62 protein-coding genes, 4 tRNA genes, 1 other RNA gene and 1 pseudogene (2 of these 68 running past the window's edge) are annotated in these 54,101 nt (G+C 69.3%); 22 read left to right on the top strand and 46 right to left on the bottom strand.

Annotated features, from left to right (window positions below; all coding sequences use genetic code 11):
• A protein-coding gene (locus tag EDD30_RS21530; protein WP_071807123.1) for an HAD family hydrolase crosses the window boundary here: on the top strand, positions 1 to 248 show its 3' end. 412 nt of this gene lie to the left of the window's left edge; only the last 248 of its 660 coding nucleotides appear in the window; its start codon lies off the left edge, out of view; the stop codon is at positions 246 to 248.
• Here the strand turns inward: EDD30_RS21530 and EDD30_RS21525 are convergent.
• A complete protein-coding gene (locus EDD30_RS21525; RefSeq protein WP_071807125.1) occupies positions 229 to 501 on the bottom strand; it encodes a hypothetical protein in 273 nt (90 codons plus the stop codon). The genes EDD30_RS21530 and EDD30_RS21525 overlap by 20 nt on opposite strands.
• An 80-nt stretch (positions 502 to 581) precedes the next feature.
• Between EDD30_RS21525 and EDD30_RS39270 the strand changes: the two genes are divergently transcribed.
• Both EDD30_RS39270 and EDD30_RS40750 read left to right on the top strand, forming a co-directional pair.
• On the top strand, positions 582 to 725 hold the full coding sequence (locus tag EDD30_RS39270) for a hypothetical protein (protein WP_170047432.1): 144 nt from the start codon (positions 582 to 584) through the stop codon (positions 723 to 725).
• Positions 726 to 854: 129 nt separating this feature from the next.
• Positions 855 to 1,628 (top strand): annotated as a pseudogene (locus EDD30_RS40750) (LacI family DNA-binding transcriptional regulator); the annotation flags it as partial.
• A gap of 99 nt (positions 1,629 to 1,727) precedes the next feature.
• Here the strand turns inward: EDD30_RS40750 and EDD30_RS21515 are convergent.
• Positions 1,728 to 1,804, bottom strand: a tRNA-Pro gene (locus tag EDD30_RS21515).
• Between the two features lie 183 nt (positions 1,805 to 1,987).
• Positions 1,988 to 2,686: an SDR family oxidoreductase gene (locus EDD30_RS21510; RefSeq protein WP_071807130.1), complete on the bottom strand. Its 699-nt coding sequence runs from the start codon at positions 2,684 to 2,686 to the stop codon at positions 1,988 to 1,990.
• 60 nt (positions 2,687 to 2,746) lie between these two features.
• Here EDD30_RS21510 and EDD30_RS21505 point away from each other — a divergent pair, with 60 nt between their 5' ends.
• On the top strand, positions 2,747 to 3,118 hold the full coding sequence (locus EDD30_RS21505) for a MerR family transcriptional regulator (protein ID WP_071807132.1): 372 nt from the start codon (positions 2,747 to 2,749) through the stop codon (positions 3,116 to 3,118).
• A gap of 89 nt (positions 3,119 to 3,207) precedes the next feature.
• On the opposite strand, the gene pyrE is transcribed toward EDD30_RS21505, so the two are convergent.
• Positions 3,208 to 3,732 carry an orotate phosphoribosyltransferase gene (gene pyrE, locus EDD30_RS21500; RefSeq protein ID WP_071807150.1) on the bottom strand — a complete coding sequence of 175 codons (525 nt, stop codon included), beginning with the start codon at positions 3,730 to 3,732 and terminating at the stop codon, positions 3,208 to 3,210.
• Positions 3,733 to 4,064: 332 nt separating this feature from the next.
• Here pyrE and EDD30_RS21495 point away from each other — a divergent pair, with 332 nt between their 5' ends.
• Complete coding sequence (locus EDD30_RS21495; protein ID WP_071807134.1) at positions 4,065 to 4,361, top strand: hypothetical protein; 297 nt, start codon at positions 4,065 to 4,067, stop codon at positions 4,359 to 4,361.
• A gap of 7 nt (positions 4,362 to 4,368) precedes the next feature.
• On the opposite strand, the gene EDD30_RS21490 is transcribed toward EDD30_RS21495, so the two are convergent.
• Together EDD30_RS21490 and EDD30_RS21485 are read right to left on the bottom strand one after the other, a co-directional pair.
• Complete coding sequence (locus tag EDD30_RS21490; RefSeq protein ID WP_071807136.1) at positions 4,369 to 5,430, bottom strand: aspartate-semialdehyde dehydrogenase; 1,062 nt, start codon at positions 5,428 to 5,430, stop codon at positions 4,369 to 4,371.
• A 7-nt stretch (positions 5,431 to 5,437) separates the two neighbouring features.
• Positions 5,438 to 6,703, bottom strand: coding sequence for an aspartate kinase (locus EDD30_RS21485; protein WP_071807138.1), 1,266 nt, complete (start codon positions 6,701 to 6,703; stop codon positions 5,438 to 5,440).
• Positions 6,704 to 6,941: 238 nt separating this feature from the next.
• Between EDD30_RS21485 and EDD30_RS21480 the strand changes: the two genes are divergently transcribed.
• From EDD30_RS21480 to EDD30_RS21460, 5 genes are all read left to right on the top strand, one after another.
• The gene (locus EDD30_RS21480) at positions 6,942 to 7,769 is read left to right on the top strand and encodes a hypothetical protein (RefSeq protein ID WP_071807139.1); all 828 of its coding nucleotides are present in this window, start codon (positions 6,942 to 6,944) and stop codon (positions 7,767 to 7,769) included.
• A 206-nt stretch (positions 7,770 to 7,975) separates the two neighbouring features.
• Positions 7,976 to 9,715, top strand: coding sequence for a 2-isopropylmalate synthase (gene leuA / locus EDD30_RS21475; protein WP_071807140.1), 1,740 nt, complete (start codon positions 7,976 to 7,978; stop codon positions 9,713 to 9,715).
• A 102-nt stretch (positions 9,716 to 9,817) separates the two neighbouring features.
• Entirely contained in the window at positions 9,818 to 10,480 is a 663-nt protein-coding gene (locus EDD30_RS21470; RefSeq protein ID WP_071807141.1) for an HNH endonuclease family protein, read from the top strand.
• On the top strand, positions 10,477 to 10,758 hold the full coding sequence (locus EDD30_RS21465; RefSeq protein WP_071807151.1) for a hypothetical protein: 282 nt from the start codon (positions 10,477 to 10,479) through the stop codon (positions 10,756 to 10,758). The genes EDD30_RS21470 and EDD30_RS21465 overlap by 4 nt, the downstream gene beginning before the upstream one ends.
• Positions 10,759 to 10,805: 47 nt before the next feature.
• Positions 10,806 to 12,389, top strand: a complete 1,584-nt coding sequence (locus tag EDD30_RS21460) for a beta-N-acetylhexosaminidase (RefSeq protein ID WP_071807142.1) — start codon at positions 10,806 to 10,808, stop codon at positions 12,387 to 12,389.
• 140 nt (positions 12,390 to 12,529) lie between these two features.
• On the opposite strand, the gene EDD30_RS21455 is transcribed toward EDD30_RS21460, so the two are convergent.
• The 9 genes from EDD30_RS21455 to ffs form a co-directional block, all read right to left on the bottom strand.
• Positions 12,530 to 13,585, bottom strand: coding sequence for an ABC transporter ATP-binding protein (locus tag EDD30_RS21455; protein ID WP_071807152.1), 1,056 nt, complete (start codon positions 13,583 to 13,585; stop codon positions 12,530 to 12,532).
• A gap of 76 nt (positions 13,586 to 13,661) precedes the next feature.
• The gene (locus EDD30_RS21450; RefSeq protein WP_071807143.1) at positions 13,662 to 14,729 is read right to left on the bottom strand and encodes an ABC transporter ATP-binding protein; all 1,068 of its coding nucleotides are present in this window, start codon (positions 14,727 to 14,729) and stop codon (positions 13,662 to 13,664) included.
• Positions 14,730 to 14,739: 10 nt separating this feature from the next.
• The gene (locus tag EDD30_RS21445; protein WP_071807144.1) at positions 14,740 to 15,741 is read right to left on the bottom strand and encodes an ABC transporter permease; all 1,002 of its coding nucleotides are present in this window, start codon (positions 15,739 to 15,741) and stop codon (positions 14,740 to 14,742) included.
• Positions 15,742 to 15,857: 116 nt separating this feature from the next.
• A complete protein-coding gene (locus EDD30_RS21440; RefSeq protein ID WP_071807145.1) occupies positions 15,858 to 17,624 on the bottom strand; it encodes an ABC transporter substrate-binding protein in 1,767 nt (588 codons plus the stop codon).
• Between the two features lie 84 nt (positions 17,625 to 17,708).
• Complete coding sequence (locus EDD30_RS21435) at positions 17,709 to 18,716, bottom strand: ABC transporter permease (protein ID WP_071807146.1); 1,008 nt, start codon at positions 18,714 to 18,716, stop codon at positions 17,709 to 17,711.
• Positions 18,717 to 19,231: 515 nt separating this feature from the next.
• Positions 19,232 to 19,825 carry a recombination mediator RecR gene (recR, locus tag EDD30_RS21430; protein ID WP_071807147.1) on the bottom strand — a complete coding sequence of 198 codons (594 nt, stop codon included), beginning with the start codon at positions 19,823 to 19,825 and terminating at the stop codon, positions 19,232 to 19,234.
• Positions 19,826 to 19,829: 4 nt separating this feature from the next.
• Positions 19,830 to 20,138 carry a YbaB/EbfC family nucleoid-associated protein gene (locus EDD30_RS21425; protein ID WP_071807148.1) on the bottom strand — a complete coding sequence of 103 codons (309 nt, stop codon included), beginning with the start codon at positions 20,136 to 20,138 and terminating at the stop codon, positions 19,830 to 19,832.
• 95 nt (positions 20,139 to 20,233) lie between these two features.
• Entirely contained in the window at positions 20,234 to 23,620 is a 3,387-nt protein-coding gene (locus EDD30_RS21420) for a DNA polymerase III subunit gamma and tau (RefSeq protein ID WP_123678448.1), read from the bottom strand.
• Positions 23,621 to 23,691: 71 nt separating this feature from the next.
• Positions 23,692 to 23,788: signal recognition particle sRNA small type (gene ffs, locus EDD30_RS21415), an RNA gene on the bottom strand.
• Positions 23,789 to 23,869: 81 nt separating this feature from the next.
• On the opposite strand from ffs, the gene EDD30_RS21410 reads away from it, so the two are divergent.
• Positions 23,870 to 23,957, top strand: a tRNA-Ser gene (locus EDD30_RS21410).
• Positions 23,958 to 24,491: 534 nt separating this feature from the next.
• Complete coding sequence (locus tag EDD30_RS21400) at positions 24,492 to 24,992, top strand: GNAT family N-acetyltransferase (RefSeq protein ID WP_244945348.1); 501 nt, start codon at positions 24,492 to 24,494, stop codon at positions 24,990 to 24,992.
• Positions 24,993 to 25,912: 920 nt separating this feature from the next.
• On the opposite strand, the gene EDD30_RS21395 is transcribed toward EDD30_RS21400, so the two are convergent.
• The 3 genes from EDD30_RS21395 to EDD30_RS38395 form a co-directional block, all read right to left on the bottom strand.
• Positions 25,913 to 26,254: an STAS domain-containing protein gene (locus tag EDD30_RS21395; protein WP_071809789.1), complete on the bottom strand. Its 342-nt coding sequence runs from the start codon at positions 26,252 to 26,254 to the stop codon at positions 25,913 to 25,915.
• A gap of 564 nt (positions 26,255 to 26,818) precedes the next feature.
• The gene (locus EDD30_RS21390; RefSeq protein ID WP_071809790.1) at positions 26,819 to 27,028 is read right to left on the bottom strand and encodes a hypothetical protein; all 210 of its coding nucleotides are present in this window, start codon (positions 27,026 to 27,028) and stop codon (positions 26,819 to 26,821) included.
• A 714-nt stretch (positions 27,029 to 27,742) separates the two neighbouring features.
• Positions 27,743 to 27,997: a hypothetical protein gene (locus EDD30_RS38395; protein ID WP_143163059.1), complete on the bottom strand. Its 255-nt coding sequence runs from the start codon at positions 27,995 to 27,997 to the stop codon at positions 27,743 to 27,745.
• A gap of 276 nt (positions 27,998 to 28,273) precedes the next feature.
• Between EDD30_RS38395 and EDD30_RS21385 the strand changes: the two genes are divergently transcribed.
• Both EDD30_RS21385 and tadA read left to right on the top strand, forming a co-directional pair.
• A complete protein-coding gene (locus EDD30_RS21385) occupies positions 28,274 to 28,798 on the top strand; it encodes a tRNA adenosine deaminase-associated protein (protein WP_071809791.1) in 525 nt (174 codons plus the stop codon).
• On the top strand, positions 28,795 to 29,244 hold the full coding sequence (gene tadA, locus EDD30_RS21380; protein ID WP_342353743.1) for a tRNA adenosine(34) deaminase TadA: 450 nt from the start codon (positions 28,795 to 28,797) through the stop codon (positions 29,242 to 29,244). The genes EDD30_RS21385 and tadA overlap by 4 nt, the downstream gene beginning before the upstream one ends.
• Here tadA and deoD read toward each other — a convergent pair.
• The gene (deoD, locus tag EDD30_RS21375) at positions 29,234 to 29,941 is read right to left on the bottom strand and encodes a purine-nucleoside phosphorylase (RefSeq protein WP_071809793.1); all 708 of its coding nucleotides are present in this window, start codon (positions 29,939 to 29,941) and stop codon (positions 29,234 to 29,236) included. The genes tadA and deoD overlap by 11 nt on opposite strands.
• 109 nt (positions 29,942 to 30,050) lie before the next feature.
• On the opposite strand from deoD, the gene EDD30_RS21370 reads away from it, so the two are divergent.
• A tRNA-Ser gene (locus EDD30_RS21370) sits at positions 30,051 to 30,140 on the top strand.
• 71 nt (positions 30,141 to 30,211) lie between these two features.
• Here the strand turns inward: EDD30_RS21370 and EDD30_RS21365 are convergent.
• From EDD30_RS21365 to EDD30_RS21275, 20 genes are all read right to left on the bottom strand, one after another.
• The gene (locus EDD30_RS21365) at positions 30,212 to 31,480 is read right to left on the bottom strand and encodes a tyrosine-type recombinase/integrase (RefSeq protein WP_071809794.1); all 1,269 of its coding nucleotides are present in this window, start codon (positions 31,478 to 31,480) and stop codon (positions 30,212 to 30,214) included.
• Positions 31,481 to 31,495: 15 nt separating this feature from the next.
• Positions 31,496 to 31,705, bottom strand: a complete 210-nt coding sequence (locus tag EDD30_RS21360) for a helix-turn-helix domain-containing protein (protein WP_071809795.1) — start codon at positions 31,703 to 31,705, stop codon at positions 31,496 to 31,498.
• A 326-nt stretch (positions 31,706 to 32,031) separates the two neighbouring features.
• Positions 32,032 to 33,252, bottom strand: a complete 1,221-nt coding sequence (locus EDD30_RS21355) for a DUF3631 domain-containing protein (protein ID WP_394328328.1) — start codon at positions 33,250 to 33,252, stop codon at positions 32,032 to 32,034.
• Complete coding sequence (locus EDD30_RS21350) at positions 33,249 to 33,452, bottom strand: hypothetical protein (RefSeq protein ID WP_071809796.1); 204 nt, start codon at positions 33,450 to 33,452, stop codon at positions 33,249 to 33,251. The genes EDD30_RS21355 and EDD30_RS21350 overlap by 4 nt, the downstream gene beginning before the upstream one ends.
• Positions 33,449 to 34,327, bottom strand: coding sequence for a bifunctional DNA primase/polymerase (locus tag EDD30_RS21345; protein ID WP_071809797.1), 879 nt, complete (start codon positions 34,325 to 34,327; stop codon positions 33,449 to 33,451). Before EDD30_RS21345 ends, EDD30_RS21350 begins: the two co-directional genes overlap by 4 nt.
• A gap of 179 nt (positions 34,328 to 34,506) precedes the next feature.
• Positions 34,507 to 34,791, bottom strand: coding sequence for a hypothetical protein (locus EDD30_RS21335; RefSeq protein ID WP_071809798.1), 285 nt, complete (start codon positions 34,789 to 34,791; stop codon positions 34,507 to 34,509).
• A gap of 26 nt (positions 34,792 to 34,817) precedes the next feature.
• On the bottom strand, positions 34,818 to 35,069 hold the full coding sequence (locus EDD30_RS21330; RefSeq protein WP_071809799.1) for a hypothetical protein: 252 nt from the start codon (positions 35,067 to 35,069) through the stop codon (positions 34,818 to 34,820).
• A 142-nt stretch (positions 35,070 to 35,211) separates the two neighbouring features.
• On the bottom strand, positions 35,212 to 37,416 hold the full coding sequence (locus EDD30_RS21325) for a cell division protein FtsK (RefSeq protein ID WP_071809800.1): 2,205 nt from the start codon (positions 37,414 to 37,416) through the stop codon (positions 35,212 to 35,214).
• Positions 37,413 to 37,784, bottom strand: a complete 372-nt coding sequence (locus EDD30_RS21320) for a hypothetical protein (protein WP_071809801.1) — start codon at positions 37,782 to 37,784, stop codon at positions 37,413 to 37,415. The genes EDD30_RS21325 and EDD30_RS21320 overlap by 4 nt, the downstream gene beginning before the upstream one ends.
• A 98-nt stretch (positions 37,785 to 37,882) precedes the next feature.
• Positions 37,883 to 38,329, bottom strand: coding sequence for a hypothetical protein (locus tag EDD30_RS21315; protein ID WP_071809802.1), 447 nt, complete (start codon positions 38,327 to 38,329; stop codon positions 37,883 to 37,885).
• Between the two features lie 73 nt (positions 38,330 to 38,402).
• Positions 38,403 to 38,582 carry a hypothetical protein gene (locus tag EDD30_RS21310; protein ID WP_071809803.1) on the bottom strand — a complete coding sequence of 60 codons (180 nt, stop codon included), beginning with the start codon at positions 38,580 to 38,582 and terminating at the stop codon, positions 38,403 to 38,405.
• Positions 38,582 to 38,767 (bottom strand): hypothetical protein, encoded by a 186-nt coding sequence (locus tag EDD30_RS21305; protein WP_071809804.1) that lies wholly within the window; start codon positions 38,765 to 38,767, stop codon positions 38,582 to 38,584. The genes EDD30_RS21310 and EDD30_RS21305 overlap by 1 nt, the downstream gene beginning before the upstream one ends.
• Positions 38,767 to 38,979, bottom strand: coding sequence for a hypothetical protein (locus tag EDD30_RS21300; protein ID WP_071809805.1), 213 nt, complete (start codon positions 38,977 to 38,979; stop codon positions 38,767 to 38,769). Before EDD30_RS21300 ends, EDD30_RS21305 begins: the two co-directional genes overlap by 1 nt.
• Positions 38,980 to 38,984: 5 nt before the next feature.
• Positions 38,985 to 39,131 carry a hypothetical protein gene (locus EDD30_RS39265; RefSeq protein ID WP_170208283.1) on the bottom strand — a complete coding sequence of 49 codons (147 nt, stop codon included), beginning with the start codon at positions 39,129 to 39,131 and terminating at the stop codon, positions 38,985 to 38,987.
• A gap of 100 nt (positions 39,132 to 39,231) precedes the next feature.
• The gene (locus EDD30_RS39260; RefSeq protein WP_170047706.1) at positions 39,232 to 39,408 is read right to left on the bottom strand and encodes a hypothetical protein; all 177 of its coding nucleotides are present in this window, start codon (positions 39,406 to 39,408) and stop codon (positions 39,232 to 39,234) included.
• Positions 39,409 to 39,434: 26 nt separating this feature from the next.
• Positions 39,435 to 40,124: an NUDIX domain-containing protein gene (locus tag EDD30_RS21295; RefSeq protein ID WP_071809842.1), complete on the bottom strand. Its 690-nt coding sequence runs from the start codon at positions 40,122 to 40,124 to the stop codon at positions 39,435 to 39,437.
• Positions 40,125 to 40,299: 175 nt separating this feature from the next.
• Positions 40,300 to 41,133, bottom strand: coding sequence for a hypothetical protein (locus tag EDD30_RS21290; RefSeq protein ID WP_071809806.1), 834 nt, complete (start codon positions 41,131 to 41,133; stop codon positions 40,300 to 40,302).
• Entirely contained in the window at positions 41,130 to 41,375 is a 246-nt protein-coding gene (locus EDD30_RS21285) for a hypothetical protein (RefSeq protein WP_071809807.1), read from the bottom strand. The genes EDD30_RS21290 and EDD30_RS21285 overlap by 4 nt, the downstream gene beginning before the upstream one ends.
• Complete coding sequence (locus EDD30_RS21280) at positions 41,372 to 41,698, bottom strand: RRQRL motif-containing zinc-binding protein (RefSeq protein WP_071809808.1); 327 nt, start codon at positions 41,696 to 41,698, stop codon at positions 41,372 to 41,374. The genes EDD30_RS21285 and EDD30_RS21280 overlap by 4 nt, the downstream gene beginning before the upstream one ends.
• A complete protein-coding gene (locus EDD30_RS21275) occupies positions 41,698 to 41,952 on the bottom strand; it encodes a DUF6284 family protein (protein ID WP_071809809.1) in 255 nt (84 codons plus the stop codon). Before EDD30_RS21275 ends, EDD30_RS21280 begins: the two co-directional genes overlap by 1 nt.
• 353 nt (positions 41,953 to 42,305) lie before the next feature.
• On the opposite strand from EDD30_RS21275, the gene EDD30_RS21270 reads away from it, so the two are divergent.
• Positions 42,306 to 43,079 (top strand): GntR family transcriptional regulator, encoded by a 774-nt coding sequence (locus EDD30_RS21270; protein ID WP_211278064.1) that lies wholly within the window; start codon positions 42,306 to 42,308, stop codon positions 43,077 to 43,079.
• Complete coding sequence (locus tag EDD30_RS21265; protein WP_071809810.1) at positions 43,076 to 43,606, top strand: GNAT family N-acetyltransferase; 531 nt, start codon at positions 43,076 to 43,078, stop codon at positions 43,604 to 43,606. The genes EDD30_RS21270 and EDD30_RS21265 overlap by 4 nt, the downstream gene beginning before the upstream one ends.
• 191 nt (positions 43,607 to 43,797) lie before the next feature.
• On the opposite strand, the gene EDD30_RS38390 is transcribed toward EDD30_RS21265, so the two are convergent.
• On the bottom strand, positions 43,798 to 44,178 hold the full coding sequence (locus tag EDD30_RS38390) for a PASTA domain-containing protein (protein ID WP_143163060.1): 381 nt from the start codon (positions 44,176 to 44,178) through the stop codon (positions 43,798 to 43,800).
• A 308-nt stretch (positions 44,179 to 44,486) separates the two neighbouring features.
• Positions 44,487 to 45,470 (bottom strand): HNH endonuclease, encoded by a 984-nt coding sequence (locus tag EDD30_RS21255; RefSeq protein ID WP_071809812.1) that lies wholly within the window; start codon positions 45,468 to 45,470, stop codon positions 44,487 to 44,489.
• A gap of 118 nt (positions 45,471 to 45,588) precedes the next feature.
• On the opposite strand from EDD30_RS21255, the gene EDD30_RS39255 reads away from it, so the two are divergent.
• Together EDD30_RS39255 and EDD30_RS21250 are read left to right on the top strand one after the other, a co-directional pair.
• Positions 45,589 to 45,680, top strand: a tRNA-Ser gene (locus EDD30_RS39255).
• 168 nt (positions 45,681 to 45,848) lie between these two features.
• Complete coding sequence (locus EDD30_RS21250) at positions 45,849 to 47,609, top strand: hypothetical protein (protein WP_148088156.1); 1,761 nt, start codon at positions 45,849 to 45,851, stop codon at positions 47,607 to 47,609.
• A 138-nt stretch (positions 47,610 to 47,747) separates the two neighbouring features.
• On the opposite strand, the gene EDD30_RS21245 is transcribed toward EDD30_RS21250, so the two are convergent.
• Positions 47,748 to 48,332, bottom strand: a complete 585-nt coding sequence (locus EDD30_RS21245) for a DinB family protein (RefSeq protein WP_071809814.1) — start codon at positions 48,330 to 48,332, stop codon at positions 47,748 to 47,750.
• Positions 48,333 to 48,371: 39 nt separating this feature from the next.
• Complete coding sequence (locus EDD30_RS21240; RefSeq protein ID WP_071809815.1) at positions 48,372 to 49,397, bottom strand: prephenate dehydrogenase/arogenate dehydrogenase family protein; 1,026 nt, start codon at positions 49,395 to 49,397, stop codon at positions 48,372 to 48,374.
• A gap of 103 nt (positions 49,398 to 49,500) precedes the next feature.
• Between EDD30_RS21240 and EDD30_RS21235 the strand changes: the two genes are divergently transcribed.
• Positions 49,501 to 50,655 (top strand): PQQ-like beta-propeller repeat protein, encoded by a 1,155-nt coding sequence (locus EDD30_RS21235; protein WP_244945347.1) that lies wholly within the window; start codon positions 49,501 to 49,503, stop codon positions 50,653 to 50,655.
• 74 nt (positions 50,656 to 50,729) lie between these two features.
• On the opposite strand, the gene EDD30_RS21230 is transcribed toward EDD30_RS21235, so the two are convergent.
• A complete protein-coding gene (locus tag EDD30_RS21230; protein WP_244945346.1) occupies positions 50,730 to 51,476 on the bottom strand; it encodes a M23 family metallopeptidase in 747 nt (248 codons plus the stop codon).
• Positions 51,477 to 52,037: 561 nt separating this feature from the next.
• Between EDD30_RS21230 and EDD30_RS21225 the strand changes: the two genes are divergently transcribed.
• Together EDD30_RS21225 and EDD30_RS39250 are read left to right on the top strand one after the other, a co-directional pair.
• Positions 52,038 to 52,388 (top strand): hypothetical protein, encoded by a 351-nt coding sequence (locus EDD30_RS21225; protein WP_071809816.1) that lies wholly within the window; start codon positions 52,038 to 52,040, stop codon positions 52,386 to 52,388.
• 103 nt (positions 52,389 to 52,491) lie between these two features.
• Positions 52,492 to 52,659: a hypothetical protein gene (locus EDD30_RS39250; protein ID WP_170047707.1), complete on the top strand. Its 168-nt coding sequence runs from the start codon at positions 52,492 to 52,494 to the stop codon at positions 52,657 to 52,659.
• Positions 52,660 to 52,798: 139 nt separating this feature from the next.
• Here EDD30_RS39250 and mtnA read toward each other — a convergent pair whose 3' ends face one another.
• Together mtnA and EDD30_RS21210 are read right to left on the bottom strand one after the other, a co-directional pair.
• Positions 52,799 to 53,761, bottom strand: a complete 963-nt coding sequence (gene mtnA / locus EDD30_RS21215; protein ID WP_071809818.1) for an S-methyl-5-thioribose-1-phosphate isomerase — start codon at positions 53,759 to 53,761, stop codon at positions 52,799 to 52,801.
• A 111-nt stretch (positions 53,762 to 53,872) separates the two neighbouring features.
• Positions 53,873 to 54,101, bottom strand: the end of a protein-coding gene (locus EDD30_RS21210) for a DUF885 domain-containing protein (RefSeq protein ID WP_071809819.1). It continues 1,442 nt past the right edge of the window; only the last 229 of its 1,671 coding nucleotides appear in the window; its start codon lies off the right edge, out of view — the gene reads right to left on this strand; its stop codon occupies positions 53,873 to 53,875.

Genomic DNA, 54,101 nt, shown 5'->3' with positions numbered 1-54,101 from the left:
GCTTCTTCGAGGCGGTGGCGAAGGAAACGCCGTGCAGGCCGGAAGAGACCTTGTACGTCGGTGACCGACTGGACAACGACATCCGACCCGCAGTCGCGGCAGGCTTCAAAACGGCTCTGATCCTTCGGGGGCCGTGGGCAACCATCCAGCAGGACGACCCGGAGGCAGACCGATTGGCCACGATGCGAATCGAGTCGCTTGCCGAACTGCCCGAGCGGATCGCGGCGTTCAACGGCGAAGCGCACTGAGAGTGGTCTGCCAGCCGTAGAGCCGGTCGTCGAGCTCGCGGACATACTCGGTGTCGGCCCACGGTTGCAGGCTCTGGCGAACTTCACGGATGCGCTCCATACCTGTGGCGTACCAGGTGATTCCGAGCTGGTCGAGCGCCGCCTGAGCGTGAACGCATGCCTCTTCGGGGTGCTTGCGGGCGACCTCGACGGCGGCCAGGTCGCCGAGGATGACGGTGCGCTGCTTGCCCTCGTCGGCTGGCAGCGCCTCCAAGGCCGCGGTGAGGACGTGGTGGAGATACCGGAGGCCGACTACTGCTACGGCCCGGCATACTAAAAATGCGCATAACGGCCATGACAGTCACGCCGCAGGAAGTCTCCCGCCTGGAGTGGATTCGCTTGATCGGCGTGCCCATCTACAGCAACGAACAGGAAGGCCCCGAGCGCGAAGCGCTCATCCGGGTGGAAGCCCTTCGTCGGCATCCACCGAAACGATGAGAGGCGCTACAGACGGAGCCGGTCTTGACCCGCGAGACACGCTCGTCATCCGCTACCGCTCGCGGGTCGCCCGACGGCACAACGAGGTACGTCGCGACGGGAGATCAATACGGTGCAAGCTTAGATGCCCTCCCCCAGCGTGCTGCGCTGCTGTCAGGTCGCGATGATGAATTCGTCGCTGTCGTGCTGAAGGGCTTCACGGGCATGCGTTGGGCCGAACTCGTGGGCTTGGAGAAGGAGTTCGTGCGGCGGGGGACCATCCGGGTCGAGTGGCAGCTGTACGAACTCGACACGGGTGAGTTCCTACGGTGCCCGCCAAAGGATGACTCCCACCGAACGTCGATACTCCGGACTGGCTTGATCGCTTGGTCGCCGGGCACCTCGCGTCCACCAAGCCTCGGCCGTGCTCCTGCCATGGACGCCCGTATGTCTTCCGCGGTCATCGCCCCGCGAACGGCGCGGCTCGTGCGGTTGGACCGAAGCTGGTGGATGTGGCGCGTAGCGCGGGTGCGTCGACCGGAACTGTTTCGGCAGTGCTGAATCGTCCGGAGTCGGTGCCTGAGGCCACCCGCGTTCGGGTGTTGAAGGCGACCGCTGATCTGGGCTACGTCAGAGGCGGGCAACCGCTGGGTGAGCTTGCGCCGCACTGGCGACGGACAGGCTTCGCCACCTGGCTGTTCCATCCCGCCGCCCGTGCTTCAGGACGGTCGGATGGGGCACTTCGACGGCTCGGTCCAAGCGCGTTACTCGCACATCACGCCGGCCATGCGCCGCCAGTTCCTCGCACACCTGACAACCCTGTGGGAAGGCGCCTTGGATGCCCGGCTCGGGATGGCGTCGCACTCCCCGGTGGCGGTCCTGGATCATCTCCTGGATGCACGCCGGAAGGAGGGTGGGGAGTGAGATTCAAGATCCACTCCCAGATCACTCCCCAGAGCGGACCGGGAGACAGTTCAGGGCTGGTCCCCCGTGCGGAGGACCAGCCCTGGGCTGGTGTTTCTCTGGTCGGGGTGGCCGGATTTGAACCGACGGCCTCTTCGTCCCGAACGAAGCGCGCTACCAAGCTGCGCCACACCCCGATGCGTGCTGAGCAATAGTATCCGACGCCCCTTCCCCCGCGAAATCGGTATCCCCCGTGCCACATAACCACAGCTCAGAGCGCATACGGAGGGCAGGCGCCGGCCTGGCGGGGGCCGGGACGGCTCGATGCCGTCCCGGCCCCCGGTGGTCGGTGGTGGTGCCGACAAGGAGGGCTCCTGGGTTCAGGCCGCGGTCGTCGATCCGTAGAACTCGGCAGGGTCGCCCGCCAGGGAGGCCTTGACGTGCCGGCTCCAGTCGTCGGCCAGCACCTCGAGCCGGCCGGCCTCGAGGCCGTCCAGGGCCGCGGTCACCACCTGTTCCGGGGAGATCTTGGGGCCTTCGTACCGTGCGGTCATGTCGGTGTCCGCGGCTCCCAGGTGGAGGCCCGTCACCTGGGTGTTCTGGCGCGCCAGCTCCAGGCGGACGCTGTTGGTCAGGCTCCATGCGGCCGCCTTTGCGGCGGCGTAGGCGGCCGCTCCGTCGTACGAGAACCAGGACAGCGCCGAGAGAACGTTGAGGATCGCCCCGCCGGCGAGTTGCGGGGCGAAGGCGCGGATCACGCCCAGCGTGCCGTAGTAGTGGGTGTCCATCTCGCGGCGGATCTCGGCGAGGTCGCCGGTGATCAGATTCTGGCCCGTGGCGATGCCGGCGTTGTTGATCAGCAGGTCGACGTCGGGCGCGGCCGCGACGGCCGCGGCGATCGAGGCCGGGTCGGTGACGTCGAGGCGCAGCACCTGTACGCCGGGGACGTCGATGAGTTCGGGACGGCGGGCGGTGGCGTACACCTTGGCGGCGCCGCGGTCGAGGAGGCTGGTGACGAACTGCTTGCCGAGGCCACGGTTGGCGCCGGTGACGAGGGCGACGGATCCGGAAATCTGCATGGCGGCTACGCTAAAACCTGACGTTGACGTCAGGGGCGAGGTTTGCGACGGGAGTCACTCATGCGGATCGGCGAGCTTGCCACCAGAGCAGGCGTGAGCGTACGGGCGCTGCGCTACTACGAGGAGCAGGGACTGCTCGCCGCCACTCGCAGCGCCAGCGGGCAGCGGCACTACCCGGAACCCGCGGCCGAGCGGGTGCGGCTCATCCAGATGCTCTATTCCGCCGGACTCTCCAGCAGAACGATCGCCGAGCTGTTGCCCTGCGTGGACGCCAAGGTCAGCACCCCGGAGTCGCGGTCGCGCCTCGCGGCCGAGCGTGACCGCATCGACGCCCAGATCGCCGAGCTCGTCCGCACCCGCGACAAACTGGATGCGGTCATCGCCCTCGCCGCCGACCCGAACCACGGATGCCACGTCGTGCCACCGACCTGACCGGCGGCAAGCCGGCACGCGACCTGGGCTCCATGACGAGCCCGAGGCGCGGGTCGCCCTGCACGCCCGCGCCTCGCTCGTACCCGCGACTAGGCCGCGGCTTCGAGGTCTGCGCGCGTCAGCAGCGCGCGTAGCGTGATGCCCTCGGCCGACAGCGCCTGGGCGCCGCCCTCCTGGCGGTCGATCACGCAGAGCGCGTGGTCGACGTGTGCACCCAGCCGGCGCAGGTCCTTCGTCGAGATGACAACCTGACCGCCGGACGTGACCACGTCTTCCACGACCAGAACCCGCCGGCCCGCGACCTCGGCGCCCTCGGCCAGCCGCGCCGTACCGTACGCCTTGGCCTGCTTGCGGACGAACGCACACGGGAGCTTGGCGTGCCGGCCCAGCGCCGTCACCACGGCGATGCCGCCCATCTCCAGGCCGGCCAGCACCTCGGTGCCCTCGGGGATGAGCACGGCCATCTGCTCGGCCAGCCTGTCGAGCAGCACGGGGTCCGACTCGAACTGGTACTTGTCGAAGTATTCGGTGGCGGTCCGGCCCGAACGCAGGACGAACTCGCCGGTCAATCGGCTCACGTCGCGGACCTGCCGCGCAAGGTCAGATTCAGTCACGAGCACACAGCCTTCCACCTCGCGCACGGAGCCGACCGCGCGGGTGCAATCCGGCGCCTGCCAAAGGTGCAAGCAGGCAGCGCGGGATGCGCACCGACCCGCGGGGCACACAAGCCCGCCGCGCACAAGAGGCCAAGCACGCCGCCGCGCACAAGAGGCCTTGCCCACCGCACATAGGAGGCGGGATGGCGGACCCCCAAAAAGCGGGCCGGGAAGCGGCACCCCAGCAAGGGTTCACCCGTACGCGTAATTGCTCAAATGAGTGGGTAGAGGTTTGTCTAGTTTCGACTATTTTGCGGTTTATCGAACCTCGGCCCTTCGAAAGGTTTGTCGTGACACCGTTCGCGCTTCTCTTCCTGATCGCTCTCGCCGGCTCGTCGTGCTTTGCCATCGGTCGCGCCCTCGGCCGCGGCGAACGCTACGAGAAGGGCTATCGCGAGGGTTTCCGTGACGGCGAGACCGGTTCGCTGGCGCGCGCGGCCCGGCTGATCCAGCTCAGCGAGCGCCGCTCGATCGCACCCGCCGTGGAGTCGATGCTGATTCCCAGCCACGTGCCGCAGCAGGCGTCCGTGCGCACGGCGGCACCGGCGATCGCGGGCATTCCGGCCCGTCCGCAGCTCGCCCTCTGACAGGCCCCTAGCCCCTGGCGAATTCCTCCGCCAGCAGTTCCGCGATCTGCACCGTGTTCAGCGCCGCGCCCTTGCGCATGTTGTCGCCGGTGATGAAGAGATCGAGCGCTCGGGGGTCGTCGATGGCTCGGCGGATGCGGCCGACCCAGGACGGGTCTGTGCCGACCGCGTCGATCGGCATGGGGAACTCGCCCGCTTCCGGGTCGTCGACCAGAATCACGGCGGGGGCGTTGCGGAGGACCTGGCGTGCGCCCTCCGCGTCGAGTTCCGAGCCGAAGACCGCGTGGACGGCGATCGAGTGACCCGTCACCACCGGTACGCGGACGCAGGTGGCCGAGACCTTGAGGTCCGGTAGGCCGAGGATCTTGCGGGACTCGTTGCGGAGCTTCAGCTCCTCCGAGGACCAGCCGTCCGGGGCCAGGTCGCCCGACCAGGGGACCACGTTGAGGGCGAGCGGGGCGGGGAAGGGGCCCAGGTCGTCGCCGACCGCCTGGCGGACGTTGCCCGGGCGCGAGCCCAGGGCCCGGTCGCCGGCCACCTTGCTGAGCTGGTCGTGCAGGGTGTCGACGCCGATCTGACCGGCGCCGGAGACGGCCTGGTACGACGCCAGGACCAGCTCGCGCAGGCCGTACTCGCGGTGCAGCGGGGCGATCGCCATGATCATGGCCATCGTCGTGCAGTTGGCGTTGGACACGATGCCGCGCGGGCGGTGCTGCAGGTCCTCCCGGTTGACCTCCGGGACGACCAGGGGCACGTCCGGGTCCATCCGGAACGCCGACGAGTTGTCGACGACGGTGACGCCGCGGGAGACGGCGACCGGCGCCCAGGCGAGCGAGACCCCGTCGGGGACGTCGAACATCGCGATGTCGACGCCGTCGAACACCTCGGGGGTGAGCTCGTGGACGGGAAGCTGCTCACCGCGGCACGGTAGCCGCTTGCCGGCCGAACGGCCCGAGGCCACCAGGCGGATCTCGCCCCACACATTGCGCCGGGAGCTCAGCAGTTCGCGCATCACCGTGCCGACGGAGCCGGTGGCTCCGACAACCGCAAGCGTGGGCGGCGACCCCATACGCCGATTACCGTCCGGTGCCCGCGTACACGACGGCTGTCTCGGTGCCGCCCAGTTCGAAGGTGTCGTGCACGGCGCGGACCGCGGTGTCGAGGTCGCTGTCGCGGCAGACCACCGAGACGCGGATCTCCGAAGTAGAGATCATTTCGATGTTGACGCCGGCCTCGCCGATGCACGCGAAGAAGGACGCGGCGACGCCCGGGTGCGACCGCATGCCGGCGCCGACCAGCGACACCTTGCCCACGTGGTCGTCGAAGAGCAGGCTCTTGAACTTGATCTGTTCCTTGATCTTGTCCAGCGCCGCCATCGCGGTGGGGCCGTCGGCCTTGGGCAGCGTGAACGAGATGTCGGTGCGCCCGGTGCCCTCGGTCGACACGTTCTGCACGATCATGTCGATGTTGATCTCGGCTTCCGCCACCGTCTCGAAGATGCGGCCGGCCGAGCCGGGCTCGTCGGGCACGCCGACGATCGTGATCTTGGCCTCGCTCCGGTCGTGAGCGACCCCGGTGATCAGCGCTTGTTCCACGTTCGGGTCCTCCATCGATCCCGTGACGACAGTGCCCTGCTTGTTGGAGTACGACGAGCGTACGTGGATCGGCACCTTGAACCGGCGCGCGTACTCCACACATCGCAACATCAGTACCTTCGCCCCGCCGGCCGCCAGCTCGAGCATCTCCTCGTAGGTGATCTTCTCGATCTGGCGGGCGTCGGAGACGATCCGCGGGTCGGCGGTGAAGACGCCGTCCACGTCCGTGTAGATCTCGCAGAGGTCGGCGTCGAGCGCCGCGGCGAGCGCGACCGCCGTGGTGTCCGAACCGCCGCGGCCCAGCGTGGTGATGTCCTTGGTGTCCTGGGAGACGCCCTGGAAGCCGGCGACGATCGCGATGGCACCCTCGTCCAGCGCCGTGCGCAGCCGGCCGGGCGTCACGTCGATGATCCGGGCCTTGCCGTGCACCGCGGTGGTCAGCACACCGGCCTGGGAGCCGGTGTACGACCGGGCCTCGAACCCGAGGTTGTGGATCGCCATCGCGAGCAGCGCCATCGAGATGCGCTCGCCGGCGGTCAGCAGCATGTCGAGCTCGCGGCCGGGCGGCAGCGGGCTGACCTGGTTGGCCAGGTCGAGCAGGTTGTCCGTGGTGTCCCCCATCGCGGAGACCACGACCACCACGTCGTTACCCGCCTTGCGGGCGTCCACGATCCGCTCCGCCACCCGTTTGATGCGCTCGGCATCGGCCACGGACGAACCGCCGTACTTCTGCACCACCACGCCCACGGCAGTCGACTCCCTCCACGCCGCACGTGCCGACGCCGCCGGCAGTCCGGCCGGCGGCGTCGGTCGAGTCAATCGCAGACCAGACTAGTCGCGCCCGTCCCGATCTCTGACAGGCGATCCCAGCATCCGGCCCTGTGGGGGCCGACACGGCCCGCGTGTCCAGGGGACACGCCATGCCACGCGACACGCCGGGAGACGGCACGACGACCGTAGGGCGACGAGAGGCGAGAATGTCTCAATGCGCTCCCGCCCCGTCTCGCGTGTGCTGTCCGCGCTGGCCGCCGTCCTGCTGACCGCCGGCGTCACCGCCTGCGGCGACGCGGCGCCCGCCGGGCCGCCGACCCCCTCGTCGCCGGCCCCGGCGCCCGAGGTCGCGGACGCCCGTATCGAACTGGCCGCCCGCGCCGCCCGGGCCCAGGACCACCGCTTCGCGGCGCTCTACACGTTCGCCGCGCCGGGCGAGTCGCCCCGCTCGATCATGGCGACGGTCGCCGCGGACGGCACCTGGCGGGTGGACATCCCCCACGGCATGCTCGGGGGTACGGCGGACGTCGCCATCGCCGAGACCGCCGCCGGCCTGTTCCAGTGCGCCATCCCGTCGGCCACGAACCCGGTCGTGCCCTCCTGCGTACGCGTCACCGACCGGGGCAAGCGCATGCCGAAGAAGTACGACCCCAAGGTGCAGCGGGTCTTCCGGCAGTGGCTGCCCGTCTTCACCGACCGCCAGGCCGCCCTGTCGGTGACCGCCGCCCAGCCCCTGCCGGGCTCGTCGGGCAACTGCTACGCGGTCGACACGATCTCCGCCTCGCTCTCCGCGCCGGTGGATGTCGGCATCTACTGCTACTCCGACGAAGGCCTGTTGACGGCGGCCAAGGTCACCTTCGGGACGGTCACCATCGCGGGCACGCCGGCCGCGCCGCCGCCCACCGTCGACCTGCCCGGACCGGTGGTCGGCGGCGACCCGATGGGGCTGGCCTCCCCTCCGCCCACGACGCCACCGGTGACACCGCCCGGCGCGAATCCCTCCGGGGGAGGAGCCGCGCCCGCGGCCTCCCCGTCCGCGTGACCTGTCCCGCGCCAGCACGGGTTTCCCACGATCCGGGCGTACAGTTAGCGACCGCCTAGTTGACCACGTAGGGTGACGTTCGACATGTGGCAGGCCCTCCTTCTTCGCTGCCGCGACGAGGCCCCAACCGAGGCCGGCACCTCGTCGCGGAGTTGACGCGCGCCGGTCGGTCCTCGTGAACTGACCAACCTCCTGTAGGAGCTCGCATGTCCAGCGACGTAACCGTCGATCCGATCGCCCGGCAGCGCCCCAGCCGGATGCCGTTCGCGCGCTACACCCCGTACCAGCAGCAGTTCACCGTCGATCTGCCCGACCGTCAGTGGCCATCCCGGCGCACCGAGTCCGCGCCGCGGTGGTGCGCCGTGGACCTGCGCGACGGCAACCAGGCCCTCATCGACCCGATGTCCCCCGAGCGCAAGCGACGCATGTTCAGCCTGCTCGTCGCCATGGGCTACAAGGAGATCGAGGTGGGCTTCCCGGCCGCCAGCCAGACCGATTACGACTTCGTCCGTCAGCTCATCGAGCAGGACCTGATCCCGGACGACGTGACGATCCAGGTGCTGGTCCAGTGCCGGGAGCACCTCATCGACCGCACGTTCGAGTCGATCCGCGGCGCCAAGCGCGCGATCGTGCACTTCTACAACTCGACGTCGACGCTGCAGCGCCGGGTCGTCTTCGGCCTCGATCGCGACGGCATCACCGACATCGCCACCACCGGGGCCCGGCTCTGCCAGAAGTACGCGGAGATCCACACTCCCGACACCGAGATCTTCTACGAGTACTCGCCGGAGTCCTACACCGGCACCGAGCTGGACTACGCGCTGGAGATCTGCTCGGCGGTCATCGACGTCATCGACCCCACCCCGGACCGCCCGCTGATCATCAATCTGCCGGCGACGGTCGAGATGGCCTCCCCCAACGTGTACGCGGACAGCATCGAGTGGATGCACCGCCACCTGCCCCGCCGCGACAGCATCGTCCTCAGCCTGCACCCGCACAACGACCGGGGTACGGCCGTGGCCGCCGCCGAGCTGGGCGTACTGGCCGGCGCCGACCGCGTCGAGGGATGCCTGTTCGGCAACGGCGAGCGCACCGGCAACGTCGACCTGGTGACGCTGGGGCTGAACCTGTTCTCCCAGGGCGTCGACCCGATGATCGACTTCTCGGACATCGACGAGATCAAGCGCGCGGTGGAGTACTGCAACCAACTACCTGTGCACGAGCGGCACCCGTACGTGGGCGACCTGGTCTACACCGCGTTCTCGGGCTCGCACCAGGACGCGATCAACAAGGGCCTGAGCGCACTGCAGGCGGATGCGACCGCGGCCGGCAAAGAGGTGGACGAGTTCACCTGGGGAGTGCCGTACCTGCCGATCGACCCGAAGGACGTGGGCCGCACGTACGAGGCGGTCATCCGGGTCAACTCGCAGTCCGGCAAGGGCGGCGTCGCGTACATCATGAAGGAGGAGCACAAGCTCGACCTGCCGCGCCGGCTGCAGATCGAGTTCTCCGGCGTGGTGCAGCACGTCACCGACGCCGAGGGTGGCGAGGTCGGCCCGCAGCAGATGTGGGACATCTTCGCGACCGAGTACCTGGTCGACCATCAGCCGTCCGGCGTCATCGAGCTGGACCGCTACTCGACGGCCACGGTGGACGGCAAGGTCGAGATCGACGCGGAGGTCCGGCACCGCGGCACCCGCCGCCCGCTCACCGGCGTCGGCAACGGCCCGATCGACGCGTACGTGCAGGCGCTCGAGCCGCTGGCGATCAAGGTGCGGGTGCTCGACTACGCCGAGCACGCCCTGACCTCGGGTGAGGACGCTCAGGCCGCGGCCTATGTGGAGTGCGAGGTCAACGGTCGCACGGTGTGGGGCGTCGGCCTCGACGCGAACATCGTCACCGCATCCATCAAGGCCGTGACCAGCGCCGTCAACCGCGCCCGCTGAGTACTTCCGCCCGCCGCCGGCCGCGAGCCGGCGGCGGGCGGGATGTTCCCGGCAGGGATGACGCACGGAGCGAAACGGGCACACCCTGCCTACGCTGGATCCGTGCCCCCTTCCCCGGCTCCCCGCTGGGCGCTGCGTCTCGGCGCCGCCCTGCTCGCCTCCCTCACCGTCGCCGGCTGCGAGGTGACCGTCACCGAGCCGGGCTCCGACTCGGGCGGCATCAGCTCCACGAGGAACTCCGGCGACGCCCGCGCCCGGCTGGCCGACCTGACCGTCGCCGAGGCGGGGTCGATGCGCGGATACCGCCGCGACAAGTTCCCGCACTGGCGCAGCACCGGCGACAACTGCGACGTCCGGGACACGGTCCTCACACGCGACGGGACCAAGGTCAAGTTCTCGGGCTGCAACGTCGTCGCGGGTACCTGGATCAGCGTGTACGACGGCGACCGGCTCACCGACCCGGCGAAGGTCGACATCGACCACATGGTGCCCCTGGCCAACGCGTGGCGTTCGGGGGCGAGCTCCTGGACCACCGACCGGCGGGAGGAGTTCGCCAACGACCTCGACGATCCCCAGCTCGTCGCGGTGTCGGCGACCGCCAACCGGTCCAAGGGCGACCAGGACCCGTCCACCTGGAAGCCCGAGCGCACCGAGGCCTGGTGCCAGTACGCCGCCGATTGGATTACGGTCAAGGCCCGCTGGAAATTGACGGTGACCGACAAGGAGAAAGCCGCGCTCACCGACATGCTGGAGAAGTGCCGATGACTGAGACACCTGCGGAGAAGCCGACCGGGGCGAACGGCCGGACCACGGACATCGTGGCGGGTCAGGGCGGGGTGATGACCGACGAGGTCGGCGTCATCACCGGCGACCTGACGCTGCGCACCGAGATTTCCGGGGATCAGGTCGTGGTCCGCGCGCAGTACAAGGACGCCGACGAGTGGTACACCGTCACCGGCGCCCGGACGACGGTGAAGCACCCGGAGGATCTGGAGGCCGTGCACGCCGTCGCGGTCGGCATCCTGCACCGCCCCCACGGTTGATCCGTAACAACCTTTACAGATAGACGTTCGCCTATGTAGCGTCGGGCATGGCCAAACCCGCGCTCATCCGCCTGCTCGCCGTGGCAGTACTGGGTCTCCCCGCGGTCGTGGCGCCCGCGCCGGCATCGGCCGGGACGCCGCCCGACACTCCGGCCCTGACCAGCGTCATTCCCGCCCCGGCGGAGGTCACCCCCGCCTCCGGCACGAGCTTCCGGCTCGGGCCGCGCACCGTCATCCGGACGCAGCCGGGCTCCCGCGCGGCCCGTGCCGTCGGTGAGCGGCTGGCCGAGGATCTGCGCCCGGCGACCGGTTATCCACTGCCGGTCGTCTCGACCGTACGCCGGGGCACACCGTCGATCTCCCTGATGCTCGGCACGGGGCTCGGAGCCGAGGGCTATCGGCTCACCGTCGGCGCCTCCGCGATCACCATCCAGGCGGAGCAGCCCGCCGGGCTCTTCGCCGGGACGCGGACCCTGCTGCAACTGCTGCCCGCTCAGATCGACTCGCCGACGCCGGTTCGGCGCTCGTGGGCCGTGGCGGGCGGCCGCATCGTCGACCATCCGCGGTTCGCCTACCGCGGGGCGATGTTGGATCTCGCCCGGCACTTTCACACCCCCGACGAGGTCAAGAGCTACGTCGACGAGATCAGCCGGTTCAAGGTCAACCACCTGCACCTGCACCTCTCGGATGACCAGGGGTGGCGCATCCAGATCGAGAGCTGGCCCCGGCTGACGACCGTGAGCGGCGGTCCGGGCACCGGGGTCGACGGCGCCGGCCCCGGCTACCTCACCAGGGCCCAATACACCGATCTTGTCGCGTACGCCGCCGCGCGGTTCGTGACCATCGTGCCGGAGATCGACATGCCCGGGCACGTGAACGCCGCCCAGGTGGCCTATCCGGAGCTGGCCTGCGACGGGGTGGCCCCGCCGCCGCGGACGGACACCGCCGTCGGGTACAGCTCGCTGTGCATCGGCTCGGAGACGACGTACCGGTTCGTCGACGACGTGCTCCGCGAGCTGGCCGCCATGACGCCGGGGCCGTACCTGCACATCGGCGGCGACGAGGCGCATGCCACGCCGGAGGCCGACTACCTGTCCTTCATGGCGCGGGTGCTGCCTCTGGTGGCTCGGCACGGCAAGACCGCGTCCGGATGGAACGAGATCGCGAAGTCCCCGGCCTCGGCGACCGCGATCGCCCAGTACTGGGACACCGCCTCGGCCAATCCCACCGTGGCGGCCGCGGTGGCCCGGGGCACGAAGGTGGTCATGTCACCGGCCGACCGGGCGTACCTCGACATGAAGTACGACCGCCACACCCCGCTGGGCCTGTCCTGGGCCGGCTACATCGAGGTGCGGACGGCGTACGACTGGGACCCGGCGACCCGCGTGACCGGGATCGGCGAGCCGGCGATCCTCGGCGTTGAAGCCCCGTTGTGGTCGGAGACTCTCCGCACCCTGGACGACATCGAGTTCATGGCGTTCCCGCGGCTACCGGCCATCGCGGAACTGGGCTGGTCGCCGCCGGCCACCCACGACTGGAACTCCTTCGCCACCCGCCTCGGCGCCTACGGCCCCCGCTGGGAGCTCAGAGACGTGAACTTCTATCCGTCGCCGCAGATCGTCTGGGGTTGAGGGTGACCACTCACGCACAACGAAGGGCATGGGGATCCGCCCTGGAGCGCCAGCTCCTTGGATCCCCATGCCCGGCCTCGGCGGGAGCGACGGTCAGCACCACCCACCGAGCTACGACATCAAGCTCTTGACCGTGATCCTTATGCGGACGCCCCGGCCGGACGGCGACCCGACACCGTCTCGTTCTCCGCGATCGGGAAGTGGCAGGCCGTCTGGTGCGAGGCCGGGTCATCGAGGCGCGCCACCAGCGGCGGCTCCTCCGTGGCGCAGATGTCCTGGGCCTTCCAGCAGCGGGTCCGGAAGCGGCATCCCGACGGCGGGTTGATCGGGCTCGGCACGTCGCCGGTCAGCAGCACGCGCTCGCGCTGAGCGCTGTCGCGGCGGGCCGGATCCGGCACCGGGACGGCCGACATCAGCGCGACCGTGTACGGGTGGCGCGGGTTCTTGTAGAGCTGGTCGCGGTCGGCGATCTCGACGACCTTGCCCAGGTACATGACCGCGACCCGGTCCGAGATGTGCCGGACCACCGACAGGTCGTGCGCGATGAACACGTAGGTCAGGTCGAACTCGCGCTGCAGGTCGTCGAGGAGGTTGACCACCTGCGCCTGGATCGACACGTCCAGCGCGGACACCGGCTCGTCGGCGACGATCAGCTTGGGCCGCAGCGCCAGGGCGCGGGCGATGCCGATGCGCTGGCGCTGGCCGCCGGAGAACTCGTGCGGGTAGCGGTTGTAGTGCTCCGGGTTGAGGCCGACCAGCTTGAGCAGGTCCTGCACCGCGCGCTTGAGGCCGTTCGGCGTCGGCATCTTCTGGATCTGCAGCGGCGCCGAGATGATCGTGCCGACCGTGTGCCGCGGGTTCAGCGACGAGTACGGGTCCTGGAAAATCATCTGCACGTCACGGCGGAGCGGGCGCAGGCCCCTGTTGCCCACGTGGCTGACGTCGCGACCCTCGAAGTGGACCTTGCCGCCGGTCGGCTCCAGGATCCGGGTCATCAGTCGGCCGGTGGTGGACTTGCCGCAGCCGGACTCGCCGACCAGGCCCAGCGTCTCGCCCGCCTTGACCGACAGATCGATGCCGTCGACCGCGCGCACCGCACCGACCTTGCGCTTGAACAGGCCCTTGGTGATGGGGAAGTGCATCTGCAGGCCGGTGACCTCGAGCAGATTCTCGTCGCGCCGAGCCGCGTTCGTCATGCTCTCCTGGCCCTTCACTCGTTCCTCGCCCCGGTGCAGTCGATCATGACCGTCCCCTTTTCACTCCCGCTCGCGCTCACAGGTTCGGAGCGACTTCCTGCTCGAAGATCGTCCGGCGCTGTTCGGCCGACATGTGGCACGCGACCGCGTGCACGCCCCCGCGCAGCTCCGGCACCTCGGTGAAGGACCGGTCGCCGTTGCGGCCCGCGTACGGACACCGCGGGTGGAACGCGCAGCCGGACGGCAGGTTGATGAGGCTCGGCGGCGTGCCCTTCACCGGAGTGAGCCGGTCGCGCACCTCACGGTCGAGGCGCGGCATCGAGCCCAGCAGACCCCAGGTGTACGGGTGCTGCGGCTCGTGGAACACGTCCGCCGCCGGGCCGCGCTCGATGATCTTGCCGCCGTACATGACCAGGACGTCGTCGGCGAGCTCGGCCACGACGCCCAGGTCGTGCGTGATCATGATGACCGCGGAGCCGAACTCCTCCTGCAGGTCCCGGATCAGGTCGAGGATCTGCGCCTGCACGGTCACGTCGAGCGCCGTGGTGGGCTCGTCCGCGATCAGCAGTTGCGGGTCGTTGACCAGCGCCATCGCGATCATCGCGCGCTGGCGCATGCCGCCGGAGAACTGGTGGCCGTACTCGCTGAAGCGCTTCTCGGGCTGCGGGATGCCGACCCGGGCGAGCATGTCGATCGCGCGCTCCCGGGCCTCCTTCTTGGAGGCCTTCGGGTGATGCACCCGGTACGCCTCCACGATCTGCGCCCCGACCGTGTAGTACGGGTGCATCGCGCTCAGCGGATCCTGGAAGATCATCGCCATCTTGCCGCCGCGCAGCCGGCGCACCTGCTCGTCGGTGGCGGTGACCAGCTCCTGATCGTCCAGCCAGATCTGGCCCGACACCTTGGCGTTGCTGCGGGTCCGGTGCAGGCCCAGGACGGCGAGCGACGTCACGCTCTTGCCCGAGCCGGACTCGCCGACGATGCCGAGGGTCTTGCCGCGCTCGACCGCGAACGACGACGAGCTGACCGCCTGGACGAGGCCGTCGTCGGTCTCGAAGCGGACGGTGAGGTCCTTGACCTCGAGGAACGGCCGGGTGCTGCGGTCGCCCGCCTGCGTGAGGCCCGCGAGGGAGTGTGTCGACATGGTTCTCTCCTCAGCTCAGCCGTACGCGCGGGTCGATCACGCTGTAGAGCAGGTCGACGATGAGGTTGATGATCACGATGAAGGTCGCCGCCAGCAGGGTCACCCCGAGGATCACCGGCAGGTCGTTCTGGCGGATCGCCGTGAGCGCCTGATATCCGAGGCCGCGCAGGTTGAACACCTGCTCGGTGAGGATGGCGCCGGCGAGCAGAGCACCGAAGTCGAGGCCGAAGACGGTGACCAGCGGGGTCAGGCCGGAGCGCAACCCGTGCTTTCCGATGACCGTACGCTCGCGCAGACCCTTCGAGCGCGCGGTGCGGATGTAGTCCTCGCCGAGCGTCTCGAGCATGTTGGCACGGGTGAGCCGCGCATAGGTGGCGGCGAAGAGGAACGCCAGCGTGACCCAGGGAAGGATCAGGCCGGTGAACCACGCCGCCGGGTCCTCGGTGATAGGCGTGTAGCCCGTGTCCGGAAGCCAGCCGAGCTGGTGGACGAAGACCAGCAGCGCCACCTGGCCGGTGAAGTAGATGGGTAGCGAGACGCCGGCCAGGGCTCCCGTCATCGCCGCCCTGTCGAGGAAGCTACCTCTTCGGAGCGCCGAGAGGACGCCCGTCGCCACGCCGGCGATGACCCACAGGACCGCCGCGCCGATCGCCAGCGACAGGGTGACCGGGATGTCGCCGAGCAGCAGAGGTGTCACCTCCTGCTCGGTCTTGAACGAGTAGCCGAGGCAGGGCGCGTCGCAGTGCGTGACGTCGTTGCCGTTGGCGTAGTCCCGGCCGGCCACCAGGCCTTTCAGGAACTTGCCGTACTGCACCGGGATCGAGTCGTCGAGACCCAGCTTGGTCCGGATGCCCTCCAGCGATGCCTCGTCGGCGGTCTTGCCGATGTAGAGCAGCGCCGGATCACTGCCAGTGATCGTTGGCACGGCGAAGAAGATGCCGAAGGTCACCATCGTGACCACCAGCAGGGTGATCACGGCGTTGACGATCCGCCGGATGAGGTAAGTCAGCACGACATTCGGCCGAACAGCGAGCGGGCGCCGATTCCTTGCGGAACCGGCGCCCGCCTACTGCGGGCGGCCTTCACCTGCCCTTCGATCTACCCGTTACTGAATGCGGGCGGGGTTTGTTACTTACCGTCGCTGACGCCGAGGGCCTGGAAGTCGACCATGCCGAACGCGTCGTGGACGTAGACGTTCGTCAGCCGCGGGTTGCGGTAGTTGAGCGCCTTGTCGAAGACGAAGGGCAGGTAGTACGCGCCCTCCATGACCTTCGTGTTGAGCTGCTTGTAGATCTCCGCGGCCTTGGCCGGGTCGGTCTGCAGGGCAGCGTCGTCGAACATCTTGTCGATCGCCGGGTCGCTGATCTCGGCCAGGTTGTAGTTGCCGTTCTTCTGGATGTAACGGCTGTCCACGAGCGCCTGCATGTAACCGGTGCCGGTCTGCCAGTCGGCACCCCAGCCACCGATGATGATGCCGTAGCCCTTCTTGTGGACGTTGTCCGGCGAACCGGTGACCGAGGCCACCTGCGCACCGTCGTACTGGTCGATCGTGGCCTTGATGCCCACGGTGCCCAGCGCGGCCTGGAGCGCCTCGGCGGTCTTGATCTCGGCGGGACGGTTGTTGCGGACCGCGATGATCGTGTTGAAGCCTTCCGGCTTGCCACAGGCGGCCAGCGCCTGCTTGGCCTTGTCGGCCTGCGGCTTGCCCTGCAGACGACCGTACGGGTCGTACTGCGGGTCGGAGCCCGCGATGTTCGGCGGCAGCATGTTCGTGCCGATGTCACCGCCGGCCACCGGGCCGCCACGGGCGGTCTGCAGCGAGGTCGGGTCGGCCGCGTAGATCACGGCCTTGCGGCACTCGATGTTGGTGAAGGGCTCGACCTTGGTGGACATGGCCGCGTACCGGATGAAGCCGGTGGTCGGCGCGTCCGAGTAGGCCTTCTTCTTCGGGTCCTGCAGGATCTCGGCGCGGGCCTTCGCCTGCACACCGGTCTGGCCGGTGTCGAGGTCGGCGGTGCCGGCCAGCAGCCGGGAGTCGAGGTCCTCGGCGTTGGTCGTGATGGTCAAATTGACCGCGTCCGGCAGCGCCTTGCGGATCGTGTCGGTGCTGGCGTCCCAGTGCGGGTTGCGCACCATCTTGAGGCTCTTGCCCGGGGCGTACTCGGAGATCATGTACGGGCCCGAGGCGGCGGGCTTCTCGCCGTACTTGGCGCCGGTGTCACGGGCCTTCGGGACGGGGCCCGCGCCCGGCATGGCCAGCAGGTACGGCAGGTCACCGAACGGCTTGGCGAGCTTGAAGACGATGGTCGTGTCGTCCGGCGTCTCGACCGACTTCAGGCCCAGCTTGTTCGGGTCGGTGTCCTTGTAGGGGCCGGGGTACTTCTGGCCCTGGTCCAGGTGCTCGATCAGGTACGACGGGCCGCCGGGAACGACGTCCTGCGCGAAGACGCGCTCGATGCCGTACTTGACGTCCTTGGACGTGATCGGGGTGCCGTCGTCGAACTTGATGCCCGGCTTCAGCTTGAAGGTGTAGGTCTTCTTGTCCGCGCTGATCTCGGGCTCGGCCGCCGCCAGGTCGGGCGTGAGCTTGAGGCCCGCCTCACCCGGCGCCGCGGCGTAGTCCATCAGCTTGCGGGTGTAGAGGCGGTTGAGGTTCCACACGAAGGCGTAGTAACCCCGGACGGGGTCCCACGAGTCGGCGTCCTGTGAGCTCCACAGGTTGAGCGTGCCGCCCTTTTTCTCGCTCGCGTTGACGACCGACGTGATCGCAGCGTTGAAGGCGCTCTTGCCCTCGCCGCTCTTGCTGTCGCTGTTGGAGTTGCCACCGCAAGCGGCGGTGAGCCCCAACGCGACGACGGCTCCAACGGCCGCCACCGCCCTTGTCTTGCTGACCACCTGTTCTCCTACCTCCTCGAAACGGAACCACCGGCTCCGTGAACCATGCGATGGTGCACCGGGCGCGCCCTCACCAAGCGGTGATCAGCGGGCCTTCGGATCGAGAGCGTCACGCAGGCCGTCACCGAACAGGTTGAAGGCCAATACGGTCACGAAGATCATGACGCCCGGAATGATCATGTACATCGGATCCGACGTGTAGTAGCTCAACGCCTCCGACAGCATGCCGCCCCACGAGGGGTTCGGCGGCGGAATGCCCACACCCAGGAAGCTCAGCGCGGCATCCGTCAGGATGTTGGTGGGGATGATCAGAGTGGTGTAGACGAGGATCGGCGCGGCCAGATTGGGCAGCAGCTCCCGGAAGAGGATGCGCCCGGACCGGGCGCCGAGGCTCTTCGAGGCCTCGACGAACTCCCGCTCCCGCAGGGAGAGCGTCTGCCCGCGGACGATGCGCCCGATGTACGGCCAGCCGAAGAACCCGATGACGCTGATCAGCACGATCACCCGCGACCAGCGCCCGTCCAGCCCGAACAGATCGTCGGGGAGGACGGAGACCAGGGCGATCGCGAAGAGCAGCTGCGGGAAGGCCAGCAGGAAGTCCATGACCCGGCTGATCACCGAGTCGACCCAGCCGCCCAGGTAGCCGGCGGCGAGACCGAACAGGGTGCCGAGCGCGGTGGACACGATCGCGGAGAACACCGCCACGACCAGAGTGGTCTGCGCGCCGTAGACGATGCGGCTGAAGACGTCGCGGCCGGACGTCGGCTCCACACCGAGGATGAATTCCTTGCTGATGCCGCCCCACGGGCCGATCGGCGTGCCGAGCGTGGCATCGATCTGGTCATTGTGGAACTCGTTGATCGGGTGACCGAACCACCGCGTGAGCAGGGGCGCGAGGATCGCAAGGATCACGAGCCCGATCACGACGGCGCCGCCGGTCATGGCGACCTTGTCGCGCTTGAGCCGCCGCCAGGCGATCTGCTTCAGCGACCGACCGGCGACCGCCTTCTCGCCGCTGTCGCGGACGTCGGCGGGGTCGTCGGTGGGCGCCGAACGCTCATCGGTTATCGACGCCTCTGGGCCGATCGACATACAACCGCCGGTCCTTTCCCCGGCTGCCGACACCACAGGTCCAAGGCCGCAAGGCGATGACTCCCGTAGCGCTCCAGCAACCGATCGGTTACGCAAGCCTCGAGTGCCGTCCCCCGAATACCGGCCTGGTCTGGCCGGGGCAGCGGGGGCACCGGATGGCGTGTGTGCCGCCATCGTTAGGAACATTCACCTACTGCGGGGATGTGGTCAAGGCCACCACCGACTCGCGACTGCTGTTCGTGTCTCGCCCGTGATGTGACCGTTATCTGAGTGCCCGCCAAGACCGAAATTTACGGTCTACGGGGCCGAGAAGCGTAAGATACCGGGCGAGTCGCACGCGTTGCCTTGCACTGACGAAAAGAGGCTCTGGAGGGGACCGCGCGGGGGATAAGCACGTCATACGCCCGAGGTGACCTGGGTGGTCGACACCCGACCGTTAGGCCGATGGCGCAATTTCCTGTTAGAGGATCGCCTTCATATATCGCCATTAATGAATGGGCATTCGACCGTCGTGGTCAGACGGCGCGGCGACCCTCGAACGCGCGGCCCAGCGTGATCTCGTCCGCGTACTCCAGATCGCCGCCGACCGGCAGGCCGCTCGCCAGCCGGGTCACGGCGATCCCCATCGGCTTCACCATCAGCGCCAGATAGGTGGCGGTCGCCTCGCCCTCGGTGTTCGGGTCGGTGGCCAGGATCAGCTCCCGCACCTCACCCGTGCCGAGGCGCGCGAGAAGCTCGCGGATGCGCAGGTTGTCGGGCCCGATGCCCTCGAGCGGATTGATGGCGCCACCCAGGACGTGATACCGGCCGCGGAACTCGCCGGTGCGCTCGATCGCCACGACGTCCTTGGGCTCCTCGACGACGCAGAGCACCTCGTTGGTACGGCGCGTGTCGCGGCACACCCGGCACAGCTCGGACTCGGCGACGTTGAAGCAGGTCGTGCAGAAGCGGACCAGCTCCTTCACCTTGCGCAGGGAGGTGGCCAGCCGGTTCACGTCGGCGGGATCCGCGGAGAGGATGTGGAACGCGATCCGCTGGGCGCTCTTCGGGCCGACGCCCGGGAGCCGGCCGAGCTCGTCGATCAGGTCCTGGATGGCGCCCTCGTACACGGGCTCAGAACCCCGGCAGGGTCAGGCCACCGAGACCGCCGGTGGCCGGGCCCATCTTCTGCTCGGTGAGCTCCCGCTGCGCCTCCGCGGCATTGTGGATCGCCGCGAGCACCAGATCCTCGAGCGTCTCGACGTCGTCGGCGTCGACCGCCTTCGGGTCGATCTTCACGGACTTGAACTCGCCGAGTCCGGTCACGACCACGCTGACGAGGCCACCGCCGGCAGTGCCGGTGAGCTCGGCCTCGGCCAGCTCGGCCTGCGCCTGCGCGACCTGCTGCTGCATCTTCTGCGCCTGCTTCATGATCTGCTGCATGTTCGGCTGTCCACCGGGGCGCATACGAAACTCCTCAGTCAAGGGAATGGTCGGCTCCATTGTCCCGTGCGCGGCGGCGAACCGCGGCAGCCGGGTCAGGACTCGCTGATCTTCTCCGCCCCGAAGACCTCCTGCAGCAGCCGCACGGCCTGCTGCTCACTGCTCTGCCGCGCGGTCTTCTCGTCGATCACGTCGTCGAGCGGCTCGTCACCGGGATCGAACCCCTCCCACGCCGCCCCGTCACCACCGCGGACGGTGCCGTTGGCCCCGACACCCGTCCCGCTGCCACCGCGGACCGCCCCGACGCCCGTCCCGCTGCCACCACGGACCGCCCCGTCACCGCTGCGGACGGTGCCCGTGCCCCCGCGGACCGTCTCGCCGGCCCCGCGGCTCGCTCCGTCGCCACGTCGGCTTGTCCCGGAGCCACCACGGGTCGTCCCCTTGTCGTCGGGGACCGGACCGTCGTACTCGGGGTCATACGGCGCCTCCTCGGTCGGAGAGCCGTCGGACCAGGAGGTGCCGCCGGAAGCGTGACCGCGGGCCGCACCGGCTGCGGCTCCGCTCGGGGCAGCCTGCGGAGCGGATCGTCCGGCAGCGGGCGCCGCTCCCCGGGCGGCCGCGGCCCGAGCCGCAGCGATCCCCCGGCTCGGCGCAGTCGACCCGTTGGAGCCTCCGACTGTCCCGGGTGGATCGTTGCGCGGAACCACCCGCGCCTCCGGCACCGCGTGGGGGCGAACCCGGTCGGCCTCGGCTCCGCTGTCCGCGCTGAGCGCAGACCCGCCCGCGCGACCGGGAACGGCGGGCTCCGGCCACTCGTCACCGTCGCCCTCGTCCGCGGCTGAGGCCGGGGCTTCGACCGCGGCTGGCGCCTGGGCCGTGCCCGGGACCTGAGCCGTCGACGCAGCTTGACCAGTCACAGGGGCTCGAGTCACCGTCGCCGCCTGACCCGCCGTCGCGACCTCAGCCGCCGTCGCAGCCTGACCGACCGCCTGGCCCACCGTGGGTGCCTGACCGACCGCCTGACCCACCGTGGGTGCCTGACCAACCGCCTGACCCGCCGTGGGTGCCTGACCAACCGCCTGACCCGCCGCGGGAGCCTGAGCCAGCGTCGCGGCCTGGCTTACCGTTACGGCTTGGGCCGCGCTGGCGGCTGGGGCCGCGAGCCCTCCGGGTTTGACGGGTTCCGGCCAGCCCCCGTCGTCCTCCTCGTCGGCCGAGGCCTGCGGCGCCGTCCCGGCCTGGCGGGCGGAGGTGCTCGATGCGCTGCGCCCCTGGGCCGGCGTCCGCTGCTCCGGAGCGTCTTGGAGAGCCGGCCGCGATTGCTGAGAGCCGGATTCCTGCGGGCCGCGCGAATCCTGCGGGCCGTGCGAGGCAGGTCCGCCACCGCCCTGCGGGCCCCGGGGAGCGGGCCGTCCACCCCCGCCCTGCGATGGTCCGCTCTCGCCGGCCACGTCGCACCGGATCTGCCAGCGGCCACCGAGCTCCTCGTAGAGCGCGTCGGCGATGAGCTGCGGCTCGGCGGCCACCATCCGGGCGTGCGCGGGGAAGCGGAACGTCAGCACGACGGTCTGGCCCTCGAGCTCGCGAACCGTGGCGCCCTGGACCAGCGCGGCGATCTTCTTGCTCTTCCGGCCGACCACCACCATGATCTGGGGCCACACCTCACGGATCGATGCCACGGTGAGCTGCCCCGGCACGACAGCGGCGGCAACGCCCGGCTCCTCGGGGGCGTCGGGCATCAGACCGGCCGGCTCGGGCCGCCGCGGCTGCTCGGAGGCGTCAGGCATCAAACCGGCAGGCTCGGGCCGCCGCGGCTCCGGCGCCGCTGGCACCGGCGTTCCGGCTTGGGCAAGCTCGCCGGGCGCCACCGTGGAGGCAGGAACAGACGCGTCGGTCGTCAAGCTCGACGCGGAAGCCGCGGCTGACGGGACGGACGGCGGTGTCACCGAGCCGTCGCGACCCCCTTGCCCGTCACTGCCGGCGTGCCGAGCTTGCTCATCGCCGTCGACCTGCCCGGATTGCTCAGAGGCGTCGACGTGCCCCGCCGCGGCCGTGGCGGCGCGTGTGTCGTTCGCTACGCCGGACGACGACGCGGACGTGGCGTCCACCGGTGCGGGCGTTGCAACAGGATCGGAAGCGGATCCTGCGACGGCACCCGCGGCGGGCGACGCTCCTCCCGCCTGGCCGCGGCGCGCCGCCGCTGCCGCAGCGCGTGCTGCCGACAGGCCGACACCGGACACCGATGATGCGGTGGTGGCGGCCGACGGCTGTGCATCCTGCGGGGACGGGTGCTCCGGGCGTACGGAATCGTGGTCGGACGTCAGGGTGAGTCGCCGCTCCATGCGCTCCAGACGCTGGAGCAGCGCGCCGCTGGAGTCGTCGGCGCCGGGGAGCAGCATGCGGGCGGTGATCAGCTCGAGCAGCAGCCGCGGTGCGGTCGTGCCGCGCATCTCGACCAGGCCGTTGTGCACGATGTCGGCGCACCGGGAGAGGGTGGCCGGGCCGAGACGGGTGGCCTGGGCGCCCATCTGCTCGAGCTGGTCGGCCGGGCCGTCGATCAGGCCCTTGGTGACGGCGTCCGGGACCTGCTGCAGGACGATCAGATCACGGAAGCGTTCGAGCAGGTCGGACGCGAACCGCCGGGGGTCGTGGCCGGCCTCGGCGACGCGGTCGATCGTCTGGTAGGCCGCCGCGCCGTCGCCGGCGGCCAGCGCGTCACACATCTCGTCGATCAGCGCGACGTCGGTCACGCCGAGCAGCGCCACCGCTCGGGCGTAGTCGACGCCCTCGGGGCCGGCCCCGGCGATGAGCTGGTCGAGGACCGACAGCGTGTCCCGCGCGCTGCCCCCGCCCGCCCGCACGACCAGGGGAAAGACGGTCGGGTCGACGTGGATGCCCTCGGCATCGGTCAACTGCTGCAGGTACGGCCGGAGCACCGCCGGCGGGATCAGCCGGAACGGGTAGTGATGGGTCCGCGACCGGATCGTGCCGAGCACCTTCTCCGGCTCGGTCGTGGCGAAGATGAACTTGACGTAGTCGGGCGGCTCCTCGACGAGCTTGAGCAGCGCGTTGAAGCCCGCCGACGACACCATGTGGGCCTCGTCGATGACGTAGATCTTGTAGCGGCTGTTAGCGGGGGCGAAGAACGCCTTCTCCCGCAGCTCGCGTGCATCGTCGACGCCACCATGACTGGCCGCGTCGATCTCGATGACGTCGATCGAACCGGCGCCGTCGTTGGCCAGCGACCTGCATGACCCGCAGGCCCCGCACGGCTCGGGAGTGGGACCCTGCTCACAGTTGAGCGACCGGGCGAGGATGCGAGCGCTGGAGGTCTTGCCGCAGCCGCGCGGGCCGGAGAAGAGATAGGCATGGTGCAGCCGCCCGCTGCGCAACGCCTGCGACAGCGGCTCGGTGACGTGCTCCTGTCCGATGACCTCGGCAAACGTGCGAGGACGGTACTTGCGGTAGAGGGCCAGTGCCACTCCTGCCTCCTCCTGACGACCGCGCCATTCTCCGTCGAGGGTGTGACAAGAACAAACGGCGTGCCCCAGAAGTGAAGGACCCCCCGTGCACCCGCCAGAGCCCGCTTATCCTTGCTGCCTTCCGGCCCTGGGGAGGTTCACGGGTTACGCGCCGCACGAGGGGCTGGTGGACAGCCTACCTGCAGCGGTCGGCGGGCCACCGGGTGGTCCCGCGGAAACCGGTGGGATCGGGTCTGTATCCTGTCGGACGGAGGATTCGCCTAGAGGCCTAGGGCGCACGCTTGGAAAGCGTGTTGGGTTCACACCCTCACGAGTTCGAATCTCGTATCCTCCGCCAGCTTGACCAGGCACAACGCAAGGGCCGACCCCGAGGGGATCGGCCCTTCTGCGTGAGCGGTCTCAGTTTCGGTCTAGTTTCTCGTCAGGCGGCCTCCGATCCGCCTTCCTTCTCCCCCGCCGGGTCAGCGGGCGGCAGCTCGGCAGGCCTCCAGATGAGGCCGCCGACCCGCTTGGCGATGTCGGCCCGGATCGGGTCGGTCATGTGCTGGTACCGGGCCGCCATGCTCGTGGTTGCCCGGACGGGAGGGAAAGCGCTCAAAAGGCTGATGTGCCAGTGTCGCGGAATGAGTTGCTGCCTCCTGTCGGCGTACGGGTTCCGATGCAGAGCCAAGTACGGCAAACGTACCGAGGCCGGGAAGCTGGACGCTCGGGCTGATGACGACCGACGGCTCGGTGAACTCCTTCCGCTGCTTACGCTGGGTTACCGGTAGAGGCGGATCGGCGCCTGGATCACGAGGTGCGAACACCGCGTTGCCGCCTCATCGCCGACCATGTGACGATCTCCGCGATGCCGCCATCTACTACGCCCACCGTGCGTTTCGTGCCCCTGCCCCCGCAAGCGCTGGAGTGCCTGCTCAACGGCGATTTGACCGCTGCCCGCGAAGTCACCGGGGTTCGACTGTCGGACTGGTTCCTTTCCGACGACGTCACGTGGCTGTGGCGAATGCGCCTCGACCAGATCGCCAAAGATCCCCGGGCTACCGACTGGATCGTCCGAGCGGCGGTATCAGTTCCGGACGAGGTGGTGGTCGGAGCCGGCGGCTTCCACGGTCCGCCCGACGACGACGGAATGGTGGAGATCGGATACAGCACGGACCCGGACTACCGCAGGCGCGGCTACGCCAAGGCGATGGTCGCCGCGTTGCTACTCTGGGCCGCCGCCGAGCCGTCGGCTGTCACCGTGCGGGCCAGTATCAGTCCCGAGAACCATGCCTCACTGGCGACCATTGCCGGGTTCGGCTTCGCCCATGTCGGCGAGCAGTGGGACGACGAGGACGGCACGGAGTTCCTCTACGAACGCCCCGCTCGGTAGGCGCGGGAAGCTCTACGCCCGCTCATCGAATCCGGACGTGGATGGGGCGACCATCGTCACGTCGCGTAGCCGGGGAACTTCAGGTGCGGCATCGTTTCCTCTGCCGACCTCTCTGCTCACTTGCTGATGTCGATAGGTGCTCTGTACGTAACCGCCGTCTGGTGGAGCTCCGGCGGTGGTGCGTTGAGTCATCAGAGCGACGCGAAGCCGTGGCGGTTCGAGATCCGAGACGAGGACGGCAAGTGGCAGGTGGCCAGCGTCGAGGCGCCCTCGTGGTGCGGTGGGTACGTCGCGCGATGCCTAGACGAGACGGCACCGTCGTCCAGCAGGTCGCCGAACCCGTCTCCGTCGCCCTCGGATGACCTCCTGGGGCACCCACGCTCGATGCTCAGGTGCGGGGCATTCCTGCCCGCCAACCTCCGAGCCGGTACCGAGCCCGTCCTGACGCGCTCGGTACCGGGAACAACGATGCTCCGGCTGCTGTAGCAGGCCCAAGCGGTCTCGGTTGTGGTCTCAGTTGTGGTCTCATTCGATGCCGACCGCAGCCGTTCTGCGACGTCCGGAGCGAGAGGTAGCGGCAGGTCAGAGACGGTATCGGTCGGTGCCGGACGATGGTCAACAGACTTGGAAAGCGTGTTGGGTTCACACCCTCACGAGTTCGAATCTCGTATCCTCCGCCACACGGAGACGCCCGGCGGACCACACGGTCCGCCGGGCGTTCGTCATATCCGGCGCCTGCACGGCGACCGCTGCCCGGCGTTCATGATCGCCGCCGGACGCTCGCGGTGCCCGCCGGACGCTCACGGTGCCCGCCGGACGCTCACGGTGCCCGCCGGACGCTGGCGGTGCCCGGCGTTCGTGATCGCCGCCGGACGTTCACGGTGCCCGGCGGGCATTCGTCATGTCTCACCCGACGTCTGTCATATCTGAGCCGCCGCGATGGCGTCGTCCACCTCCGGGAAGATCGCGAAGTACCGGCTCAGGCCGACGGTGTCGAGCAGGTCCACGAGGAAGTGGTTGGCGCCGGCGAAACTCAGCCAGCCGCCTCGTGCGGTGATCACCTGCTTGGCGGTGATGAAGGCGCTGAGCCCGACGGAGTCGCAGAAGTTGAGGGCGGACAGGTCGACCACGATCCGCGGGACCGGTCGTTCCAGCAGGTCCGCGAGGAGGTCGTGAAGTTTCGGGGCGGTGTCGGCGTCGAGCTCGCCGCTCAGGCGGAGCACGGCGACGTCGGTGCGGTGGTCGGTCACAGTGGCCTGCATGGCATCGCTTTCGTCCTGGTTGGGTGGTTTCACAGGTTAGATGTGGCCGATTACTCGATGGCGCACAAAGCGTCCGTCCAGATCACGCAGAGGAATCCGCATTACGCAACAACGCGCGGAGCACCGAGCAGGGCTTCGGCGGCGATTCGTCGCATCGAGGTGGAGCCGAGAGCCCGGCCCAGGTCACCACCGTCCGGGCAAGAGAGCAGGGTCGACGCCACCGCCACTCAGGCAACGGAGCGGATCGAGGCCCCAGCGCCTCGGGCACGAGAGCGGGCACGGAGGGATTTCTCCGGCGGCACGGGGAGCGCCCTCGCCGAGGAAATGTCCGCCCACGACGACGGACACGGAGGGCGACGCCGTTGAGGCATAGGGGCGAGCGCTACGGCGATCGCCTGGGACGTTGGGCAAGCGCTACGGCGAGCGCCTCCGTGACGTCGGGCGAGCGCTGAGGGCCGCTGCGCCCGGCGGGAACGGAAACGGGCCGGACCCGTGAGGGTCCGACCCGTTCGTCGGCTGGCCGAGAAGAAAGGTCGAGTGCGGCGCAGCCCGGCTCCTGGCGTCCTAGAGCTGACGCCACTGCCAGCGTGGCCCGCGCCACGCGTCTGCCAGGATCAGCGCGGAGGCCTTTCCCGGACACTGCTGCACCTTGGATTTCCCCTGGGGGCCGCCCATCTGAGCTTCGACCTCCCAGATCTCCCCGTCGGTGCGGACGTAGACGTCCCGGCGCGCAAGTCGGACGTCACCATTCCACCAGTGCTGCTCAACTCTCACGTGTCGACCTTATGACAGATATCGACGCTTCTGCGCGAGGCGAATCTGCGAAACTTTTTCGCCGGCAGGACGAAGGGCGTGGGCCGATCCGGTGGTTTTTCGCGCCACCACTTGCGTGGAGGGGACATATTAGGGCGGCTTCCTCACTAGCACTCTGCGTAGTCGTGGCAGGTCCCGCAGGGATCGAAAGACGACGAGACGGTAACGATGCGCGTCCGCGGTCTGGCCAGGTCATTTTGATCATGTTAACGACGGGAGCGCTGGGGAGGACTCGGGCTCGTACGAGAGAAATCAGCACAGTGCGTGACCAAGATCAGAGGCGTAGTGTGCTCGGGCTTCGCCTTCGAGCCGGAACTACATCTTCGCTTAGTGCCAATTTCGGCATGCCCGTTCGGGCGACCGCAGGCACCTCTTCGTAATCGGGACTACCACTAAGAGTGATTGCCCGATCGGGTCGCGCGACGACTGTTTTCACCCTCATCGAACGTGGTCGGGTCAGCGCCGCATGTCGATCAGGCGGCGACGCCGACCCTCGGGCCCGGCCAGACATTGAAATCGAAGCCTTCTGCAGAGGGAGGGGCGATGCCGAAGCTTCGGGACCACGGCCAGGAGGTGAGTGAAAGCTGCGGGGCCACGGCCAGGCGGTAAAGCCAAGCTCCGGGCCCGGCCAGGCGGCGATGCCAAAGCTCCGAGGCCCCCAACTAGGCGGCGACGTCAGGGCTTCACTTTGTCGTGTGGCGCGAAGCCCTCAGCGACCACCACATCCCGCCGGTGATCGGTGACGGAGTAGACGAGTCCGGCCACGGCGGCGACCGCGACCACCGCGGCACCGGCCATGACCGTGATCCGCTTGCGCCGGCGCGCCCGCAGCACGCTCGGCGGCGTCTCCTCGAGTTCGTGCGCCCACGTGATGGAGGGGGTCGTGTCGGCAGAAGCAGGGGCAGGGGCAGGGGTGGGATCGACGCTCACGGAACCACATTGTGCGATAGAAATCGATCTCATGCCGCCCGGCCGGAGCGGGTCCGACGGACGCGACGAGGCCGGCAGCCGCGCGAACCGGCCGGCGGCGACGTGATCAGGCCGGGACGGCAGGAGCCGTGCGGTGTGTCACGGGACTTCGCTGTGCCCGTACTGAAGAAACCCGGAAAGCCCCGCCTTTTGTCTCCTTCGGGGCGTGGCGCTGCACGGGAGCCGATGCAGCCGCTACCGTCACTCGCTGAGAGCTGAAGTTCCGTGGGGGGATTCGTGTCGACTTTCGCTGCCGCCGTCGCTCGGGGCAAGAACGGCTGGACGGCGTCCGAGCTGGAGCTCGCCGGACTGGCCGACATCGATGAGGTGGTGGACCGGCTCCGGGATGCCGAGCCGGATGCCGAGCTGTCGCTGCTGTTCGTCGAGGCGGACGACCAGTATCTGGTGATTCTGCGCCTCGACGAGGGTGAGGATCTGCGGGTGTTCGGTTCCGACTCGGCGTTCGCCGACGAGTCGCGGCTGGGTGCCCTGCTGCTCGCCGATGTGGAGACGCCGGCGCTGGAGATCGACGAGCTGGCCGCGCCGCGGGGTGGTGATGACGAGGATGAGGAAGAGCGGCCGGCCGCCGATCCCGATGCCGATCCGATCGGTGACGTGGAGCTGCTGACCGACCTTGGCATCGGGTCGCATCGGCTGCTGACGCTCTGCGGGCTCGAGGGCATGCTGCCGTCCGACGTGACCGCGGAGATCTGCCAGAAGCTCGGCTGCGGCGACGAGCTGGAAGAGCTGCGCGAGGCGTGATACCCCGCCCGCGGCACGAGACGTGGATGCGGCGGGCCATCTCCGTCGCCTCCTCGTTTCCGGAGGACGTGCCCGTCGGCGCGGTGGTGTTCGACGGGTCCGGCACCGAGCTGGCCGCGGCCGGGAACGAGCGGGAGGCGACCGGCGATCCGACCGCGCACGCCGAGATACTGGCGCTGCGCCGGGCCGCCCTGCTGACCGGCAGTTGGCGGCTGGAGGACTGCACGCTCGTCGTGACCCTGGAACCGTGCACGATGTGCGCCGGCGCCCTGGTGCTGGCCCGGATCGGCACGCTGGTCTTCGGCGCCTGGGAGCCGAAGACCGGCGCGGCCGGGTCCCTGTGGGACGTGGTGCGGGACCGGCGCCTCAACCACCGCCCCGAGGTCTATTCCGGGGTTCTGGAGGCCGAGTGCGCCGCCCTCATGCAGGACTTCTTCAGGCGATGATGGTGTCGAGACCGATCTGCACCATGTCGGAGAAGCCCTGCTCCCGCTGCGCTGAATCCATCTTCTCGCCGCGCTTGATGTGGTCGCTGACGGTCAGGATGGTCAGCGCCTTGGCCCGGAACCGGGCCGCGGTCGTGTAGATGGCCGCCGACTCCATCTCGACCGCCAGCACGCCGTAGTCGGCGAGCGTGTCGAAGAGGTCGGGGCGGTCGGTGTAGAACGCGTCCGCGGCGAGTACCGGACCCACCCGCAGCGCGATCTCCCGCCGGTCGGCCACGTCGGCGGCGGTCCGGAGCAGGCTGAAATCCGCGACCGGCGCGTAGTCGACGAGACCGTCGAACCGCGCCCGGTTCATGTTCGAGTCGGTGGCCGAGCCGATGGCGGCGATCACGTCACCGAGGTTCAGGTCGTCCAACAGGGCCCCGCAGGAGCCGATCCGGATCAGCGACTTGACGCCGTACTCGTTGATCAGCTCGTGGCTGTAGATCGAGGCGGACGGCATGCCCATGCCGGAGCCCTGCACCGAGACGCGCACCCCCTGCCACGTGCCGGTGAAGCCCAGCATCCCCCGCACCTGCGTGTAACAGACGGGGTCCTTCAGAAAGGTCTCGGCGATCCACTTCGCCCGCATCGGGTCTCCCGGAAGGAGAACCCGCTCGGCGATGTCGCCCGGCTGCGCGCCGATGTGCACACTCATGTCTGAAGATCCTGCCAGGCCGCCCCGCGGCAGGTGGCGCTACCTGGCTCTTCGCGCTTTCCGGGTACCCGGCGGCGACGGGCGCGAGCCGTCTAGTAACCTACTTCGCGGTGGTGTGTCCGAGCGGCCTAAGGAGCACGCCTCGAAAGCGTGTGAGGGTGCAAGCCCTCCAAGGGTTCAAATCCCTTCACCACCGCCACTAGCAGGGCAGACGCCCGGCGACTCTCAGTGAGCCGCCGGGCGTTTTTGTGTTTGGTCTCAATTCTGGTCTCAGTTGCCCGGACCGAGCGCCCCGGCCGCCCCGTCGTCCGGCTGGTCCTGCTCCTTCGGGGCCGGGTGCCACAGCAGTCCACCGACGCGTTTCGCCACGTCGTGGCGAACCTGATCGGTGAGGTGCTGGTAGCGCTTCGCCATCGCGGAGTTGGACCAGCCCATGATGCCCATGACGGCGCGTTCCGCGACCTCCAGCACCAGGAGGACCGTCGCAGCGGTGTGCCGGGCATCATGCAGGCGACCGTCCCGCAGCTTGGCTGCCTTTAGCAGCCGCTTCCACTCGGTGTAGTCCGTGCGGGGATTCAGCGGTCCTCCCGTCGGTGTAGCGAACACCCATCCGCCATCGGTCCACAACTGCGCGGCTCTGATGCGCTCCCAATCCTGCGCGCGCTTGTGCTGGCGTAGAAGTGACACCAACTGATCGGGAAGGCCAACCCGGCGACGGCCGGCGCGTGACTTGGTCTCGGCGCACTCGTCTCGAAGCGGCTCACGATCGGGGCAGTGTCCGCCCATCTTCCGGCCGCACGGCGCCTTGCAACCATGTCGCCACCTCGGCCGCAATCGGGACCGGCGCACAATGAGCGCACCGGCGTCCAGATCCACGTCGGCCCATTTCAAGCCGAGCGCCTCACCCTGCCGCAATCCGAGTGCGAGCGCGATAGCCCACCGGGCACCATTCCGAGGCGTTTCAGCCGCCGCGACGAGAAGGCGCTGAACCTCCTCGACGGAGTACGGTTCCACCTCCTCCTCATCGAGTCGTGGTGGCTTGGCGAGGCTCGCGACGTTCTTGACGAGGTGTCCCCGGCGCATCGCTTCATTCAGGGCAGTTCGCAACGTTCGAAGAGCCTGATGTGCCGTCGCCGCCGCGCTGCCCCTCTCCTGCATCCGGCGGGTGAGCTTCTCGACGTGCTCCGGTGCCAGCTTCTCCAGCCTGTGTGCACCGATGCCGGGGATCAGGTGGACGTGCACCGCTACGCGGTATCCGGATGCCGTGTTCTCACGGACGTTCGGAGTTGCAATGTTCTCTAGCCAGTGCGTGAGCCATTTAGCCACGGTCCAACTCTCGCCTGCCTTGCGCAGCGTACCGCTGTCCCGTTCGCGTTCGATCGCGCGAACCTTGGACTTGACATTCTTCTCGTCTTTACCCGTCACGTGACGACGGTCCGGCTTGCCGTCATCTCGGGTGCCGACGGTCACACGACCGTGCCAACGACCGTCGGCACCCGGATAGATGGACGACTCGCCGTTTGCTCGGCGCTTCGCCATTGTGGTTCCCTTCGTTCAGGCGGCGGCAGGCAAAATCACGCTTTGCTGCCGCAGCCGATCGACGTATTCGGTAAGGCATTGGGCGGGAATGCGGCGGAGTCGGCCGATGGTGACAGACTCGATTTCGCCGCTGGATACGAGCGCGTACATGAGGGTCCGGCCGATGCCGAGTCTCTGTGCGGCTTGTTCGATGGTGAGGACGAGTGGTGTGGCGTCGGTGGCCATGGCGGTTCTCCCCGTGCTTCGACGTGGCGGGCCTTGTAGAGGGCGCCCACGGCGCCGCTGAGGCCCCGTCGCGTGTCCCGGGCCTCGGGGACGTGGGTGCGAAGTGGCAGTGCGGAGAAGGCGGTAGAACGGCCCGTTGAGAACGCCGTGGAAGCAAGATCCGAGGCGGGTACAGGCGAGGGCGCCGGTCTGTCTACGTGGCTCTCAGCGGGCCGTTCTGAGCGGTGCTTCCGGGGGCCGGCCGGTTATGGGCGGGGTTGCCGTCCCATCCGTCCCAGCCGTCGCAGTGCAGGTCAAAGCGGGACGGCAAGTTCTGGTGGGACGGCTTATGCCGTCCCACGTCCCGCATCGGCCGGGGGCGAGGGCATCTCGTCGAGGGTGGGGTGGGACGGGTGGATCCGTACCACGTCGGCTATCCGTCCCGGGCTGACCTGCGGTGGGACGCTTGGGACGGTTGGGACGGCAACCCCCTCCAGTTCGGGGCAGTAGCGCTGCCACGCATCGGCGAAGTCGGCGCGGCGGTAGCCCTTAGCCTGTCCGGTGCTGAAGCGCAGGTTGACCGAGGTGATGTCGTACTCGCGCAGCAGCGCGCCGAGGATGCGGGCGGTCAGCCCGGTCCCCCCGTACTCGGCCCACAGTGCTTCGGGGTCGGCTTTGAGCCGGTCGATCAGTACGGAGGTAGGGATGGCGTCGTGCGGGCCGAACGCGGCCCGGCAGTCGGTGAGCAGCCGGATCCGGTCGGAGGTGACGGTGTGCCCGTCGCGTTCGGCGGTGAGTGCCTCGGCGGCGCGGCGGCCCCGGTCGGGCCAGTCGCCCCCGGCGAGGTCGGCGACGGCGATCAGCGGTTCCCAGGTGTCGGCGGCCCGATCTTCCAGCGGCATGTCCGGCTCGGCGCGTTCCAGGGCGGCGAGGTTGGCGCGCAGCCAGGTGCCGAGGTTGTTGCCGACCTGGCGCAGTGCCGGGCCGTCGCGGCGATGCCGGTACGGGGCCACGGTTTCGCCGGGTGCGCGGCGGCGCATCCGGACAACCACGGCCCGGTCCTCGATCGTGTCGGGCATCTGCCCGATCCCGGCCAAGGCGGCCATGGCGAACGTGGCGATCTTCTCCACCTTCTTGGTGTTGCTGTCGTAGCGGATGGTCGGCCGGTTGCGCTGGTGTCCGGCGTTGAGCAGCCCGCGCAACTCCTCGTTGGATTCGGCCTGCTTGCCGCCGAAGATGGTGTCGGCCTCATCCACCAACAGGGTGGGTGGTTCGCCACTGCCGATCGAGCGGTAGACGGCGGCCGTGGACGCGTTGACGGTGATCAGTGGGTTGCAGCACGTGCCCTCGACGATGTCGAGCAGCCTCGACTTCCCGCACCGCTTCTCGGGTGCCCGGATGACCAGGCGGGGTGCGTGCGCCCACGCGGCGATCGCGTGGGTGGCGGCGACCCACAACGCCACGGCGTCGATGGCCTCGGCCGACGGCAGGACGACGTACTTGGTGAGGGTGGCGTGTAGTCGGTCGAGGATGGCGGTTCCTTCGATGATCCGGTGTGGTTGTGTCATGCCGGTTCTCCGATCGTGGGTTCGCACGGCGGTGTGCGCTCGCCGTGGTAGTTGTCGCAGTAGCTGCCGTCGGGTAGTCGCCACTCGGTGAACCAGTGACGCCCGTACGGCGAGGGCCGCTTCTGTGCCCAGGTGCCGCAGTGCACGCAGTGGGCGTTGTATGCATCCCGGTGCTCCCACCGGTGGCGGCCGGTACTCATGCCGCAATCCCTGGTATGGCAACGGATTCCGCGCGGAACCCGCCGACGATGGCGGCGTGGATGTCGCGATGGATTTGCTGGGCGCGGACCCCGGCGTCGTAGAGGGCGTCGTAGGCGGCGGCCGGGGTGAGGGCTCCGGCAGCGACCATCCGCGCGACGCCCCGGGCGGCGCCGTACAGGGTGGTGCGGCGGGTGCCTTGCGGGGCGCGGGCTACGGCGTCTAGGTGCGCGGCGAGCAGGGCGGTCGGGGATGAGATGCCCTGCCCCTGGCTGATGAGGGTGACGGTGGCGGCCGGGGCCGCGGGCGGATCGACTGGCCGGCAAAGCGCGACCAGCGGCGGAGGCATCTCGACCATCGGCCGGTCCCCTACCCGCCGGTACGGCTGTCCGGTGCTCGGGTGCACCGACGGCGGTGCGACCACGTACCCGCCGTCGGCTTTGATGTCGATGCCGTCATGGCCGCACAGCTTCGCGGCCAGGGGGACACCGGGATGGTCGTAGTACAGGTGCCAGCCGCCGGAGCCGGTGCGCACACACCGGGTTGGTGGCATGAGGTCGGGCAGGACGGTCCCGCCGTTGCGCGGGTCGATGTCGAGCACGCACAGGTTGCAGATGCGGCCGGTGCGGATGGCCAGCATCCCGCCGGGGACAGCGGTCACGAGGGCGGCGATCCGGTCGGGGTCGCGGGTCGCGGCGTAGAAGCCGTGACAGGTCAAGCACGTGCAGGCCTGCGGGTCGTGGCCGGGATCCTCGGAGACTTTCGGGCAGGCGGGGCAGTTGGCGACGGGACGCTTGCCGCCGGCGAGCAGGAACACGGGGAAGCCCTCGGCGGCCAGCGCGAGCGCGGCGGGCAGCGTCGGGCCAGAGTGCGGCATGGTGGACTCCCTGGTGGTCGATGGGGACGGAGAGCGGTTCGGGTCGCCCCGCCAGCGCGGCCGGGGTGTGCGCGGGACAGCGCGGCCCGATCAGGTAGCGGCGCACCCGGTCGGCGGCGAGGCAGAGGCGGGCCTCGGCGCCGATCCAGTGCCCGCACGCGGTGGCGGCGCGGGTCATCTCAGGCCACACGGCGGGTGCGCCGGTCGGGGAAGTCCGGGCGGGCCGTGCGGTTGCGGGTGGTGTTCAGGGCGGCGCGGGTCGCCGGGTCCATGAGCGCCCGGTCGGCGCGGTCCGGGCCGTGAGTGAGGGCGTGGCGGCGACGCGCTTCGAGCAGCGCGGGCAGGTCGGGGTGGCCGATGCGGCGGCGACCGCCGGGCAGGCGCGTGACGGTGAGACCTTGCGCTGCGGCGGCGGCGTCGCCGCGAGCGTGGATGAGGTTGGCGAGGCGGTCGAGCACGCTCACAGCAGGGGTCCTTTCGGCGGGGTGGGTCAGCGGGTGCCGTCGCGGCGGCGGCGGGCGAGCTGGTTGTAGATCCAGCGCCCGGCGCGGAGCCGGCGGCCGGTGCCGTCGCAGCGGCGGCAGAGCCGGAACGCGCGCCCGGACGGGGAGCGCTTCTTGCCGAGCCCATGGCATTTGCGGCAGGCCTTGAACGGCCAGATCCAGCACCCGAGGGCGTAGCAAAGGGTGACGGCCAGCGCGGCGACGGTGAGGGTGATAGCGGGGGTGAGGTGGGGGTCCATGACAGCCTCCGGAGCCGGATTTTGGGTGTGCGGGGCTGTGAGCTGCTATCCGCTAGCGGCCAGCTCAGGATCTTGATCGGGTGCTAGCAGGGCTGCTAGCGCTAGCAGGGCGAGTCGCTAGCGCTAGCAGCCCTGCGACGGCTCAGCCGTTGGAGCGTTTGCGGTCACGCTCCGCGATCGCGGCGAGGAGGTCGGCGTGGCGGATGCCGCGCCGGGTGACCGGCTTGCCGTCGACGCGGCGGCCGACGTCGGCCACCTTGACCGCGGGATACGACTTGAGCGCGGCGGTGAGCTGGGAGGCTTCCCAGCCGTCGTAGACGTCGGGCCGTAGTTCGGCGAGCAGCCCGCACAGGGCGTCGTTCCACGCGGACTTCTCGTCGCCGGGCCACACCCTCGCGAGGTCGTCCAGCACGTGGTGCTGCGGGGCGACGTCACGTTCGGCGGGGAAGGTCGGGATGTTGCCGGCCGCGGTGCGCAAGGCGACCGCGCGGGCGACGATCCGCGCGGCGGCGGTGGTGTCCACGTAGAACGAGCGGACCGCGGTGGCGCCGGGGCCGAAGCCGCGCAGGATGCCCCAGCCGGCCTCGTCGACCGGGCGGAACACGGTGGCCCGGTAGCCGTTCTTGTAGGCCGAGGTGCCGAGGATCATGTCGTTCGCCGTCTGGTCCGCCACCGACAGGCAGAAGCGGCTGTTGACGTTGCGGGTGATGCCGGTCGGCAGGCTGTCCTTGTCCGGGATCTGCGTGCCGATCAGGATGATGATCCCGAGCGCCCGGCCTAGCTTGATGACCTTCTCCAGCAGTTCCCCGGCTTCCTTGCCGTATTTGCTGGTCATCAGCTCTTGCAGCTCATCGAACCACGCCACCAAGGCGTGCAGGCCGGAGCCCTTCAGCGACGCCAACTCGGGGGTGACCTTGTTCTCCGGGGCCTTGCCGAGCCGGGCGTAGTGCTCGATGCGCTTGGAGCGGCGGCGGGCCTCTTCGTAGAGCCACTCGATGAACGCGAAGCACCGGGCGAGGGTCTCGTCGTCGAAGCCGTTGCCGTACTCGGCCATCACCGGCTCCAGCACGGCGAAGTCCCCCACACCCTTGAGTTCGTAGCCGCGGATCTCGCAGCGCGGATCCTTCGACGCGGCTAGCAGCAGCAGTCGCAGGGCGAAGGTCTTGCCGGAGCCGGGCTGACCACCGAACAGCCAGTTGCGGTACATCATCTCGGCGAAGACTTCGTCGAGCCGGGGTGTGGTGGCGAACGGGAACGGCTTGAACAGGTCGATCTTCGCGTCGGACAGCAGCGGGCACGGCGGTTGCTTCATCTGCGAGGCGGGTTCGTAGCCGACCCATAGGGCGAGGCGGCCGGTGTGCCCGGGTGCCGGTTCGGGCCACACCTGATCCAGCGGCAGCCGCATCGCCGAGGCGAGCTTGCCCCTGCGGGTCACCACCTCGGCAGCCTCCACCCCGTAGGGCAGGTCGACGATGGCGATGTGACCGGGGCCGTCGCGGTGGATGTCGACCGGGAAGCTAATCGCCTTCGGATCCTTGGCCACTGCGCTGTTGATGGCGGCCATCTGCAACGAGGTCAGCGCCCGTCGCACAAGTTCGGCGGTGAGCTTGCGATAACGCGTGCCCTCGCTGACCCGGTCGGTGATCGGCTTGTCCGCCGGACGTCCCCGGGTCGCCAAGAACGGCACCACCACGGCGAGCGCGGCCCAGCGCCACCACGTGGGCCCGTAGGCGAGCACGGCCACGCCGACGATCAGGGTCAGGAGGGCGGCGCCGATGACCCACCAGCGCCACACGCTTTGCCGCTGACGGCGCGCGTCGAGCTTGAGCCAGGTGTCGGCCTCACCCCGGGCCGCGGCGGCTTGTCGGAGGTGCCAGTTGCCCTCCTCGGCGGTGGCCCAGTGCACGGCCTGGCCGATGCCGCGGAAGAAGCCGACCGGTGCCCACACGGCCGTTTTCGCCGCGTACTTCGGCGACCGGACGGCGTGGTAGGCGAGCACGTAGCCGGCGTCTTTGGTCTGGTGCTTCACGGCTGCTTTGAAGCCGCGCCAGGATCGTGCCCAGTCCGCGAGGATCGGCCGCCGCTCACGCTGGCGGATCTGGATCTCGGCCGGGATGTCCTCGGCCGCGTCGACCGGGCCAGCCTCGCTCGGTGGGCTGTCATCGACCGACTCGGCATCGGTGTCATCGTCGGTCTCAGGTTCGGGGTCGGCGGGGGTCGGCGGCGCGGCGCGGTCCCGCCGGGCCGCGGCCAGGTCGACCACCTCGGCACCGGCGACGTCGTTCTCGGCGGCGGTCCAGTCGAAGTCGTCCGGGTTCGAGTTCGGGTTCGGGTGTGATGTGGTCATTGGCCGTTCTCCTTCCGGACGAGTGGGGTGACGGGGGCGGTGAGGTTGCCCTCGGAGTCCAGGCCCCAGGGCAGAACCCAGGTGAGTCGGCGTTCGGCCAGGGCCTCGCAGACGGCGCGGAGTTGGTGCTCGTCGGGGCGGTCGTAGACCCGGTTCCGGCGCGGCAGATCGATCCACTCGACGCCCTGATTGCGGTGGATCTTCAGGGCGTAGCCGCACCATCCGGCGGGCGCGATCGTGACTCGGGACGCGGGCCCGAGCCACCATCCGGTCCGGGGACGGACCCGGTTGGCAAATCGGTTGAGCAGCCGGCGCAGAAGTGCCAACAGGTGTGCTGGATCCGCGGTGGGGTGGGGGTGCGAGAGCATGAGGTTCTCCCCTGAGATCGCAGATGGGTGTTGGGGTGAGGCCCGGGACGCGGGCCGGAGGTTGTCGAGGCCGTGCTGGCCCGCGTCCCGAGGTGTGTTCAGAAGCGGATGGCGCCGAAGTTGGTGCCCTGACGCCCGACGCGGGCGTTGCCGATGGCGATGTTCACGACCGACGGCGTCGCGGCGGGTGTGTCGACCTCGGCGGTGTCGGCGTTCTGTTGGCCGACCCAGGCGTTGTCGAGGCGGATGTTCACCTCGCGGACCGTGTCGCCGCCGGCAGCGGGATCACTGCCCTGCACACCGACGCGGGCGCTGCCCGCGGCGATGTTCACCGTGCGCGCCGGGTACGCGTCCGGGATGTCCCCGCGCAGCGGCGTTGCCGAGGCTCGGGGCCGGTCGGCGCTGCGGCCGAAGATGCGGCCTTGAGCGCCGACCATGTCGTTGCCGGAGGCGACGTTCAGGGTGGTCGGGCTGGACGGGCTGGAGGTGGTGAAGGCGGAGTGGCCGGTGCAGCGGCGTCCGCCGTGGGCTTTGCTGCGACACATGACAGGGAAGTCCTTCCGATGGGTTAGGCGATGGTCAGAGCTGCGAACACGGGTGCGAACGTGGCGGTGGTGCTCATCGCTCGGTCCCCTCGCCGTTGCAGTACAGGCAGGTGACCGTGCCGCGGTGCGAGGTGTGCGCGACGACCTGGTCCGAGCCGCGGGCCAGCACCTCGGTACTGACGTCGGTGTAGCCGACGCGGCCGGTGCCGTTGCAGTGACCGCAGCGGCGCGGCTTCCTGGCGCACAGCCTCATCAGCGGTTCCTCTCGGTGTTGTGCCGGTTGTCGCAGCCGTGGCCGCCGTGGCCGTACGCGCCGCGGTGGCAGGGACACCACGACGCCGCGCATCCGCATCCCGGCACGGCAGCGGCGCCGTGCCCGCAGGTGCTGCACGTGCCCTTGGTGGTCTGGCCCTTGAGGTAGTCCTTGATCGCGCCCATCAGCGCTTCCTTCCGAACAGGCCCTTGACCAGGGCGACGCCAGCCGAGCCAGCGGCGCCGGCTGCGGCACCGGCAGCGCGGGTGATCTGGTTCTCGGTGTAGGTGCCGCTGTCGTATGCGCTGCGGCCGCGCAGGTGCTTGGGCAGGGTCGTCTCGACCACGCGGACGCGGCCGTTCTTGTCGCGCGTGTGGCCGTACTCGCGCTTGGCCATAACGATCAGCCCTTCCGGCGCGAGCGGTCGAACTGGCTGGGCCGGTCGGCGGCGTGACCGCGCGGGCAGGTGGCGTAGACGCCGGGCTGGCTTGCGACGATGCAGCCGCAGGTGAGTCGGGTTGTGACAGTGTGGGAGGTCTGCGAGACCATGGGTGCCTCTCCTTGAGGTCTTGAGAGATCAGGACTGACGGGATGGGGACCGGCGGCACGGCGCTTGACTTGGCGGTTGGGGCCGTGCCGCCGGGCGTAGCTAGCGAGGGTTGTGGCGCGCGTGGTCGCGCAGCGTGCGGTCGAGGTCCGCGCGCTGGCCGGGGGTCATCAGCGCGTGGATCTGCTGGTCGATGCCCCGGTCCTTGCAGAGCTGGTCGAGGTCGGCGACCGTGCGCTCTGCCATGGCGCGTTCGTCGGTGAGGCGGTGCTTGCCCATGACGGTTCGTGCTCCTTCCGGTGGGGTCAGGCGGTGAGGGTGTCGGTGAGCATCTGGCGATGGGCGGGAAACACCTCTGCGCCGAGGCCGGCCAGGCAGTGCACGAGGGTGCGGTAGTCGTGGGCGGGCAGCCACGCGGCGCGGGCGGCGTCGTCGCTGCCGTGCACCGGCGGGAAGTCGGCCGGTACCGGGTAGGTGCCGAGGTCGGTGCGGGACAGCACGGTGACCATCCACGCTTCGTCGCTGACGCGGGAGTCCGGCACGTAGCGCGGTGCCTCGGTCCGCCACCGATCGGCGGGCACCCGCAGGCCGGTTTCCTCGGCAAGCTCGCGCACGGCGGCATCCGTGGGAGTCTCGCCGGGGTCGACGAACCCGCCGGGCAGTGCCCATCCGCGGCCGTCGCACCGTTCGACCATGAGCAGCCAGCGGGCGCCGGTGCTGTCGGTGGCGGTCACCATGGCGTCGGCGGCCAGGGCCTCGCCCCAGTGGCCGAGTTCGTTGCGGCCGTAGCGGATCCCGGTGCTCTCGCAGGGGTTCACCGGTCGTCCGCCGATGACCTCGAACGGGATCGCGGCGGCGGCCTGCCGGGCGGTCCAGTCGATGCGGCGGGGGTCGGTCTCCGGATCGGCCCAGCCGTCGCGTACGCCGGTCGTGAGCACGTCCGGGTGGGTGTACGTGCGGACGTGCTCGGCGAACGGCGGGGTCGGCGGCGGCACCTCGGTCAGCAGCGCCCACAGGGTGGCCGTCAGGTGCTCGGCGATGTACTGCCGGTCGTGGTGCGCGTTGCTGAGCGCGCTCTCGGCCCAGCCGTGCAGCTCCATCAGATCGGCACGTAGGTGGTGGTAGACGCGGTGGGTGTCGGTGCGGTCCATCGGCGGATCTCCGTTCGGGTCAGCGGTGGTGCATGAGGTGGGCCAGAGCGGCGCCCATGCCGAGCACGGCGACCGGAATGCAAGACACGGCGGCGGTGATCGGCCATGGCGCCGAGGTCCATCCGGCGGCGGCCATCAGGTGATAGGCGATCTGCCCGAGCGCGCCCAGGGCGAGCGAGCCGAGGGCCGAGTACTTGGCGAACTCACGGGCGTCGCCCATCGCGCGGCCAGACAGCCACACGAACAGTGCGAACGCGGCGTAGGTCTCCACCCCGATCGGCAACGTGATCGCCGTATCGATCTCGAATGAGTCGGCGATGCCGGGCAGCAACTTGACCCTGCCGAAGCCGGTGAGGCGCCCCATCTCGACCCAGCCGCCCCAGATCGCGACGAACGCGGGCAGGCACAGGATCAGCACAGGCCACGTGACCGGCCGCCCTGCCGGCTGATCCGCGAGGGATATCTGCGACGGCGCCGGTTCGGGTGTCGCCTCCGGGCCGGGATCGGTAGGCGTCAGTGGGAGCGGCAGCACGGCCGCCGCCGCGCCCGGCACCTCGGCGGCTTCGTCCGGGTCGGCGGGCAAGGCGGGTGCCAGGTGCAGCAACGGGGCCTCGGCGAGGCTTCCCCGGCTCACCAGGTGTAGGTGCAGGTCGCTGCGGAACTTGTCCTGCTCGGCGAGGCGGTCCAGGGCCTCCCGCAGCGCCTTGGCCTTGTCCGCGCCGACACGAAACGTCTTCATCAGCTTGTTGCGCGAGGGCACCTCGCCCAACTCCCGGGCCAGGTCGACCGCGCGCGGGACCAGGTCGTCGACATTCGGCGGGTAGGCGCTGCGCGCCGTCGTCGTGGCTGTCATCGTCCGGCCCCGGCATCGGCATCGGTGTCGGTGTCGGTGTCGAAGCGCTGGAAGGTCAGCAGCGTGACCTTGATCATGCTGGTGATCTTGATCAGGTAGTCCTGCCCCTTCTCGATGACGGCGCCGGAGGTGATCGGCTCGGCCAGGGTCAGGTCTTTCCACCCGAAGACCTGGCCGGCGTGGTTCGAGCCGGTGAAGCTGACGAAGTAGCGGTAGGTGCGCGGGGTGGTCTCGGTGTTCATCGGGTGGGTTCTCCTTGGCAGATAAGGCATTCGCCGGTCGAGCGGGGGATGTAGTAGAGCCGCATCTGGCGGCAGGTCGGGCAGGTACGCCGGGCTGGCATGGCCTTGTCCAGAGCGGCGAGCACGGCCGGGGTGGCGGCGCGCTTCGGCCGCGCCCGGTCGAGGCGGTACAGGTAGGCGGCGCGGGTGCCGCCGACACCGCGCCACAAGATCTGCGCGGCGATCGGCTGACGCCCCGGGCACAGGCCCTGCGCGCGGAGTTGGCGGCGGGTGGCGTACCGGGTGCCGTCCGGATCGAAGAACACGGCCCGGACCCGGGACATCAGGCCACCAGGGCCGGGCTCGGGCGACGCGTGCGGCCGGCGACGTAGGCGAACGTTTCGCGGATCACGCGGGCCTCAGCACGGCGCAGCCGCCGCCAGTCCAGCACGGTCGGACCGCCACGGTCGTCGGCGTCCAACATCGCGATCTCCGCTGCCAGCCACGCCACCTCAGCAGCGATCAATGGCTCCTCAGCCTCGATCGCAGCCAGCTCAGCGGCGGCCGGTTCGTCGGTGTGGGGCGATTCGGTCCTCACGGATTCCTCCGGGTGACGGGTCGGCGCGGCAGCGACCAAGACGCGGCCACAGCCACGCCGACCAGCGGATTCAAGGGAAGAGATGCACGGACCTGAGCCGTGCGCGGCGACCTTTTCAGTGGGAGGTGCGGCCCGATCCAGTTGTCAAAGGACAAGCGCGCGGCGGGGCGGTCACGAGCGGCGTAGCCGAAGCCACCTCCGCCGTGCCGGGTACCGACCGACTATACCGGCTAGTCAGTCTGTACTGACTAGACAATGTTGATGCCCTGAAGGTGCCAGATCGGAGGATGCGATGTCAAGAGGTTCTGCCTAAACTGTCTAGACAGAGTTCGGCAAGGGGGCGACGAGTGGCCGTGACCAGGCAAAGCAAGGCTGCGGTGTGGGCGCAGATCGCAGAGGACTTGCGGTCAAAGATCACGGACGGCACGTACCGGCCGGACACCCGACTACCTACCGAAGCGGAGCTGACCAGCCTCTACGGCGTCGCCCGCGCTACCGTTCGACAGGCATTGACGGCCCTGGTCAACGAGGGCCTGATTGTCCCCCGCGCACCCCGCGGGTACTTCGTGCGACTTCGCCAACCGCTCTTCTACCGCCCGCAGCAGGAATTTCGGCCGCAGCCCAAAACCCCAGAAATGGACCGCTTCATGGCGGACCATTCCGCGGAGGGCCGGGAGCCTGAGCAGAGGATCGAGGTTTCCATCGTCGACCCCCCGGCCGACGTTAAGCAACGGCTGAAGCTTAACGAGGGCGAACTTGCTGCCGTTCGCCGCCGTATTCGATACCTCGACGGCGAGCCATTCAATACGAACGACAGCTACTATCCACTCAAATTTGTACAAGACACAGAAATCATGCGTCCCGTTGACATTGCCAGAGGCGCGAATGAGATCTTGGCCGAGAATGGCTATCCACAAGTGCGCGCTCTGGATGAAATCTATGTGCGCATGCCGACACCGGACGAGATCCGACGACTTGAGCTAGGGCCTGGCACGCCCATCGCCTGCCACATATGCACGGGACTGTGCCCTGACGGCACCCCGGTCCGAGTGGTGGTCAACATCCTGCCTGGGGACCGTCATGTCATTGTCTACGAGCGTGATGGAATGGATCCCGGCAAGCGATGACTCAATTTGCCATCCGCACGGCGACTACCAACGACCTTGAGGCGCTGGTGACCTTGTACGGCGAGGCCCGCTCGTGGCTTGCCAAGAACGGAACGAACCAGTGGGCAACCAATACTCCAGAGAAGGTTCAAGCGAGGCTCAGGCGCTCGATTGAGCGGCGCGAGTGTTGGATCGCCGAGGTTGACGGGAGCCCGGTGGGAATGATGACAGTGGACGAGTTCGCCGATCCCGAGTTCTGGACTGCGGACGATAATCCTTCCAGCGCGCTGTACGTACATCGAATGGTCGTCGCTCGTTCTGCCGCCGGAAATAATGTCGGCGGCAAACTCCTGGATCAGGCCGAAAAACTCGCGGCGGCGCGCGGTAAGAAATGGCTTCGGCTAGATGCATGGCGGACAAACGAACCGCTGCACGCATATTACGAGCGGCAAGGATTCGACGCCGTGCGGATAGTGAATCTGAGCCATCGCGGCTCGGGTGCCCTATTTCAGAGGCTTGTTGGCGGGGAGAAAGCGCGGCGCCATTAAGTTTGATGCAACAGCCGGACTGAGGTACTTCTGCTCTTAAATCGACGAAGCGGTGACCAGCGTCCGCCGGCCACCGCTATCCATCCGCCTCGCTAGGCTGCCGAATCCTCGGCGACGGAACTGCCAACCTCCGGCTGGCGCTCAGGGTTCGGGCATGGCGTGGTGGCGCGACAACCCCGAATTGCCAGAGCTTAATCACCAAGCTTGGTGCAAGTCAGCACAAGAAGTTCATCGGACATCATCTTGGAGCCAGCCTTGGCGGACTGCTTGGTGACGGTCCAGTTCGCGAGCTTAATGACGACGGTGTCGAAGGGATCTTCGGACCCAAAGTCAATATTGGTGAAACCAAGGCGCGTAAGCTGATCGTCCGCAACCGCCGCATTCTTACCGACCAGCTTGGGCACGGTCAGCCTCTTCGGTGCCTGTGACGTCTCAGCCGTCTCAGGCGTCTCGACAGGGGTGGTGGTCGCAGAAGTGGTTGCAGCGTCTTCATCGTCACCACCACCACCACATGCTAGGAGTGGCACCAGGACGGCCACGGCGGTCAGTGCCGCGACACGTTGAGTGATCATTCAGTCAGCGTAGGACTCGCTGATCCAGCCGTCAGGAAAACGCGGGTGTTGAGCACAGTCCGCCCGTCGACGAGAGCTGGGAAGGGTGGCCCACCCGCGGCGAAGTTAGCGAGGGTGACGGCTCACCACTGACAGTTCGAACATAGGTTCTACGCTGCGAGACGCGCCACCGCCTCATTCGCGGACGTTCGCAGACGTTCGCCGAATCGCGCCGAGAAGTGTTCGTGCAGCTCACGAGCGGTCCTGAACGGTCGCGAACGACCGGACGCAGACTTAGAAAGCGTGCGGCCCGCTCGTCGGACCTGACGCTACCTCTGGCGTAGGACGATGGCTCGAAGCTCGTCGACGGCTAACCACGACTTGGAGCGGTGAATCATCCGGTGGCAGTTGGAGCACAGCAAGGCGAGGTCTTGCAGACTGGTCTTCGTTGGCCCGGTCACGTGCAGCGGTGTTCGGTGGTGACACTCGATGTAATCGGCACCGTGTGGCCCGTAGGTCTTGCCGAAGTCGAACCCGCAGACCTCGCACGCAATGGCTAAGCCGGCCTTCTTCACCTGTGCAAGCTTGGCTCTCCGGATCTTGGGGTCTCGCTCCCGGCGAAGATGCTGACGCAGCAGTACGCCGCCCTCATCGGCGGTGGCGTCTCCTACGTCGGCATCTGGCAAGGCTTCCCCTGGCTCCTCGGCCCACAGAGCGGCCCGGATGGCCTTGGCGAGGGCATGCATGTCCGCCGGGCTGTCGAGGAAGTCGCGGAGGACTTCGCCGTCGATGCGGTTGCCGTTGGTGGCGCGTCCCGCGTAGGCAGGGTGAGAGGTGGCGATGTCCGCCATCTTGCGGTGGATGCTTGAGGGTGTCCGGAAGTCGGGGCCCCGCTGGTCCGGTGGATAGATGGTGTGGCCCTGGAGGAGCTTGGACAGCTCGATGACTTCCGGATGGGTGCGATCGAGCGGACGCCACCCGTTGGGCTCGATCAGTGCAGAGGCGAGGATGATCTCGTCACGGGTCCAGTCCTGCCTCGGTATGTAGCGGACTGTGAAACCGAGTGCTTCGAGTCGAGGGACAACGGTCTTCTCACCGCCGCTGAAGTCGGCCGGTGCAAGCGCCACCCCTGTGCTCAGCCGGTGTGCGTGGCCAACGATGGCCTTGGAGTCGTAGAGCTGACCGCCGTGCTGGAGGTAGTAGAGGCGGGAGCGAGAGAAGCCTGTCGCCCGGAGGAACTCCTCGCGCCCGAGTCGATCGAACTCGGCGATGGCGGCGTGCACGGCGGGTGCGGTGATGTCGGCGAGCGTCACGGGCCGACCCTAGGCCAGGGGTACGACACCGCGATGTGGTCTCAGTTCTGGTCTCGTTCGCCGCGTCTCGCCGCCGTTCGCTGCGGTCCGCCCGTCAAACAAATGCCAGGTCACGCGCGGTGGCGACCGCTCGCGGACGATGGCTCGCAGACCTCGAAAGCGTGTGAGGGTGCAAGCCCTCCAAGGGTTCAAATCCCTTCACCACCGCCAGCATCACGCGAAGCGCCCGGCAGCCGCCGGGCGCTTCGTCGTTTCGCCGGCGGCCTCGGCCGGAGAACCGGCTGTGCCTTAGATCACCGGAGCGTCCCGGCGTCGATCGACCATCGCCGGCGAACCGGTAAATTCGCCACCGGCGAATTCCGGCCGATTACGGACGAGGTGCGCATCGATCCCACGGTCGGTGGATTTCCCGCGCTGGACCTCATGAGGTTCGATGCTCGCATGGGGGAAAAGGTAAGAAGGAAAATTGCAGGAATAGCCGTCATTGCCCTCGCCGCGGGGATCCTGCACGGATCTTCGGCCGCGGCGGAAGCGGCAGACGTTCACGTCATACCGATCGACCCGGTTTTGACCGAGGATCCGGACGCCCTGCTCGATCTGTACCGGGCCGGCACCGTCCGGGCGCAGTTGGCCGACCCGACCGCGAGCGCCCGATGCGGCGCTGCCGCACCGGGACCGGTGCCGGACGGCGAGGACATCGTCGTCAAGCTGTCACCGGCCGCACCGTTCACTGTGGGCAAGATCAACCCGACCACCTGGCGCAGGCCGCCGGTCGCCGACCCGACCTGGCGGATGGGGTACGAGGGTCTGATGTGGATGAGGCCGCTGGCCCGGCGGGCGGCGATGGACGGGCAGACGAAGTCGTTGGACGCCCTGGTCGACCAGGTCGTCTCGTTCCACGCGAAGAACCCGGACCCGAAGAGCAACTCGTACGGCTGGGACGAGGGCACCGCGCTGCGGCGCCTGGAGACCGAGAACTGCCTGTACGCGCTGACCGGTTCGGAGAAGCTCCGAAAGCCGATCTTCAACGACGTCAACGTGCTGCTCGGCTTCCGCTACTACGGGCCGCCGTACGCCCCGGTGCACAATCACGGGCTGATGGCGAACCTGCAGATCATCCGGGCCGGCGACCATCTCCACCGGGCCGACTGGACGAAGCGGGCGAGCGATCGGCTCGTCGCCGAGGCACCGCTGGCGTTCTCCAAGCGCGGGGTGATCTGGGAGCAGGCGTCCCAGTACCAGGTGGTGAACGCAGATCTGTGGGACCAGGCGGCGAGGACGCTCGCCGAGTCGCCGGGTACGGGTGCGGCGGTGACCTCGATCCGCCGGAGCGTGGCCAACGCCCGCACGGCGTTCACCTGGATGACCGAGCCGGACGGCAAGATCGTGCAGATCGGTGACTCGGAGAAGATCGACGGCGAGGCGGCGAACCCGTCCCGCGCGCCCCGGACCTTCCGGGACGACCAGACCGGCTGGATCATCGGCCGCTGGTCGTGGACCGATCCGAAGACCAGCTACTACACGATCCGGTACGGCCCGTCGCGTCGCGCGCACGGGCACCACGACCGGGCCGGGGGTGTCACGTACACGGCCAAGGGCGTGCGGGTGCTGGTGGGTCCGGGCAAGTACAACTACGACCGGAAGAACAATTTCTACGCCTACCAGATCAGCGCGCAGAGCCACAACGTGCCGATTCCGGCCAAGGGCAAGGCGGGCAACGGCGCGTCGACCGTCTCCGGTTCTGTGGCGCAGGCCGCGGCCCACGCCTGGACCATCAAGAACACGGTCTACGGCACCGGCCGCGCGCATTCCCGCAACGTCAACGTGAACCGGGACGCGAGCCGGATGACGGTGACGGACAAGTTCCCCAAAGCGCAGCTCTGGCGTCAGTATTGGCACCTCGACCCGCAGTGGCGGCGCGTTTCGGGCGTGAAGAACGGCAAGACGCTGGTGTTCGCACACCCGTCCGGGAGGAAACTCAGGATCACCACGACCGGGGCCGTCTCGGGCTTCGTGAAGGGCATCACGCGACCGCCGGCCGGCTGGCACTACCCCAGCTTCGGCAACCGGGTGCAGGCCTACGAAATCGTGATCCGGTCGACGGCGCCGACGCTCACCACGACGTTCACGGTCAGCTGATCGGCGAGCACCACCATGAGAAACGCCCGGCAGATCTGGCTGCCGGGCGTTTCGCCTTTTTCCCGTACGGGCACACCGGCGTCCCGTGGCGCACGGCCCGGCTCCTGCCGTCCCGGCCCGATCGCGCCGCCGCCGGGCTTATCCGCGCTGCTCGCCGGCCGGCTGCCACTTCTGCATCCACGGCGAGTCCGGCCAGTCCTCTGCCGCGGCCATGATCGGGTACGCCGTACCGCCGTCGATGCCCTCGCGGATGATGTCGGCGTGGCCCGCGTGCCGGGCCGTCTCCTGGATGAGGTGCAGCAGCACCCAGCGCACCGACCAGTTGTCCAAGTCCTTCGGGTTCCACGGCACCGAGTGGTCGACGGGCACGTCCTGTCCGAGGTCCGCAATCTCCGCGATCGTCTTCTCGGTCCGCACTGCGACGCGGTCGTAGTAGGCGAACACGTCCTCGATGGTCTCGCCGTCCGCGAGCCGGAAGTGGTCGGCGTACGCCTGGTAGTCGACCGGCTGCGCCTCCCGGAGCACGGTGGAGATCCAGCCCTCCTCCACGGACGCGCAGTGCTTGATCAGGCCTCCGACCGTCAACGAGCTCGCCGTCGGGGCGGCGCGGAGCTGGTCGGGGGTGAGTCCGTACGCGGTGAGCCGCAGCACGTACCGCATCTGGGCGAGGTAGGCGAGCAGACCTTCGCGCTCGTTGCCGATGGCGCCGACCTGACCGGGCATGACGTTCTCCTGTCCTCGGTTTCCCTTACCCGGGTAAGCCTAGGAACGATTGCGGTCAGTTTCCGGCCGCATTCCGGCGACTTTCGCGCCAACCCTCTCGACCCAGCCTCCCGCGCGTCCCAGGCTCAGGAGCGCGTCCCGCTCCGGCTCGATCTCCACCGGTACGCACTCCGCGACCGGCCACCCCCGCCGCAGTTCCCCCGGCCGGCGCAGCAGCGGAGTCAGCTCGGCGACCGGCTCGGGCTCGGCGAGGCGGCCGGCATAGGCGCCCAGATCCTCGAGGACGCCGGGCAGCACCCGCCGGACGGCCGCCGCATTGCCGCCGCACATGGCCGCGATGAGCTCGGCGCGGGTCGCCGCCACCCGCGTACCGTCCCGGAACGAGCCGGCCGCGAGGGCGGCGGCGAGCGGATGGCCGTCGATCAGGTTGGCGAGGGCCGCGGCGAGCAGATGCGGGACGTGGCTGATCCGGGCGACGGCCTCGTCGTGTTCGTCGGCGCCGGCCGGCACGACCCGGGCACCGATCGAGGTGTAGAGCGCGGCGAGGCTCAGCCAGTCGTCCATCGAGGTCTCCGGGTCGAGGCAGAGCACCCAGGCGCAGCGGTCGAAGAGATGCGGGTCGGAGGCGAGGAAGCTCGACTCCTCCTTGCCGGCCATGGGGTGGCCGCCGACATACCTGCGGCCCTTGAGCAAGTCGCGGACCGGGCCCTTGACCGAGGTGACGTCGGTGATCACGCCGGGGAAGCCGTCGAGTTCGGCGAGGACGTCCGGCAGCACCGGCAACGGTACGGCGAGCACGACGACGTCGGCGCCCTCGACGGCGGCGGGAATGCTGCCGGCCACGTGCCAGGCGGGTCGCCCAGCAGGCGCGGCCTCTGCCAGTGCGGCCTCTGCCGATGCAGCCTCTGCCGATGCGACCTCTGACGGCGCGGCCCCTGCCAGTGCGGTCGCGGCCTGGCGGGTGGCGAGGCCGATGTCGTAGCCCGTCACCTGGTGGCCGTGGGCGGCCAGTGCCCGCAGCAGCGACCCGCCGATGAGCCCCAGACCGATGATCGCGACGTTCACGCCGGTGACTGTCGCACACCCCCGGACATCATCCGTACGGCCGTGTGGCTTTTAGTCCGTTTCGTCACTAGATAACCTGCATCAACGTCGTTACGGTCGAGAAGTGACGTACAGGGGCAAACTTCGCAAGCAGATCATGATCGTGGGGGCGGTGGTCGGCGCCGTCGTCGCGGCGCTGCCCACCCCCGCACAGGCGGCGCCCTCGGAGTCCCCGGACTCCGTGCCGGGCTTCAACGGGACAGTGCTCGCCGTGGCGTACTCCGGAAGCACGATCTACCTCGGCGGCACCTTCACGTCCGCCGTCGTCCAGGGCAAGACGGTCGCGCGGAACCGGCTCGCCGCGGTCAACGCGTACACGGGCGAGCTGCTGCCCTGGGCGCCGGCCGCCGACGGCCGGGTGAAGGCGCTCGCGGTGAGCGGATCGTCCGTCTACATCGGCGGCGACTTCGGGTACGTCAGCGGGCAGAAGCGGGACAGCCTCGCCCGGCTCGACGCCGCCAGCGGCGCGGTGTCCAGCACGTTCAAGCACGCGATCGACGGCAGGCCGTACGCGCTGGCCGCCGCCAACGGCCGCCTCTACGTCGGCGGCACGATCACCAGGGTCAACGGCCAGACCCGCACCAGGCTCGCCGCCTTCAACCTCACCAGCGGAGTCCTCGACAGCGCCTGGAAGCCCACGGTCGACGACCAGGTCGAGGCACTCGCCACCGTGAGCGGCCGGGTCTACGTAGGCGGCAAGTTCCACCAGGTCAACAGCACGTCAGGGTACGACCGCCTGGTGGCGCTCGACCCGTCCTCGGCCGCGATCGTCACCGCGTTCAAGCCGAAGCCGGCCGTCATCGTCTTCGCCATCGGCGTCACCTCCGACGGCGTCTACACGGCGCACGGCGGCCAGGGCGGCACGGCGACGGCGTACAGCCTCACGGGCGCCAGGCGCTGGAGCGCGACGTTCGACGGCGACGCGCAGGCCGTCACCACCCTCGGCGACACCGTGTACGTGGGCGGCCACTTCGACCACGCCTGCCGTACCGCTCGCACCGGGGACCAGGGCGTCTGCCTCGACGGCGCGGACGACCGCGTGAAACTCGCGGCGCTGGCGATGGACGACGGCCATCTGCGCGACTGGACGGCGAACATGAACGGCGTCGAAGGGGTGCTGGCCCTGGCGAGCAACCCGAGCCTCGGCGCGATCGCCGCCGGCGGTGCGTTCACGACGATCAACGGGGTGGCACAGAAGCGGTTCGCCCAGTTCAGTTAGCCGTCCCGCGGGCTTTCCGCCGCACAAGCAGGGCCGCATCCCCGGGCGAGGATGCGGCCCTGTGCGTGTACCTGTCAGCCCTTGCAGCGGTGGGCCTTCTCCCACGACTCGACCTCGGCCACCGGGCTCCTGCCACCACCCTTGCGCCACGAGGTCAGGTAGGGCGCCGGCCAGACGACCCCGCGCCGCACATCCCAGTCGCCCACCTCCGCGCACGGCGGCGAGATGCCGTAGTGCAGGTGGCAGACATTGTTGGCGTTGCCGGTGCGCCCCACCTTGCCGAGCTGCTGACCGGCCCGTACCCGCACTCCCGGCTCGATGCCGGACTTCACGCTGCTCAGATGCGAGCCGTAGTAGCGCACGCCGTCGTCGCCGAGGATCGACACGTAGAGGCCGCCGTTGAGGGGACCGTCCGGCCGGCCCTTCACGTACGCGTCCTTCAGGCTGATCTCGAGCACCACGCCGCTGGTCGTGGCGACGACCGGCTCACCGCAGTCGGCGAAGATGTCGGTCGCCGGATATCCCGAGTGCGTCGGGTGATAGTCGGCGTTCGACGCCTGCACGGGGAACACGTACTTCACGTTCGCCGGTGCCTTTCCGGCAGCCGGCGGCTTGCTGGTCGGGGCGGGCGACTTGCTCGGCGCCGCGGCGGACGGTGTCGCGGAAGCAGGTCCGGCGGAGACCGGCGCGGACGCCGGCGCTGTGGAGGGCTCCAGAAACTGCGGCGTCGCGGTCGCCGACGGCCCCTCCTCCGGCGCGCCGCAGGCGGCGAGCGAGAGGGCGGCGACGGTCAGAACCGAGAGGGTACGCAGGGAAAGCACCGCGCCATACTGGCAGAGATCTTCCTGCCCCGCAGGTCGGCCGCCGATGGATAGGGTTGACGGGGGAACCGTCGACGCCGGGAGGATGGCATGGCCGAGCACCGCGGAGGCTGGGACGACATGCCCCCACCCGCCGGATGGTTGCCGTCGCCCGGCGAACGGAGGGAACCCGAGGACCGGAAGCCACCCACGCCGCCGCCCGCGTCGGAGACGCCTCCCGGCCCGCCCGTGCCGACCGCCGCCCACCTGGCACCCGGCCCACATATCCGGCCCGGCGCGCTCGTGCCGCCCATGCCGCCCGGTTCACCCATGCTGGCCGCACCGCCCCTGCCGCCCGGCCCACACCTGCTGCCTGGTTCGCAGATGGCGCCGGGAGCGCACCTGCCGCCTGGCGCGCTTGTGGCGCCCGGCAACCACCCGGCGCCCGGCATCCAACCTGCGCCCGGCATCCAACCTGCGCCCGGCTCGCACCCGGCACCCGGCCCGCATCCGGCGCTTGGTCCGCATCCGGCGCTTGGTCCGCATCCGGCGCTTGGTCCGCATCCATCCTTTGGTCTGCACATGCCGGCCGGTCCTTACCTGCAGCCGGGTCAGCAGATGTTTCCCGGCATGGCGACGCGACCCGTGTACCGGGAGCCGCACCCGATCCGCACGGGCCCCCTGCTGTCCGGGCTCGGCGCGGCATCGGTGTGGTTCGCACTCCTCGGCGGCATCGGCCGGGATCTGCTCAGCTACGCCTGGTGGACGATCGCCGCGGCGGTCTCCGCATGGCTGGTGGCGATCCTCCTGGGCGTCCTCGGCGACCGCGCCGTCGCGGTGGGCGTGGCCCTCGCGAGCGGCCTCGGTCTATCGATAGCCACCGGTTTCGTCGGCGCGAGGTGGATCACTACCGAAGACTGGCCTCTGTGGTGAATGTCCAGCTCTGAGGCGATGTGTCATTGACGATCAGTACTCTTTCGGTGGCGCAGCGCACTCGGCCTTGACGAACGCCGGACGGCTCGGCAGTCTCGGCCTCATGGCCCACGTACCGCAGCGACTCGACCCGGACCGTCGCCGTCGCAGGCTCGAGCTCCTCGCCGCTCTGGCCAACGCGAAGACGGCCCGCGACCACACTCAGCCGCAACGCCTCCGCGGCGCCCGCATCCGCGAATTGATCGCAAGCCGCCGGCGCCTGTTCCACTGATCCACCGCCCGCCCGGCCCCACCGCCGGCGACCTGCCGGGCCGCGGTCACCCCGCCGACACCCTTCCGGGCCGCGGTCGCCCCGCTGGCACCCTGCGGGCCTGGTCACCCCGCCGCCCGCGCGCGTCCGAAGGTCCCGCTCAGAGCTTCTCGCCACGGTCGAGACGCACCACTCGACGGTCCGTGACAACGGCCGTGACGAGGTCGTTCGGCGTGATGTCGAAGGCCGGGTTGACCGCCGCGGAGAACGGCGTCACCTCCGCCGCACCCCGGTCCTCGATCTCCACCGCGGCCCCGTCCGGGGTGTCCATGTCAACCGTCGACTCCGGGGCAACCACCACGAACGGCACCCCGGCCCGCCGAGCACCGAGCGCATGCGCGTACGTGCCGACCTTGTTGACGACGTCGCCGTTCGCGCAGATGCGGTCGGCGCCGAGGATGACCGCATCCGCTTCGCCGCGGGACAGCAGGAACGGACCCGCCGAATCGACGGCGACCCGGAACTCGATCCCCGCCTGCGCCAGTTCCCAGGCCGTCAACCGGGCGCCCTGCAGCAACGGCCGGGTCTCGCTAGCGATGACCCCGGCCAGGGCACCCCGCCGCTGCAGTTCGTACACCACCGCCAGCGCAGTGCCGCCGACCACCGCGGCAAGGGCGCCGGTGTTGCAGTGGGTCAACACCCGGGGCCGCTCCCCGCAAAGCTCCTGCAGCAGGTCGGCACCGAGCACCGCCATGGCCGCCGAGGCCGCGATCTCCTCGTCCCGTACGGCACAAGCTTCGGCAAGCACCGCCTCGACGCCGTAGCCGAGCCGAGCGGCAGCCCGGCGCGCCCCGCGAGCGAGATTCACCGCGGTGGGTCGAGCCACCTCCACCGCCCGCACGGCACGAGCCAACCCCTCCGGATCCCCGGCAAACTCCCGCGCGGCGAGGGCGACCCCGAACGCACCGGCCACCCCCAGCGCAGGAGCACCCCGAACGGCAAGCGACTGGATCGCCGCAACCAGATCGGCGACGGCGGTGATCCGCTGCATGATGAGTTCACCGGGCAGGGCCGTCTGGTCGACGAGCTCAACGGCCCCGTCGACCCAGTCAATGGTCCGCATGCGCCGCAGCCTAGCCCGACTGACGAAACCGTCCCCCGGCTCGATACCCGCACCAACCGCCGAGAAGCAGCCCGCACGCACGACAAGCAGCCCGCACGTGCGGCCTACGGCTCAGAGGCGGGCGAGGGCCTTTCTCAACGGATCGAGGCCCAGCGCTCCCAGATTGAGGGCGTCGCGGTGGAACTGCTTGAGGTCGAAGGCCGCGCCCTTGCGGGCTTTGGCGTCGTCGCGGGCCTGGAGCCAGATGCGTTCGCCGACCTTGTAGGACGGTGCCTGGCCCGGCCAGCCCAGGTAGCGCTTCCACTCGAAGCGGAGGACGTCCTCTTGCATGCGGCAGTGC

The sequence above is a fragment of the Couchioplanes caeruleus genome (assembly GCF_003751945.1).
GTDB classification, from domain to species: domain Bacteria; phylum Actinomycetota; class Actinomycetes; order Mycobacteriales; family Micromonosporaceae; genus Actinoplanes; species Actinoplanes caeruleus.
The sequence above is the reverse complement of the archived record's forward strand: the minus strand, read 5'-3'. Positions and strand labels throughout refer to the sequence as shown.

What these genes read in the sequence shown, in the direction of transcription:
- EDD30_RS21510 (WP_071807130.1), bottom strand. Translation starts at nt 2,686, where the DNA reads ATGCAGATTTCCGGATCCGTCGCCCTCGTCACCGGCGCCAACCGTGGC.
- EDD30_RS21460 (WP_071807142.1), top strand. Translation starts at nt 10,806, where the DNA reads ATGGCCAAACCCGCGCTCATCCGCCTGCTCGCCGTGGCAGTACTGGGT.
- EDD30_RS21330 (WP_071809799.1), bottom strand. Translation starts at nt 35,069, where the DNA reads ATGGACCCCCACCTCACCCCCGCTATCACCCTCACCGTCGCCGCGCTG.
- EDD30_RS21290 (WP_071809806.1), bottom strand. Translation starts at nt 41,133, where the DNA reads ATGACAGCCACGACGACGGCGCGCAGCGCCTACCCGCCGAATGTCGAC.
- mtnA (WP_071809818.1), bottom strand. Translation starts at nt 53,761, where the DNA reads ATGCGGACCATTGACTGGGTCGACGGGGCCGTTGAGCTCGTCGACCAG.
- EDD30_RS21300 (WP_071809805.1), bottom strand. Translation starts at nt 38,979, where the DNA reads ATGGCCAAGCGCGAGTACGGCCACACGCGCGACAAGAACGGCCGCGTC.
- EDD30_RS21315 (WP_071809802.1), bottom strand. Translation starts at nt 38,329, where the DNA reads ATGTGTCGCAGCAAAGCCCACGGCGGACGCCGCTGCACCGGCCACTCC.
- EDD30_RS39270 (WP_170047432.1), top strand. Translation starts at nt 582, where the DNA reads ATGACAGTCACGCCGCAGGAAGTCTCCCGCCTGGAGTGGATTCGCTTG.
- EDD30_RS21465 (WP_071807151.1), top strand. Translation starts at nt 10,477, where the DNA reads ATGACTGAGACACCTGCGGAGAAGCCGACCGGGGCGAACGGCCGGACC.
- deoD (WP_071809793.1), bottom strand. Translation starts at nt 29,941, where the DNA reads ATGAGTGTGCACATCGGCGCGCAGCCGGGCGACATCGCCGAGCGGGTT.
- EDD30_RS39265 (WP_170208283.1), bottom strand. Translation starts at nt 39,131, where the DNA reads ATGGTCTCGCAGACCTCCCACACTGTCACAACCCGACTCACCTGCGGC.
- EDD30_RS21365 (WP_071809794.1), bottom strand. Translation starts at nt 31,480, where the DNA reads ATGGCGAAGCGCCGAGCAAACGGCGAGTCGTCCATCTATCCGGGTGCC.
- EDD30_RS21455 (WP_071807152.1), bottom strand. Translation starts at nt 13,585, where the DNA reads ATGACGAACGCGGCTCGGCGCGACGAGAATCTGCTCGAGGTCACCGGC.
- EDD30_RS21305 (WP_071809804.1), bottom strand. Translation starts at nt 38,767, where the DNA reads ATGGGCGCGATCAAGGACTACCTCAAGGGCCAGACCACCAAGGGCACG.
- EDD30_RS21225 (WP_071809816.1), top strand. Translation starts at nt 52,038, where the DNA reads ATGCCGGCCGGTCCTTACCTGCAGCCGGGTCAGCAGATGTTTCCCGGC.
- EDD30_RS21355 (WP_394328328.1), bottom strand. Translation starts at nt 33,252, where the DNA reads ATGACACAACCACACCGGATCATCGAAGGAACCGCCATCCTCGACCGA.
- EDD30_RS21325 (WP_071809800.1), bottom strand. Translation starts at nt 37,416, where the DNA reads ATGACCACATCACACCCGAACCCGAACTCGAACCCGGACGACTTCGAC.
- EDD30_RS21450 (WP_071807143.1), bottom strand. Translation starts at nt 14,729, where the DNA reads ATGTCGACACACTCCCTCGCGGGCCTCACGCAGGCGGGCGACCGCAGC.
- EDD30_RS21425 (WP_071807148.1), bottom strand. Translation starts at nt 20,138, where the DNA reads ATGCAGCAGATCATGAAGCAGGCGCAGAAGATGCAGCAGCAGGTCGCG.
- EDD30_RS21480 (WP_071807139.1), top strand. Translation starts at nt 6,942, where the DNA reads ATGCGCTCCCGCCCCGTCTCGCGTGTGCTGTCCGCGCTGGCCGCCGTC.
- EDD30_RS21345 (WP_071809797.1), bottom strand. Translation starts at nt 34,327, where the DNA reads ATGCCGCACTCTGGCCCGACGCTGCCCGCCGCGCTCGCGCTGGCCGCC.
- EDD30_RS21490 (WP_071807136.1), bottom strand. Translation starts at nt 5,430, where the DNA reads ATGGGGTCGCCGCCCACGCTTGCGGTTGTCGGAGCCACCGGCTCCGTC.
- EDD30_RS21395 (WP_071809789.1), bottom strand. Translation starts at nt 26,254, where the DNA reads ATGCAGGCCACTGTGACCGACCACCGCACCGACGTCGCCGTGCTCCGC.
- EDD30_RS21360 (WP_071809795.1), bottom strand. Translation starts at nt 31,705, where the DNA reads ATGGCCACCGACGCCACACCACTCGTCCTCACCATCGAACAAGCCGCA.
- EDD30_RS21320 (WP_071809801.1), bottom strand. Translation starts at nt 37,784, where the DNA reads ATGCTCTCGCACCCCCACCCCACCGCGGATCCAGCACACCTGTTGGCA.
- EDD30_RS21245 (WP_071809814.1), bottom strand. Translation starts at nt 48,332, where the DNA reads ATGCCCGGTCAGGTCGGCGCCATCGGCAACGAGCGCGAAGGTCTGCTC.
- EDD30_RS21280 (WP_071809808.1), bottom strand. Translation starts at nt 41,698, where the DNA reads ATGTCCCGGGTCCGGGCCGTGTTCTTCGATCCGGACGGCACCCGGTAC.
- EDD30_RS38390 (WP_143163060.1), bottom strand. Translation starts at nt 44,178, where the DNA reads ATGATCACTCAACGTGTCGCGGCACTGACCGCCGTGGCCGTCCTGGTG.
- EDD30_RS21350 (WP_071809796.1), bottom strand. Translation starts at nt 33,452, where the DNA reads ATGAGTACCGGCCGCCACCGGTGGGAGCACCGGGATGCATACAACGCC.
- EDD30_RS39260 (WP_170047706.1), bottom strand. Translation starts at nt 39,408, where the DNA reads ATGGGCAAGCACCGCCTCACCGACGAACGCGCCATGGCAGAGCGCACG.
- EDD30_RS21505 (WP_071807132.1), top strand. Translation starts at nt 2,747, where the DNA reads ATGCGGATCGGCGAGCTTGCCACCAGAGCAGGCGTGAGCGTACGGGCG.
- EDD30_RS39250 (WP_170047707.1), top strand. Translation starts at nt 52,492, where the DNA reads ATGGCCCACGTACCGCAGCGACTCGACCCGGACCGTCGCCGTCGCAGG.
- EDD30_RS21265 (WP_071809810.1), top strand. Translation starts at nt 43,076, where the DNA reads ATGACTCAATTTGCCATCCGCACGGCGACTACCAACGACCTTGAGGCG.
- leuA (WP_071807140.1), top strand. Translation starts at nt 7,976, where the DNA reads ATGTCCAGCGACGTAACCGTCGATCCGATCGCCCGGCAGCGCCCCAGC.
- EDD30_RS21310 (WP_071809803.1), bottom strand. Translation starts at nt 38,582, where the DNA reads ATGAGGCTGTGCGCCAGGAAGCCGCGCCGCTGCGGTCACTGCAACGGC.
- EDD30_RS21435 (WP_071807146.1), bottom strand. Translation starts at nt 18,716, where the DNA reads ATGTCGATCGGCCCAGAGGCGTCGATAACCGATGAGCGTTCGGCGCCC.
- EDD30_RS21285 (WP_071809807.1), bottom strand. Translation starts at nt 41,375, where the DNA reads ATGAACACCGAGACCACCCCGCGCACCTACCGCTACTTCGTCAGCTTC.